At 72.6% G+C, this 54,137-nt stretch carries 60 protein-coding genes (1 of these 60 only partly in view); 32 read left to right on the top strand and 28 right to left on the bottom strand.

Annotated elements, in window-relative coordinates:
- On the top strand, positions 1–372 hold the 3' portion of the coding sequence (locus AB0B97_RS23610; RefSeq protein ID WP_357496458.1) for a redoxin domain-containing protein. The gene continues 126 nt to the left of window position 1, outside the view; only the last 372 of its 498 coding nucleotides appear in the window; its start codon lies beyond the left edge, outside the window; its stop codon occupies positions 370–372.
- A complete protein-coding gene (locus AB0B97_RS23605; protein WP_234589225.1) occupies positions 369–917 on the top strand; it encodes a thioredoxin domain-containing protein in 549 nt (182 codons plus the stop codon). The genes AB0B97_RS23610 and AB0B97_RS23605 overlap by 4 nt, the downstream gene beginning before the upstream one ends.
- A gap of 32 nt (positions 918–949) precedes the next feature.
- Here the strand turns inward: AB0B97_RS23605 and AB0B97_RS23600 are convergent, their stop codons facing one another.
- Positions 950–3,757 (bottom strand): LuxR C-terminal-related transcriptional regulator, encoded by a 2,808-nt coding sequence (locus tag AB0B97_RS23600; protein WP_357496797.1) that lies wholly within the window; start codon positions 3,755–3,757, stop codon positions 950–952.
- Between the two features lie 201 nt (positions 3,758–3,958).
- On the opposite strand from AB0B97_RS23600, the gene AB0B97_RS23595 reads away from it, so the two are divergent.
- The 5 genes from AB0B97_RS23595 to serS all read left to right on the top strand — a co-directional run bounded on the left by AB0B97_RS23595 (position 3,959) and on the right by serS (position 9,322).
- Positions 3,959–4,408, top strand: a complete 450-nt coding sequence (locus tag AB0B97_RS23595; protein WP_357496456.1) for a hypothetical protein — start codon at positions 3,959–3,961, stop codon at positions 4,406–4,408.
- A complete protein-coding gene (locus tag AB0B97_RS23590) occupies positions 4,405–5,553 on the top strand; it encodes an alcohol dehydrogenase catalytic domain-containing protein (RefSeq protein WP_357496454.1) in 1,149 nt (382 codons plus the stop codon). Before AB0B97_RS23595 ends, AB0B97_RS23590 begins: the two co-directional genes overlap by 4 nt.
- 49 nt (positions 5,554–5,602) lie before the next feature.
- Entirely contained in the window at positions 5,603–6,808 is a 1,206-nt protein-coding gene (locus tag AB0B97_RS23585) for a saccharopine dehydrogenase NADP-binding domain-containing protein (RefSeq protein ID WP_357496452.1), read from the top strand.
- A gap of 25 nt (positions 6,809–6,833) precedes the next feature.
- On the top strand, positions 6,834–7,943 hold the full coding sequence (locus AB0B97_RS23580; protein ID WP_357496450.1) for a MerR family transcriptional regulator: 1,110 nt from the start codon (positions 6,834–6,836) through the stop codon (positions 7,941–7,943).
- Between the two features lie 95 nt (positions 7,944–8,038).
- Positions 8,039–9,322 carry a serine--tRNA ligase gene (gene serS, locus AB0B97_RS23575; RefSeq protein WP_357496448.1) on the top strand — a complete coding sequence of 428 codons (1,284 nt, stop codon included), beginning with the start codon at positions 8,039–8,041 and terminating at the stop codon, positions 9,320–9,322.
- A 19-nt stretch (positions 9,323–9,341) separates the two neighbouring features.
- Here serS and AB0B97_RS23570 read toward each other — a convergent pair whose 3' ends face one another.
- From AB0B97_RS23570 to AB0B97_RS23555, 4 genes are read right to left on the bottom strand one after another with little or no spacing between them, the layout of a single operon-like run.
- Positions 9,342–10,214, bottom strand: coding sequence for a cytochrome c biogenesis CcdA family protein (locus tag AB0B97_RS23570; RefSeq protein WP_357496446.1), 873 nt, complete (start codon positions 10,212–10,214; stop codon positions 9,342–9,344).
- On the bottom strand, positions 10,211–10,828 hold the full coding sequence (locus AB0B97_RS23565; protein WP_357496444.1) for a thioredoxin-like domain-containing protein: 618 nt from the start codon (positions 10,826–10,828) through the stop codon (positions 10,211–10,213). Before AB0B97_RS23565 ends, AB0B97_RS23570 begins: the two co-directional genes overlap by 4 nt.
- Positions 10,829–10,869: 41 nt before the next feature.
- Positions 10,870–12,333, bottom strand: a complete 1,464-nt coding sequence (locus tag AB0B97_RS23560) for an NADH-quinone oxidoreductase subunit NuoF family protein (protein ID WP_234584438.1) — start codon at positions 12,331–12,333, stop codon at positions 10,870–10,872.
- A complete protein-coding gene (locus AB0B97_RS23555) occupies positions 12,333–13,988 on the bottom strand; it encodes a hypothetical protein (protein WP_357496442.1) in 1,656 nt (551 codons plus the stop codon). The genes AB0B97_RS23560 and AB0B97_RS23555 overlap by 1 nt, the downstream gene beginning before the upstream one ends.
- A 268-nt stretch (positions 13,989–14,256) precedes the next feature.
- Here AB0B97_RS23555 and AB0B97_RS23550 point away from each other — a divergent pair, with 268 nt between their 5' ends.
- Both AB0B97_RS23550 and AB0B97_RS23545 read left to right on the top strand, forming a co-directional pair.
- Positions 14,257–15,702: an alpha-amylase family protein gene (locus AB0B97_RS23550; RefSeq protein ID WP_234584436.1), complete on the top strand. Its 1,446-nt coding sequence runs from the start codon at positions 14,257–14,259 to the stop codon at positions 15,700–15,702.
- A gap of 76 nt (positions 15,703–15,778) precedes the next feature.
- Positions 15,779–16,690, top strand: a complete 912-nt coding sequence (locus AB0B97_RS23545) for a L,D-transpeptidase (RefSeq protein ID WP_357496439.1) — start codon at positions 15,779–15,781, stop codon at positions 16,688–16,690.
- Positions 16,691–16,700: 10 nt separating this feature from the next.
- Here the strand turns inward: AB0B97_RS23545 and AB0B97_RS23540 are convergent, their stop codons facing one another.
- The 4 genes from AB0B97_RS23540 to AB0B97_RS23525 are packed head-to-tail and all read right to left on the bottom strand — an operon-like array spanning position 16,701 to position 20,203.
- A complete protein-coding gene (locus AB0B97_RS23540) occupies positions 16,701–17,333 on the bottom strand; it encodes a response regulator transcription factor (RefSeq protein WP_357496437.1) in 633 nt (210 codons plus the stop codon).
- Positions 17,330–18,460: a histidine kinase gene (locus AB0B97_RS23535; RefSeq protein ID WP_357496435.1), complete on the bottom strand. Its 1,131-nt coding sequence runs from the start codon at positions 18,458–18,460 to the stop codon at positions 17,330–17,332. Before AB0B97_RS23535 ends, AB0B97_RS23540 begins: the two co-directional genes overlap by 4 nt.
- Before the next feature lie 26 nt (positions 18,461–18,486).
- Positions 18,487–19,302, bottom strand: coding sequence for an ABC transporter permease (locus AB0B97_RS23530; protein WP_357496433.1), 816 nt, complete (start codon positions 19,300–19,302; stop codon positions 18,487–18,489).
- Position 19,303: 1 nt separating this feature from the next.
- Complete coding sequence (locus tag AB0B97_RS23525) at positions 19,304–20,203, bottom strand: ABC transporter ATP-binding protein (protein ID WP_234584431.1); 900 nt, start codon at positions 20,201–20,203, stop codon at positions 19,304–19,306.
- A gap of 254 nt (positions 20,204–20,457) precedes the next feature.
- Between AB0B97_RS23525 and AB0B97_RS23520 the strand changes: the two genes are divergently transcribed.
- The 5 genes from AB0B97_RS23520 (at position 20,458) to AB0B97_RS23500 (ending at position 23,177) form a co-directional block, all read left to right on the top strand.
- The gene (locus AB0B97_RS23520; RefSeq protein ID WP_357496431.1) at positions 20,458–21,312 is read left to right on the top strand and encodes an alpha/beta fold hydrolase; all 855 of its coding nucleotides are present in this window, start codon (positions 20,458–20,460) and stop codon (positions 21,310–21,312) included.
- Between the two features lie 276 nt (positions 21,313–21,588).
- A complete protein-coding gene (locus tag AB0B97_RS23515; RefSeq protein ID WP_357496429.1) occupies positions 21,589–21,852 on the top strand; it encodes a hypothetical protein in 264 nt (87 codons plus the stop codon).
- Between the two features lie 2 nt (positions 21,853–21,854).
- Complete coding sequence (locus AB0B97_RS23510; RefSeq protein ID WP_234584428.1) at positions 21,855–22,115, top strand: hypothetical protein; 261 nt, start codon at positions 21,855–21,857, stop codon at positions 22,113–22,115.
- Complete coding sequence (locus AB0B97_RS23505) at positions 22,112–22,768, top strand: hypothetical protein (protein ID WP_357496427.1); 657 nt, start codon at positions 22,112–22,114, stop codon at positions 22,766–22,768. Before AB0B97_RS23510 ends, AB0B97_RS23505 begins: the two co-directional genes overlap by 4 nt.
- A gap of 1 nt (position 22,769) precedes the next feature.
- Positions 22,770–23,177, top strand: coding sequence for a hypothetical protein (locus AB0B97_RS23500; protein ID WP_357496795.1), 408 nt, complete (start codon positions 22,770–22,772; stop codon positions 23,175–23,177).
- A 29-nt stretch (positions 23,178–23,206) separates the two neighbouring features.
- Here AB0B97_RS23500 and AB0B97_RS23495 read toward each other — a convergent pair whose 3' ends face one another.
- Positions 23,207–23,617, bottom strand: coding sequence for a PIN domain-containing protein (locus tag AB0B97_RS23495; RefSeq protein ID WP_357496425.1), 411 nt, complete (start codon positions 23,615–23,617; stop codon positions 23,207–23,209).
- Complete coding sequence (locus tag AB0B97_RS23490; protein ID WP_234584424.1) at positions 23,614–23,895, bottom strand: hypothetical protein; 282 nt, start codon at positions 23,893–23,895, stop codon at positions 23,614–23,616. The genes AB0B97_RS23495 and AB0B97_RS23490 overlap by 4 nt, the downstream gene beginning before the upstream one ends.
- An 89-nt stretch (positions 23,896–23,984) precedes the next feature.
- Between AB0B97_RS23490 and AB0B97_RS23485 the strand changes: the two genes are divergently transcribed.
- Complete coding sequence (locus AB0B97_RS23485; RefSeq protein ID WP_357496423.1) at positions 23,985–25,124, top strand: site-2 protease family protein; 1,140 nt, start codon at positions 23,985–23,987, stop codon at positions 25,122–25,124.
- A gap of 79 nt (positions 25,125–25,203) precedes the next feature.
- On the opposite strand, the gene AB0B97_RS23480 is transcribed toward AB0B97_RS23485, so the two are convergent.
- Both AB0B97_RS23480 and AB0B97_RS23475 read right to left on the bottom strand, forming a co-directional pair.
- Positions 25,204–26,481, bottom strand: a complete 1,278-nt coding sequence (locus AB0B97_RS23480) for an FAD-binding protein (protein WP_357496421.1) — start codon at positions 26,479–26,481, stop codon at positions 25,204–25,206.
- On the bottom strand, positions 26,478–27,248 hold the full coding sequence (locus AB0B97_RS23475; RefSeq protein ID WP_357496419.1) for a hypothetical protein: 771 nt from the start codon (positions 27,246–27,248) through the stop codon (positions 26,478–26,480). The genes AB0B97_RS23480 and AB0B97_RS23475 overlap by 4 nt, the downstream gene beginning before the upstream one ends.
- Positions 27,249–27,349: 101 nt before the next feature.
- On the opposite strand from AB0B97_RS23475, the gene AB0B97_RS23470 reads away from it, so the two are divergent.
- Entirely contained in the window at positions 27,350–27,772 is a 423-nt protein-coding gene (locus AB0B97_RS23470; protein WP_357496417.1) for a hypothetical protein, read from the top strand.
- 33 nt (positions 27,773–27,805) lie between these two features.
- Here the strand turns inward: AB0B97_RS23470 and AB0B97_RS23465 are convergent, their stop codons facing one another.
- Positions 27,806–28,735, bottom strand: a complete 930-nt coding sequence (locus AB0B97_RS23465; protein ID WP_357496415.1) for an LLM class F420-dependent oxidoreductase — start codon at positions 28,733–28,735, stop codon at positions 27,806–27,808.
- A gap of 98 nt (positions 28,736–28,833) precedes the next feature.
- Here AB0B97_RS23465 and AB0B97_RS23460 point away from each other — a divergent pair, with 98 nt between their 5' ends.
- Positions 28,834–29,145, top strand: coding sequence for a metalloregulator ArsR/SmtB family transcription factor (locus AB0B97_RS23460; RefSeq protein WP_357496413.1), 312 nt, complete (start codon positions 28,834–28,836; stop codon positions 29,143–29,145).
- A complete protein-coding gene (locus AB0B97_RS23455) occupies positions 29,146–29,676 on the top strand; it encodes an SRPBCC family protein (protein WP_357496411.1) in 531 nt (176 codons plus the stop codon).
- 23 nt (positions 29,677–29,699) lie between these two features.
- Here AB0B97_RS23455 and AB0B97_RS23450 read toward each other — a convergent pair whose 3' ends face one another.
- Positions 29,700–30,485, bottom strand: a complete 786-nt coding sequence (locus AB0B97_RS23450) for a helix-turn-helix transcriptional regulator (RefSeq protein ID WP_357496409.1) — start codon at positions 30,483–30,485, stop codon at positions 29,700–29,702.
- A 63-nt stretch (positions 30,486–30,548) separates the two neighbouring features.
- On the opposite strand from AB0B97_RS23450, the gene AB0B97_RS23445 reads away from it, so the two are divergent.
- The gene (locus AB0B97_RS23445) at positions 30,549–31,373 is read left to right on the top strand and encodes an SDR family oxidoreductase (protein WP_357496407.1); all 825 of its coding nucleotides are present in this window, start codon (positions 30,549–30,551) and stop codon (positions 31,371–31,373) included.
- Positions 31,374–31,455: 82 nt separating this feature from the next.
- Here the strand turns inward: AB0B97_RS23445 and AB0B97_RS23440 are convergent, their stop codons facing one another.
- The 3 genes from AB0B97_RS23440 to AB0B97_RS23430 all read right to left on the bottom strand — a co-directional run bounded on the left by AB0B97_RS23440 (position 31,456) and on the right by AB0B97_RS23430 (position 34,057).
- The gene (locus tag AB0B97_RS23440) at positions 31,456–32,493 is read right to left on the bottom strand and encodes a hypothetical protein (protein WP_357496405.1); all 1,038 of its coding nucleotides are present in this window, start codon (positions 32,491–32,493) and stop codon (positions 31,456–31,458) included.
- On the bottom strand, positions 32,493–32,762 hold the full coding sequence (locus AB0B97_RS23435; RefSeq protein WP_234584413.1) for a hypothetical protein: 270 nt from the start codon (positions 32,760–32,762) through the stop codon (positions 32,493–32,495). Before AB0B97_RS23435 ends, AB0B97_RS23440 begins: the two co-directional genes overlap by 1 nt.
- A 503-nt stretch (positions 32,763–33,265) precedes the next feature.
- On the bottom strand, positions 33,266–34,057 hold the full coding sequence (locus AB0B97_RS23430; RefSeq protein WP_357496402.1) for a class I SAM-dependent methyltransferase: 792 nt from the start codon (positions 34,055–34,057) through the stop codon (positions 33,266–33,268).
- Positions 34,058–34,131: 74 nt separating this feature from the next.
- Between AB0B97_RS23430 and AB0B97_RS23425 the strand changes: the two genes are divergently transcribed.
- From AB0B97_RS23425 to AB0B97_RS23415, 3 genes are all read left to right on the top strand, one after another.
- Complete coding sequence (locus AB0B97_RS23425) at positions 34,132–34,800, top strand: hypothetical protein (protein ID WP_357496400.1); 669 nt, start codon at positions 34,132–34,134, stop codon at positions 34,798–34,800.
- A 77-nt stretch (positions 34,801–34,877) separates the two neighbouring features.
- Complete coding sequence (locus AB0B97_RS23420) at positions 34,878–35,822, top strand: RNA polymerase sigma-70 factor (RefSeq protein WP_234584410.1); 945 nt, start codon at positions 34,878–34,880, stop codon at positions 35,820–35,822.
- Positions 35,823–35,904: 82 nt separating this feature from the next.
- Complete coding sequence (locus AB0B97_RS23415; RefSeq protein WP_357496398.1) at positions 35,905–37,092, top strand: FAD-dependent oxidoreductase; 1,188 nt, start codon at positions 35,905–35,907, stop codon at positions 37,090–37,092.
- 113 nt (positions 37,093–37,205) lie between these two features.
- Here AB0B97_RS23415 and AB0B97_RS23410 read toward each other — a convergent pair whose 3' ends face one another.
- From AB0B97_RS23410 to AB0B97_RS23395, 4 genes are all read right to left on the bottom strand, one after another.
- On the bottom strand, positions 37,206–38,396 hold the full coding sequence (locus tag AB0B97_RS23410; protein WP_357496396.1) for a serine hydrolase domain-containing protein: 1,191 nt from the start codon (positions 38,394–38,396) through the stop codon (positions 37,206–37,208).
- A 127-nt stretch (positions 38,397–38,523) separates the two neighbouring features.
- On the bottom strand, positions 38,524–39,048 hold the full coding sequence (gene pyrE / locus AB0B97_RS23405; protein ID WP_357496394.1) for an orotate phosphoribosyltransferase: 525 nt from the start codon (positions 39,046–39,048) through the stop codon (positions 38,524–38,526).
- A gap of 51 nt (positions 39,049–39,099) precedes the next feature.
- Entirely contained in the window at positions 39,100–39,828 is a 729-nt protein-coding gene (locus AB0B97_RS23400) for a hypothetical protein (RefSeq protein WP_357496392.1), read from the bottom strand.
- 60 nt (positions 39,829–39,888) lie between these two features.
- Complete coding sequence (locus tag AB0B97_RS23395) at positions 39,889–40,965, bottom strand: aldo/keto reductase (RefSeq protein WP_357496390.1); 1,077 nt, start codon at positions 40,963–40,965, stop codon at positions 39,889–39,891.
- A gap of 90 nt (positions 40,966–41,055) precedes the next feature.
- On the opposite strand from AB0B97_RS23395, the gene AB0B97_RS23390 reads away from it, so the two are divergent.
- The 3 genes from AB0B97_RS23390 to AB0B97_RS23380 all read left to right on the top strand — a co-directional run bounded on the left by AB0B97_RS23390 (position 41,056) and on the right by AB0B97_RS23380 (position 42,840).
- Positions 41,056–41,937, top strand: a complete 882-nt coding sequence (locus AB0B97_RS23390) for an AraC family transcriptional regulator (RefSeq protein WP_357496388.1) — start codon at positions 41,056–41,058, stop codon at positions 41,935–41,937.
- 82 nt (positions 41,938–42,019) lie between these two features.
- Entirely contained in the window at positions 42,020–42,724 is a 705-nt protein-coding gene (locus tag AB0B97_RS23385; protein ID WP_357496386.1) for an NAD(P)H-binding protein, read from the top strand.
- On the top strand, positions 42,712–42,840 hold the full coding sequence (locus tag AB0B97_RS23380) for a hypothetical protein (protein WP_357496384.1): 129 nt from the start codon (positions 42,712–42,714) through the stop codon (positions 42,838–42,840). The genes AB0B97_RS23385 and AB0B97_RS23380 overlap by 13 nt, the downstream gene beginning before the upstream one ends.
- 82 nt (positions 42,841–42,922) lie before the next feature.
- On the opposite strand, the gene AB0B97_RS23375 is transcribed toward AB0B97_RS23380, so the two are convergent.
- The 4 genes from AB0B97_RS23375 to AB0B97_RS23360 all read right to left on the bottom strand — a co-directional run bounded on the left by AB0B97_RS23375 (position 42,923) and on the right by AB0B97_RS23360 (position 47,944).
- Positions 42,923–43,831 (bottom strand): hypothetical protein, encoded by a 909-nt coding sequence (locus AB0B97_RS23375; RefSeq protein ID WP_357496382.1) that lies wholly within the window; start codon positions 43,829–43,831, stop codon positions 42,923–42,925.
- Positions 43,819–44,541, bottom strand: coding sequence for a hypothetical protein (locus AB0B97_RS23370; RefSeq protein ID WP_357496380.1), 723 nt, complete (start codon positions 44,539–44,541; stop codon positions 43,819–43,821). Before AB0B97_RS23370 ends, AB0B97_RS23375 begins: the two co-directional genes overlap by 13 nt.
- A gap of 92 nt (positions 44,542–44,633) precedes the next feature.
- Positions 44,634–47,414: a BTAD domain-containing putative transcriptional regulator gene (locus tag AB0B97_RS23365; RefSeq protein ID WP_357496793.1), complete on the bottom strand. Its 2,781-nt coding sequence runs from the start codon at positions 47,412–47,414 to the stop codon at positions 44,634–44,636.
- A 155-nt stretch (positions 47,415–47,569) separates the two neighbouring features.
- On the bottom strand, positions 47,570–47,944 hold the full coding sequence (locus AB0B97_RS23360; protein WP_357496378.1) for a YciI family protein: 375 nt from the start codon (positions 47,942–47,944) through the stop codon (positions 47,570–47,572).
- A 247-nt stretch (positions 47,945–48,191) separates the two neighbouring features.
- Between AB0B97_RS23360 and AB0B97_RS23355 the strand changes: the two genes are divergently transcribed.
- From AB0B97_RS23355 to AB0B97_RS23330, 6 genes are all read left to right on the top strand, one after another.
- Positions 48,192–48,479 carry a helix-turn-helix domain-containing protein gene (locus tag AB0B97_RS23355; RefSeq protein ID WP_357496376.1) on the top strand — a complete coding sequence of 96 codons (288 nt, stop codon included), beginning with the start codon at positions 48,192–48,194 and terminating at the stop codon, positions 48,477–48,479.
- Positions 48,480–48,552: 73 nt separating this feature from the next.
- Positions 48,553–49,116: a carboxymuconolactone decarboxylase family protein gene (locus AB0B97_RS23350; RefSeq protein ID WP_357496374.1), complete on the top strand. Its 564-nt coding sequence runs from the start codon at positions 48,553–48,555 to the stop codon at positions 49,114–49,116.
- The gene (locus AB0B97_RS23345) at positions 49,116–49,982 is read left to right on the top strand and encodes a PhzF family phenazine biosynthesis isomerase (protein ID WP_357496372.1); all 867 of its coding nucleotides are present in this window, start codon (positions 49,116–49,118) and stop codon (positions 49,980–49,982) included. The genes AB0B97_RS23350 and AB0B97_RS23345 overlap by 1 nt, the downstream gene beginning before the upstream one ends.
- Positions 49,983–50,160: 178 nt before the next feature.
- Positions 50,161–50,403: a hypothetical protein gene (locus AB0B97_RS23340; protein ID WP_357496370.1), complete on the top strand. Its 243-nt coding sequence runs from the start codon at positions 50,161–50,163 to the stop codon at positions 50,401–50,403.
- Positions 50,403–50,855, top strand: a complete 453-nt coding sequence (locus tag AB0B97_RS23335) for an SUKH-3 domain-containing protein (RefSeq protein WP_357496368.1) — start codon at positions 50,403–50,405, stop codon at positions 50,853–50,855. Before AB0B97_RS23340 ends, AB0B97_RS23335 begins: the two co-directional genes overlap by 1 nt.
- A 154-nt stretch (positions 50,856–51,009) precedes the next feature.
- Positions 51,010–51,366, top strand: coding sequence for a hypothetical protein (locus AB0B97_RS23330; RefSeq protein ID WP_357496366.1), 357 nt, complete (start codon positions 51,010–51,012; stop codon positions 51,364–51,366).
- Positions 51,367–51,533: 167 nt separating this feature from the next.
- On the opposite strand, the gene AB0B97_RS23325 is transcribed toward AB0B97_RS23330, so the two are convergent.
- The gene (locus tag AB0B97_RS23325) at positions 51,534–52,088 is read right to left on the bottom strand and encodes a hypothetical protein (RefSeq protein WP_357496364.1); all 555 of its coding nucleotides are present in this window, start codon (positions 52,086–52,088) and stop codon (positions 51,534–51,536) included.
- A gap of 873 nt (positions 52,089–52,961) precedes the next feature.
- On the opposite strand from AB0B97_RS23325, the gene AB0B97_RS23320 reads away from it, so the two are divergent.
- Positions 52,962–53,621 carry a hypothetical protein gene (locus AB0B97_RS23320; RefSeq protein ID WP_357496362.1) on the top strand — a complete coding sequence of 220 codons (660 nt, stop codon included), beginning with the start codon at positions 52,962–52,964 and terminating at the stop codon, positions 53,619–53,621.
- On the opposite strand, the gene AB0B97_RS23315 is transcribed toward AB0B97_RS23320, so the two are convergent.
- A complete protein-coding gene (locus AB0B97_RS23315; RefSeq protein WP_357496360.1) occupies positions 53,587–54,066 on the bottom strand; it encodes a DUF488 domain-containing protein in 480 nt (159 codons plus the stop codon). The two genes, AB0B97_RS23320 and AB0B97_RS23315, sit on opposite strands and share 35 nt — an antisense overlap.
- Between the last annotated feature and the right edge of the window lie 71 nt (positions 54,067–54,137).

Genomic DNA, 54,137 nt, shown 5'->3' with positions numbered 1-54,137 from the left:
TACCCCGCCGACTGGAGCCCCGTCTGCGGGGACCAGATGTCGCTCTACCAGGCGGCGGCACCGGTGTTCGACCAGTACCAGGCGATGGTGCTCGGCATCTCGGTGGACAGCATCTGGTCGCACCGGGCGTTCGCCGAGAGCAGGGGCATCGCCTTCCCGCTGCTGTCCGACTTCGAGCCCAAGGGCGAGGTGGCCCGCCGGTACGGCGCGTACACCCCGCAGGGTGAGGCGGCCCGGGCGCTGGTGGTGCTCGACCAGGCCGGGACTGTGGCGTGGAGCTACCTGTCGGCACCCGACGTCAACCCGGGCGCGGACGGGATCTTCGACGCCCTGGACAACCTCGCCCGCGATCGGAAGGTGATGGCCGGATGACCACGCCACTTCAGGTCACCGCCCGGCTCCGGGAGCCGGTGACCATCGAGGACCACGTCCGCGGGCCGTCCAACGCCCCGGTGACGATCATCGAGTACGGCGACTTCCAGTGCCGGTTCTGCGGTGCCGCGTACCCGAACCTGCACGAGTTGCTGCGCCAGCGCGCCGACACGGTACGGCTGATCTACCGCTACTTCCCGATCGCCAACGTCCACCCGTACGCCGAACGGGCCGCTGAGACGGCGGAGGCCGCCGCGTCGCGGGGCAAGTTCTGGGAGATGCACGACTGGCTGTACGAACACCAGGACCAGTTGGACCCCGTGCACCTCTCGCTCGGCGTCGAGCAGCTCGGCCTGCCCACGGACGAGCTGAACGCCGAGGTGGAGCGCGGGGCGTACGCCGACCGGGTCCGTCGGGACTTCGTCGGCGGTATCCGCAGCGGTGTCAACGGCACGCCGACGCTCTTCGTCAACGACGTCCGGCACGACGGTGGGTACGACCTGCCCGACCTGCTGGCCGCCGTGGACGCGGCGGCGAACGCCTGACGTGACGCCGGTCCGGGCGGCTGCCCGGCCGCTCAGATCAGCCGCAGCTCGCGCGCCCGCCGGACCGCCTCGCGCCGGCGGGTCGCGCCGAGCTTGCGGTAGATGTTGCGCACGTGGGTCTTCACCGTGTTGATCGACAACGACAGCTCGGTGGCGATCTCCACGTTGGACAGGATGCTCTGCAGGTAGCGCAGGATGGTCAACTCCCGCTCGGTGAGCGGCTCGTCGAGCAGTCCACCCGGCTCGGCCGCCGGCCGGGGTGTGCTCTCCTCGACGCCCCGGACGAGATCGCTGACCAGCGAGAAGTGCGCGGTGCCGGCATCCAGGTGGGCGGCCAGCAGGTCCCGCACCGACGGTTGGGCCCGGGTGAACGCCCGGCGGCAGCCCTGCGGGCCGGCCAGGTCCAGCACCTGCTCCAGGACGCGTCCGGCCCGGCGTGCGTCCCCGGCCCGGTCGGCGAGCACCGCCTCCAGCAGGCCGGCGTCCAGGCGTACCGGAAGGGGCCAGTCGGCGGCCGGCGGCGCCTGCCAGCCCGGCAACGCCCGCCCGGCGGCGCCGAGGTCCCCGGCGCGCAGCTCCAGCCGGGCCAGCGCGACGTCGAGCGCCGGGGTGGCCGCCTCGCCGGTCACATCGGCCAGCAGGTCGCGGGCGCTGTCCAGGTCACCCCGCTCGGCCCGGGTCTCGACCTCGGCCGCCCGGAGCAGGCCGGACAGTTCGGCGGCGGCCGGCTCGTCGGGCAGCGCCTCCCGGGCGCGGGCGAGCAGCCGCTGGGCGGCCGCCGGGTCGCCGGCGTCCCGGTCGAGCGCCGCGCGACACCACGCGAAGACCGCCGCCGCCACCGGTTCCGCGCTCGACCCCGACCGGTCGGACGTACCGGCCTCGGCGAGGCCGACCCCACCGGCCGCTCCCGCCGGGCCCGCCGTGCCCGCCACGCCGGTGGCCGGGGCGGCGAGCGTGAGGTTCGCGACAGCTTCCTCGGGCTGGTCGCGGTGCAGGGCCACCACCGCCAGCGCCAGGTACGCGTAGCCGCAGTCGAGCCGGCAGGACCAGCCTCGACAGAGCGGCATGCCCAACGCGTCGCGGGCCGCCGCCTCGGCCGCGCCCAGGTCACCGCGCACGGCGAGCAGGAGCGCGGAGCGGCTGGCGGCGACCAGCTCGGTACGCGGCCGACCCGCCTCCCGGGCCGCCGCCCGGGCGCGGACGAACCGCCCGTCGGGCAGCGCGCCGGCCGACAGCTCGACGAGACCCAGCGCGGTGCCCGTGAAGGCCCGCAGGTCCGCGTCGTCGGCGTCCGACGGGCGGGTCGACAACGGCTCGGGCACCCGAGCCGCCCGGCCGTCCTGCCCGACCGCCTGGCGATCCGGCACCCCGACCGGTGGGCTGTCGGTCGGGCGGGTACGCAGCAGCCGGGCGGCGGCGGCACGCGCCTGCGGGAGGTCACCGGCGAGCCGGGCCAGGGTCAGCTCCAGCGCGGTGGCCAGCCGCAGGAACCGGTCCCGCCGCGGCACGGGTAGCGCGCCGGCCTGCCCGGCGGCCCTGCGCAGGTGGTCGGTCGCGGCGGGCAGGTCACCGGCGTACGCGCGCTCGGCGGCACAGGCCAGAGCCACCTCCGGATCGGCGTGCACCACCTCCGGCGGCGGGGACGGCGGGGACGACGACAGCGACCCGCCCACCGGGTCGCTGTCGTAGCGGGTCAGCTCCGGCCAGTGTGCGACGAACAGGTCGCCGGCCAGGTCCCACCGGCCACCGGCGAGGGCGTGCCGCAACCCGTCGGCCGGGCGGCCCGCGCCGGCGTACCAGTCGGCCGCTCGCGCGTGCAGCTTCCGCACCTCGTCAGCGGGCATCCGGGCCAGCTCGGCGCGGAGCAGGTCGGCGAGCAGCGGGTCACAGCGGTACCAGGGCGGGCGGGTGCCCTCGGGGTGCAGCAGGCCACCGGCCCCGGCCAGGTCGGCCAGCGCCTGCCCGGCGTCCGCGCGGCCGGTCAGCGCCTCGGCCAGATCGGCGCAGACGGTCTCGGCGAGGGCCGTACGGCGCAGCAGGTCCCGGTCGGCCGGGTCGACGGCGGCCAGCACCTCCTCGTGCAGATAGCCGGCGATCTCCGGTTGGTCGCCGCCGAACTGCCCCACCCAGCGCTCGGGGTCGGGTTGCCCGCGCAACGCCAGCGCGGCGATCCGCAGCGCCGCCGGCCAACCCCCGGTGCGTTCGCGTAGCCGGCGCACCGCCGCCGCCGGCAGTGGTGCGCCGTGCGCGGTCAGCAGGTCGGCCACCTCGTCGTCGGTGAAGGCCAGCTCCTGTGGGCCGATCTCGGTCAGCTCACCGGCGAGGCGCAGCCGGTGCAGGGCCAGCGGCAGCCCGGCCCGCGCACCGACCACCAGGTGCAGCCGCTGCTCGGAGTGCCGCAGCAGGAACTCCAGCCCGGTCAGCGCCGCCGGGTCGGTGATCCGGTGCAGATCGTCCAGGACCAGCAGGACGGGCTGCTCCGCCGCCGCGAGCCCGGCCGCCAGCAGCTCCAGCTGGTCCGGGCGCGGCGGGCCGGTGGGCAGCGGCGTCACCAGGTCGTCGTCCGCCGCCCCGGTGGCCGTGCGCAACGCCGCCGCCAGGTACGCCCAGAGCCGGTCGCCGTCGTCGCCGGTCTCCACCGACACCCATGCCGGCCCGGACGTCGACCCGGGGTCGGCCAACCGGACCCAGGAGGCGAGCAGTGTGGTCTTGCCCCAGCCGGCGGGCGCGGCGACCAGGGTGACCGGCCCGGCACCCCCCTCGTCGAGCCGGCGCAGCAGGCGGGGCCGGGCCACCACCGGCTCGGGCGGCACGGTCGGGGTCAGTCGCGACGCCAGCAGCGGCGGCTGCTCCCCCCGGCGTTGCGGCGCCGTGCCGACTCGCGCGTGATCCTGCTGCTCCGGCACCCGGCCCCACCCCCACGACGCGCTCCACCCCCGGTCGGCGAGCGGTTACCCGGCCCGAACCTGTTCACCCCTTCCGGGCGAGCCCGCTTCACCCGGCCGCGACCGATGATCACGGGACGTGGACCGGGAGGACGGATGGGACCGATCAGACGGCTGGCGCGGGCGAGATCCGCTCTCGGCGCCGGCGCGTGGGCCGGGGCGGCGCGGCTGGTGCGCGTACCGCTGCGGCGTGGCCGGCCCGGCGCGGACCGCTACCGGAGCGCGGCCACCGGGTGGGAGGTCGTGACGGTGGACCGACCCCCGGACCAGGTCCTTCCCGGCGGCCGGTGGCCGGAGCCGTTGCGCGACCTGGACGGCGCGGTCGAGGTGCGGGTACGGCCGGCGCCCGGTGACCGGGGCACCGAGTTGGCCGCTCGCCCGCTGGCCGGGGCCGTCGCGGCGACCGGTCTGGCCGCGCATCTGGTCGGCGACGACCCGCGACTGCTGGTCCGCCGGACCCTGCGGCAGGTCAAGCAGCGCGTGGAGGCCGGCGAGGTGCTGCGCGCGGACCGCTCGGCACTGGACCGCGGGGCGGCCCGCGGGTGAGGGCGCTGTGCTGGGTGGCCGCCGACGAGCTGGCGGTACGCGAGGTGCCCGACCCGGAGCTGCGCAACGAGCGGGACGTCATCGTCCGCGTCCGCCGCAGCGCCACCAGCGGCGTCGACCTGCCGCTCCTGGCCGGCCGGGACCCGCTGCTGCGCGCCGGTGACGTGCTGGGGACGGAGTTCCTGGGCGAGGTCGTCGAGACCGGTCCGGCGGTCCGGCGACACCGGATCGGCGACCGGGTGGTGGTCGGCGCGAGTGTCGCGTGCGGCGGTTGCTGGTACTGCCGGCGGGGACGGCACTCCTGCTGCGACAACGGGGGCGCCGACGTCGCGAGCGTCGATCCGGACCTGGTGCGTTCGGACGCCGGCTGTTTCGGCCGGCCCCGCGCGGCGGGTGGCTTCGCGGGCGGCCACGCCGAGTACGTCCGGGTGCCGTACGCCGACGTGGGCGCGTTCCGGGTGCCGGACGCGGTCGGCGACGACCGGGCGCTGTTCGCCGCCGACGCGGCGCCCACCGGCTGGCTGGCGGCCGAGCTGGGCGAGGTGCGATCCGGCGACGTGGTGGCGGTGTGGGGCGCCGGGGCGGTGGGTCAGTTGACCGCTCGCGCCGCGACCCTGCGCGGCGCTGCCCGGGTGCTCGTCGTCGACAGGCACGCCGACCGGCTGCGGATGGCCGAGCGGCACGCCGGGGCGGAGACGCTCGACTACCGCAGCACCGACGTTGCGGCGGAGCTGCGGGAGCGCAGCGGTGGACGCGGCCCGGACGTGTGCGTGGTCGCGGTGGGCGTACCGCCGACCAGGTCGGTCGCCGATCGGTTGACCGGCCGGGACGTCGACCGCCCGGACGCGGTGCGCGAGGCGGTGCACGCCTGCCGCAAGGACGGCGTGGTGGTGGTGCTCGGCGGGGCCCCGGGGCACGTGGACGCGTTCGCGCTGGGCGCGGTGACCGACAAGCGGCTCACCCTGCGGGGATCGCGCCGGCCGGACCTGCGCGACGTGCCGATGCTGCTGCACCGGATGGCCCGCGACGAGCTGCGCACCGAGCACCTGGCCACCCACCGGCTGCCGCTCGAGGACGGCCCCCGCGGGTACGCGCTGTTCGCCGACCGTGCCGACGGCTGCGTCCGGGCCGTGTTCACGCCGTGACCGCGCCTGCCGATCGGCGCTGGGCGATGGCGGGTGGCAGACTCGGGGGATGGCTGGGGAGCGGGCGTACGACGTGGTGCTGTTCGGGGCGACCGGCTTCACCGGAGGGCTGACGGCCGAGTACCTTGCCCGGCACGCGCCGCCCGGGTTGCGGTGGGCGCTGGCCGGGCGCAACGCCGATCGCCTCGCCGCCGTGCGCGAGCGGCTCGCCGCGATCGACCCCGCCCTGGCCGACCTGCCGCTGCTCACCGCCGACGTGACCGACGCCGGTTCGCTGCGGGCCGTTGCGGAGAGCGCCCGCGTGGTCGCCAGCACCGTCGGCCCGTACGTCCACCACGGGCAGCCACTTGTCGCGGCCTGCGCCCGGGCCGGCACCGACTACCTGGACATCACCGGCGAGTCGGAGTTCGTCGACCTGATGTACGTCCGCCACCATGCCGAGGCGACCGCCAGCGGCGCCCGGCTGGTGCACGCCTGCGGGTTCGACTCCATCCCGCACGACCTGGGCGTCTGGTTCACCGTCAAGCAGCTGCCCGCCGACGTCCCGATCACCGTGGACGGCTACGTCCGCGCCGGTGGCCGGTTCTCCGCCGGGACGTACCATTCCGCCCTCACCGCGTTCGCCCGGACCGGGGAGGCCAGCCGGGCCGCCCGGGCCCGCCGGGCGGTCGAGCCGCGCCCCACCGACCGTCGCGTGCGGGCGGTGCCCGGCCGGCTGGCCCGCTCGACGGAGCTGGGCATCTGGACCGTGCCGCTGCCCACCATCGACCCGCAGGTGATCCGCCGCTCGGCCGCGAGCCGCCCGGAGTACGGCCCGGACTTTCGCTACCGGCACTTCGCCGCCGTGAAGCGACTGCCGACCGTGCTGGTCAGCGCGGTGGGGCTCGGCGCGGTTGTCGGCCTGGTGAAGGTGCCGCCCACCCGGCGTTGGCTGCTCGGGCGGCTCGCCTCCGGGCAGGGCCCGACCCCGCAGCAGCGGGCGTCGTCCTGGTTCCGGGTCCGGTTCGTCGGCACCGGCGGCGGTCAGCGCGTGATCACCGAGGTCGCGGGCGGCGACCCGGGCTACGACGAGACGGCGAAGATGCTCGCCGAGTCGGCGCTGTGCCTGGCGTTCGACGACCTGCCGCCGACCGCCGGCCAGCTCACCCCGGTCGCGGCGATGGGTGACGCGCTGCTGGCCCGGCTGGTCCGGGCCGGGCTCACCTTCCGGGTGATCGAGCAGGACGAGACGACCCCGGCACGCCCGGCGGCTTGACCCTCGACCAGGTCGAGGGGGCAGGATGCCCGACGTGGTGAGCGACCTGCACAGCATCGGCGCGTTGGCCCGGGCCAGCGGCCTGACCGTCAGCGCGCTGCGCTTCTACGACTCGGCGGGTGTGCTGGCGCCGGCCCTGGTCGATCCGGTGACGGGTTACCGCTGGTACACCGACGAGCAGATCGGCCCGGCCCGGCTGGTCGCGGGGCTGCGCCGGGTCGGCATGCCGGTGCCCGAGATCGCCGCCGCCGTCCGCGCCGAGCCGGCCGAGGTGCACCGGCTGCTCGACGCGCACCTGCGCCGGCTTGCCGACGGGCTGGCCGACGCCCGCCGCGAGATCGTCCGGCTCCGGGCTCTGGTCGACCCGACGCCCACGACGCTGACCACGCTGCTGCTCTCCCCCGCCGAGCTGGCCGCCGCGCTCGACGCGGTGCGCTTCGCCGTCGGCGTGGACGCGGAGCTGCCGGCGCTGTCCGGCGTGCTGCTCGACGTCGAGCCGGACGGTGTGCGGCTGGTCGCCACCGATCGGCACCGGCTCGCGCTGGCCCGGGCCGGCGCGGCCGTCGACGGGCCGCCCGCGCGGGTGCTCGTGCCGGTGGACCTCGTCGACCGGCTACGCCGGCTGCTCGACCCCGCCGACGCCCGGCCGGTGCGGCTGACAGTGGCCGGCGTCGACCTGGCGGTGACGGTGGCCGGTCGGACGCTGACGGGCACCGCCCTGCCGTACGACTTCCCGGACTACCGTCGGCTGCTGCGCGAGGCGGTCGGCGCCCGGCCGGCCGCGTACCGCATCCCGGTGGACGTGGTGGCGCTGCGCGCGGCGCTGCGCGACCCGGCCGCCCCCACGCTGGCTCGCGAGTACGCCGGCACGCCGCTGGCGGTCTCCGTCCTCGGTCTCGACGACCACGGCGGCCTGCGCCTGCTGCACCCGGCCGAGCTGTCCACGGCCGACCCGACGCCCGATCCCATGCGCGGGCTGCGGTTCGGGGTCAACGGCGGGTATCTGCTCGACGCGCTGGACGCGGCCGGCGGCCCCCAGCTGGTGCTGGAGCTGGACGGGCCGATCGCCCCGCTGGCCCTGCGCCGGCCGAACGACGAGGACACCTTCTCCGTGCTGATGCCGATCCGGCTGTAAAACCCGTCGCGCTCCCCGTAGTCGGGTGGAAACGTGCGCGACGGTAGCATCTGATGGTTCACCAGTGAACCCCGGACGGAGGCGTACGGAGCAGCATGCTCGACATGGAGTTGATCCGGAAGGATCGCGAGGCGGTGGCGACCGCGCTGGCGAAGCGTCTGGATCCCGCCGAGGTCGATCGGGCCCTGGACGAGATTCAGCGGCTCGACCAGGAACGGCGTTCCCTGATCACGGAGATCGATGCCGACCGGCAGCGCCGCAAGGCGGAGGCCCGGGCGTACGCGCAGGCGAAGCGCGCCGGCACCGAGCCGCAGGTCACCGCGCCTGAGGCGGAGCGTAAGCAGCTCGCCGAGCTGGAGTCCCAGTTGGACGAGGTGCAGGCCCGGCTGCGCGACGCGATGAGCGAGCTGCCGAACCTGCCCAGCGACGACGTCCTGCCCGGCGGCAAGGAGGCGAACCGGGTCGTCAAGACCTTCGGCGAGCCACCGGCGATCGAAGAGGTCCGCGACCACGTGGAGCTGTCCCGCGCGCTGGGTCTGGTCGACTACGAGCGCGGCGTCAAGCTCGGCGGCTCCGGCTTCTGGATCTACACGGGGGTCGGCGCGCGGCTGGAGTGGGCGCTGCTCAACTACTTCGTCGACCAGCACATCAAGGCCGGGTACGAGTTCCTGCTCCCGCCGCACCTGCTGCTCGACTCGGCCGGTTTCGCCGCCGGCCAGTTCCCCAAGTTCTACGACGACGTCTACCACCTGGACTCCGACTCCGCGCCGCGCGGGCAGTTCCTGCTGCCCACGTCGGAGACGGCGATCCTGGGCGCGTACCAGGACGAGATCCTGGAGACCACGAAGCTGCCGTTGAAGGCGTTCGCGTACACGCCCTGCTACCGGCGCGAGTCGGCCGGGTCGCACTCGGACGAGCGCGGCACGGTGCGCGGGCACCAGTTCAACAAGGTGGAGATCTTCCAGTTCACCCTGCCCGAGCAGGCGGACGCGGCACTGGAGGAGATGCTCGCCCACGCCGAGAGCCTGGTCGAGGGGCTGGGTCTGCACTACCAGCGGACGCTGCTCTCGGCGGGCGACGCGAGCGCCTCGATGAAGAAGACCCTCGACATCGAGGTGTGGATGCCGAGCACGGGCAAGTACAAGGAGGTGTCGTCGGTCTCCTGGGCCGGCGACTACCAGGCCCGCCGGGCGGCCATCCGCTACCGCGAGCCGGGCGCCAAGCAGACCCGCTTCGTGCACACCCTCAACGGCTCCGCGCTGGCCACCAGCCGGCTCTTCCCGGCCATCCTGGAGCAGAACCAGCAGCCCGACGGCAGCGTCCTGATCCCCGAGGTCCTCCAGGACCGCCTGGGAACAGACCGCCTGACCCCCCGCTGAACCCTGCGTCGATCATGAGTTATTGCCCCTCACCTCGGCGTGTCGGGGCAATAACTTCATGATCAACAGGGCGGCGGCGGGTCAGGGCTGCCAGGGTCAGCAGCGCCGCCAGGGTCGTCAGGAGCACCGCCGGGCCTACCGTGTCGACGGTGTCGGCCAGGGCGTGCTGCACCTGCGAGGCCGCGCGGATGATCGGATCTTCGAGGGCTTCCCGGCGGCCGGCGGCCAGCCGTAGCTCGTACCAGCCGTACCAGGCGACGTACCCGCCCGCGAGCAGCAGCACCAGGCCGCTGAGCCGGGGCACCAGCGCGCCGGCGACCCGCAACCGGGCCACCAGCGAATCGCGCAGCAGCGCCACGCCGAGCGCGGCGACAGCGACCACCAGACCCATCCCGAGGGCGTACGCGCCGAACAGCGCCAGCCCGCGGCCGGTCGAGCCGGCCTGGAGGCTGGTCACCACGATGGCCAGGAACGGTGCGATGGCGCAGCCCAACGACGCCAGCGCGTACGCCGCGCCGAACAGCGCCATCGACGGCCAGGACCTCGTCAGCCGGGGCGCCCGCGCGGACCACCCGGGCGCGGGCAGCCGCCGACCGGCGAGCAGCCAACAGCCGGCCACCACCAGCAGCAGCCCGAGCGCCACGGTCAGCCACGGCAGCCGGGGACGCAGCCAGCCGGCCAGCGGCGCGAGCGCCAGGCCGAAGGCGCCGAAGACCACCACGTACCCCAGGGTGAGCCCGGCCGCCGCGGTGAGCGCGCGGCCGACCGCGCCGCGGGCGTCCGACGCTCCGGCGACCAACAGCGAGAGGTACGCGGGCAGCAGCGCGAAGCCGCACGGGTTGACCGCGCCGAGCATGCCGGCGGTCAGCGCGAGCAGCAGCGGGGCGGTCACGCCCCGGCCAGGGCGGCGACGCGGGCGCTGAGCGCCTCACCGTCCAGGAAGCCCTGATGGACGACAGTGCCGTCCCGGTCGATGATCACCAAGATGCTCTGCTCGGTCACCGCGAACCGCTTCCAGAGCACGCCCTTGCGGTCGTCGATCTGCGGCATGTCGCCGAGGTCGAACTCGCTGACGAAGTTCTTCATGTCCCGCTGCTCGCCGAGCCCGGCGACACCGACGATCGGCACGGTGTCGCGGTAGCGGGGCGCGATCTCGGCCACCGTCCACGCCTGGCTGGCGCAGGTGGCACACCACGGCGCCCAGAACCAGAGCACCACCGGCCGGCCGGCCAGTCGCGTCGCGTCGAACGCGCTGCCGGTGAGGGTGGTGCCGGTGAAGCGCAGGATGTCCGGGACCGGGGCCGACGCGGCCGACGGTGCGCCGGTCGCGGGGGCAGCCGGGGTGGCCGCGGAGCTGGCCGGGGTCGGCGGGGTCCCGGCGGCGGTGGCGTCGGGCGGCACCGTGCCGGTGCAGGACGCCGTGGCGAGCAGGGCGGCGACGAGCGCCCCCACGATGGCGGCGCGGGGCGGGTACGCCGCCGCTGTCCACCCGATCGGCTTGCGCATCCGCAGCTCCGTTCGACAGGTGTGGTGGTCAGTGCCCTTCCTTACTCGGCCTTCGCGAGACGCAGGGCGAGTTCCGGGCAGACCTTGACGGCCTTCAGGGCGCCCTCGCGGAGCCAGGTCGGCACGGGTGTGGTCGGGAACGCCGGATAGCCGTTGCCGTCCAGCCGGATGAAGTCCGGCACCACGTGCGCGCAGAGGCCGTGCCCGTCGCAGCGGGACCAGTCCAGGGTGAGCTTCTGCGGGTTGGGGTCGGGTGCGCCGGGCAGCCCCATGACGCCCTTGACCCGCCGGCCGCAGCCGTCGCCGGTGCTGTGCAGCCGCAGGTCCTCGGCGAAGACCTCGATCGCGGAGAGGGCGAACCGCGCCGTGCCGTCCGGGTGGCTGCACGCGCCGCGGCCCTTGACCTCGCCGGCGGCGGCCCGCACCACGTCGGCCGGTTGGCTGCCCGCCACGGCCAGGTCGACAGCGCGGGCCAGGTCCGGCAGGCCCATCTTGCACGGGCCGCACTGGCCGGCGGACTCCCCGGCCAGGTAGCGCACCACCTGGGCGGCCTCGCCGAGCGGACAGGTGTCCACACCGATCGGGACGATGATGCCGGCGCCGAGGGTGCCGCCCACCGCGGCCAGGCCCTTGCGGGAGACCTCGGCCTTCTCCGCGGCCTCCGGGGTGATCCACTTGCCGTGGTAGCCGCCCATCAGGATGCCCTGGACGTCCGGGACCTCGCACAGGTCGAGAACGTCGCGCAGCGGCATGCCCGCCGTGCACTCCACCACCGCCGGCCGGCCCGCCGCGCCGGTCACCGTGAGCAGCACGGTGCCCGGCTCGTCGTCGGTGCCGAGCGCCGCGTACTCGTACGGGCCGAGTCGCGCGCCGACGGCGAGCTGGGCGTACGTCTCGGCGTTGGACAGCAGAGTGGGCAGACCGCCGACGCCCGAGTCGCTGGAGCGCTTCTTGGTGCCCGGAGGGATGTGCGGCAGCCCGTTGATGCCGTTGACCAGAGCACCGCCCTCGCCGGAGATGAACCGGTGCGGCACGGTGACGATTGTTGTCGGCACCGGCATCCGGCGCTCCGCGAGAGCCTCCATCAGCGAGTCCCGGCCGACACCGTCGTCGGCGACGCCGATGACGATCTCCTCAGCGTCCAGCGCGTACGCGGCCAGCGCCGCGCCGTCGAGGATCAGGTGCGGAGCGCGGGTGAGCAGCACCTTGTCCTTCCAGCTGGCCGGCTCGCCCTCGGTGGCGTTGACGACCACCACCGCGGCGAGGTCCTGCCGCTCGCAGGACTCCAGCACGGCGCGCAGCTTGCGGGCGAACGGGAAACCCGCCCCGCCCTTGCCCTTGAGCTGCATGCCCTCGACGAGCCGGAGCAACTGCGCCGGCTCCATCGGACCGATCGGCCCGTGCACCTCCTCGTGCGCGGCCAGGTCGAGCCGGCCGAACTCGGCGAAGCCGGCGGTCAGCCGAGGCTCACCGACGCAGGCCACCGGCGGCACCGTCGTCCGCATCACTTCGCCTCACCCCGCAGCCCGGCCCAGTACGCCCCGTCCACGGCGTCCGCGCTGGCCTTGCGGCGCTTGGCGGACCGGCCCTCGCCGGAGGCCCGTCGGGCCCTCCGCGACGCCAGGTCGACGAGGGTGGGGGTGTCGTCGACGGGCGGCGGCACCTCCTCGGGCACGTACCGCGCCGGCGGGCGCCAGTAGTCCGGCTCCTCCGGCAGGTCGTCGTCGACGCTGTGCCGGCCGCTGCCGCTGCGCGGCGCCGCCGAGATCGGGCCGGCCGAGATCGGCTCGGCGGAGACCGGGCCGGCGGAGATCGGCTCGGCGGCCTGCCAGCGACGCGGGCTGTCCCACGGCTCCTCCGGCTCCTCGACCACCCGGCGGGGCGGCGCGGAGTACCGGGTGCCCTCGTCCTCGGAGCGGGACCGGCGGCTGCCGCGCTCGGCGGCCGGCTCCTCGGCGCGACGGCGTCGGGTCGGGGCGGCCTCCTCGTCCCGGTCCCGGCTGCGCGACGCGCGCCGCCGGGTCACCGGCTCCAACTCCTCCTCGTCGCGGAGACGGGTGCCGGTCTCCTCGACACTGCGCCGGCTCGACCGGCGGGTCGTGGTCTCCGCCTCGTCGCGCCGTCCACGCGTCGGTCGGTCGGCGTCCTGCCGAGCCGCCGGCGCCTCGTCCCGCCGTCGTCGACTGGGCCGGGTCGGCTCGACGAGCGAGCCGGGCTCGGGCACCACCGGAACGGTGAACCGCTCGGGTTCGCGCCGCCGGGGGCCGGCCGGGGCCGTCCAGGTGGCGGTGGTGGCCTCCGCCCAGGCCGGGCGCTTGTCCTCGCTCGTGTCCCGGCGGCGGCTCAGGCCGGCCAGCAGCGAGCGCCCGCGGCTCTCCTCGGTGCCCCGCCCGGCCAGCACCGCGTTGCGCACGGCGGCCTGGTGCTGCTCGCGGCTGCGCCGGCCGATGGTGACCGAGAGCCGGACCAGCAGCGCAAACACGACAAGCAGGACGCAGGCGAGGTAGCTGAGCACCACCCAGGACGCCGCGGCCCGACCGGCGTTGAGGCCGTGCAGGATCGCGAAGGGCCAGGCGAGGTACGCGGCGGAGTGCAGGGCCCGCCAGAGCCACTTCGGACCGACGCCGGCGAAGCGGGCCCGGATGATGCCGGTCCAGATCACGCTGACCATGAGCAGAGCGGCCACCGTGCCGAGGCCGACGTAGAGGCCGCGGCCACCGACGAACGGCACCAGCGAGTCGGTCGCCGCCGCGCGACCGGTAGCGATCTTGGTGAGGACGTGGAAGAACAGTCCGGCCACGCCCAGGACGCCTGTGGCGCGGTGCGCCGACTGCATCAGCACCCGGTGCGAGATGCCCAGCACCAGCCGGTCGGTGGCGAGCAGGCCCAGCATCACGGTGAGACTCAACGACACCAGGGAGATCACCCCGGCGAAGAACTCGGTGAAGAAGAAGCCGTACGCGTACGCCGTCTGACCGGCGCCGGTCAGCATTGTCGCCGCCCAGAGCGCGGCCAGCACGGACGCGATCAGCAACGTCGTCGCCGAGCGCGACCGGGTCCGCACCCCCCGACTGCTGGTGCTGGTCCGGACCTCGGTGGCCTTCTGGTTCTGCTTTGCCCGGGCCATCTGCTCCTCGATCGTCTCGCGGCGGCGTACCACCGGCCGACCCCTGCTCCCCCATCCAGTACGGACCGGCGGGGCGAGCGGATCACCCGAGGACGGAAATTTCTGGGCCGGATCGAACCGACCGACGCCGGGACGCGTGTAGCGGCCACCATGGACAGTGATCACCGTCCATGCATTGACAGTCGTTGCAACACGCTTGTAACCTTTCGGCAAATTTCAGCATGGGTTGCAAGATTCGAGCAACCGATGCGATTCCCCCGCCGCACCACCACCCCCACCCCCGCTCCCGTCAGGAGTCCCGATGCACCGACGTCGACGCGGCTCGGCGATCCTCGCCCTCGGCCTGGTCGCCAGCCTGCTCGTCCCCCTCACCGCGACGGCACCCCCGGCCGCCGCCAGCCCGTCCGGCGCCAAGAAGGTCATCGTCCAGCTCTTCGAGTGGAACTGGCCGTCGGTGGCCAGCGAGTGCCAGAGCACGCTCGGCCCGAAGGGCTACGGCTACGTCCAGGTCTCGCCCCCGCAGGAGCACGTGCGGGGCAACCAGTGGTGGCTGGCGTACCAGCCGGTCAGCTACCGGATCGAGTCCCGCAAGGGCACCCGGGCCCAGTTCCAGTCGATGGTCAACACCTGTCACGCGGCAGGCGTGAAGGTGCTCGTCGACGCCGTCATCAACCACATGTCCGGTCAGGACAACGGCGGCACCGGCTGGGCCGGCTCGTCGTACTCGCACTACGACTACCCGGGCATCTACCAGACCCAGGACTTCCACCACTGCGGGCGCAACGGCGGCGACGACATCGCCAACTACAACGACAGGTACGAGGTGCAGAACTGCGAGCTGGTCAACCTGTCGGACCTCAGGACCGAGTCGGACTACGTCCGGACGAAGATCGCGTCGTACCTCAACGACCTGCTCTCGCTCGGCGTCGACGGCTTCCGGCTGGACGCCAGCAAGCACATGCCGGCCGCCGACATCGCCGCGATCAAGGCCAAGCTGTCCCGCTCGGCGTACCTCGTGCAGGAGGTCATCTACGGCGCCGGCGAGCCGGTCCAGCCGACCGAGTACACCGGCAACGGTGACGTGCACGAGTTCCGCTACGGCAAGGACCTGGCCCGGGTCTTCCGCTCCGAGCGGCTCGCCTACCTGAAGAACTTCGGCGAGGGCTGGGGGCACCTGCCCACCGGGTCGGCCGCGGTGTTCGTGGACAACCACGACACCCAGCGCGACAGCAGCGGGGTGCTGACCTACCGCGACCGGGGGATCTACGCCCTCGCCAACGCCTTCATGCTGGCCTGGCCGTACGGCTCGCCGACCGTCATGTCCAGCTACACCTTCAGCAACCGCGACGCCGGCCCGCCCTCGGACGGCAACAACAAGACGCTCAACACCGCCTGCTACTCCGGCTGGGAGTGCGAGCACCGCTGGCCGGTGATCGCCAACATGGTCGGCTTCCGCAACGCCACCGAGGGCGCGGGCATGGCCAACTGGTACGACAACGGCAACAACCACATCGCGTTCAGCCGCAGCGGCAAGGGCTTCGTCACGCTCAACGACGAGGACTCCGCCGTGAACGGTCGCTCGTACTACACGGGGCTGCCCGCCGGCCGGTACTGCGACGTCATCCACGGCACGTACGCGGGCGGCACGTGCAGCGGACCGGTGATCACCGTGGACGGTAACGGCTGGTTCGCCGCGAACGTTCCGGCGCACGACGCGGTGGCCATCCACATCGGCGCGCGGGTCTGACCGACTCCGGGGCCTCCGGCCGGCGGGTATCGCCGAACCGGGGGCCCCGGACCGTCCACAGCCATAAAGTGGTTTGGTGCCGTTTGACCGAATGTCCCCGTACCGCCGCCGTGCCGGCTGGATCGCCGCCGGCATCGCCGTACCCGTGCTGCTGGCCGCCGCGCTGCTGGTCGGCCAGGCTCTCACCCCACGCTCGACGGCTCCCGAGAGTCGAAACGTGGTGGCAGCCGATCCGACGCCGAGCAGCGTCGAGCAGAGCCCGGAGGAGTCGGTCCCGCCGGCCGCGCCCGCCCCGGACGGCCTGCCGGTGCTCGACTACGACCCCGCACCCAGGGGTTTTCCCGCCGACCCGGCCACGATGGACGTCACGCCCCTGACCGAGGGCGTGCACCCGACCCGGCGGATCGCCGCGTACGACGCGCCCGGCGGACGGCCGCTGGCCTTCCTCGAACCGACGCTCGCCGGTGTCGAGCTGACCGTGCCGATCGCCCAGCGCCGGGTCGGCTGGACCGCCGTCCTGCTGCCCTCGGCCAACCGGCGCCTGGCCTGGCTGGCACCGGGCGGGTTCGACACCGTGGCGCTGCGCGACCAGATCGTGGTGGAGCGCAAGGTGCACCGCCTCACCTGGTACCGGGCCGGCAAGGCGGTGCGCTCCTGGGAGACGAGCCTCGGCCAGTCCGGGCAGGAGACGCCGCTCGGGCGGACCTTCGTCCTGGGCCGCACCCCGCCACCCGAGGAGGTCTACGGCGGGGTGGACATCTACGCCCTCGGGTCGGTGCCCGATGATCCGGAGGCGGTGCCGACCGGCCTCAAGGGCGCGCACATCGGCCTGCACACCTGGCACAACGACGACGACCTGGGCGAGAACACCACCAACGGCTGCATCCGGGTCACCCGCAGCGGCCAGCGGGAACTGCTCGCCGAGGTCCGACCCGGCAGCAGCCTGGTGGTCGTCGACCAGCTCCCCACCCCACCGCCGACCGCCTGAGCGAGGCCGCTCAGTCGCCGAGCAGCCAACCGTTCTGCTCGGCGATGCGCACCGCCGCCGCCCGGTTGCGGGCGCCGGTCTTGCCGATCGCCGCGGACAGGTGGTTGCGCACCGTCCCCTCGGACAGGTGCAGCGCCTTCGCCAGCTCGGCGACCGCGCCACCGGCGCGCGCCGCCCGCAGCACCTCGGTCTCCCGCTCGGTCAGCGGGCTCGCCCCGGTGGCCAGGGTCTCCGCGGCCAGCGTCGGGTCGACCACCCGCAGGCCCGCGTGCACCCGGCGGACCGCGTCGGCGAGCTGCCGGGCCGGGGTGTCCTTGACCACGAAGCCGTTCGCGCCGGCCTCCATGGCGCGACGCAGGTAGCCGGGCCGACCGAACGTGGTCACCACCAGCACCCGGCACGCCGGCAGCGCGGCCCGCAGCGCGGCGGTGGCGGCGATCCCGTCCAGGCCGGGCATCTCCACGTCCAGCAGGGCCACGTCGGGCGTGTGCTGGAGCGCTTCGGGCACCACCTCGTCGCCCCGGCCCACCTCGGCCACGACCGTCAGGTCCGGCTCCAGCGAGAGCAGGGCAGCCAGCGCGCCCCGCACCAGCGCCTGGTCGTCGGCGAGCAGCAGCCGGATCGGCGCCGGCGAGCCGCTCACCGGGCCTCCGCCGGGGCGTGCACCCGCAGCAGGAAACCGCTGCCGTCCCGCCGCCGACCCACTGTCACCACGGCATCCAACCGGCGGGCCCGCTCCCGCAGACCCACCAGCCCGTACCCGGCGGCGTCGGGAGTGGACGGCCCCCGACCGTCGTCGCCGACCTCGACCCCGTCCGGGCGCACCCGGATCGTGCAGCACCGCGCCCCGCTGTGCCGGACCACATTGGTCACCCCTTCGCGCACCGCCCAGCCGAACAACCGGTCCCACTCGGGCGGCAGCTCCGGCGTCTCGGCCGGCACCTGGGCCGCAATGCCCGCCGCGGCGAGGGCGGACCGCGCGCCGGCCAGCTCACCGGCGAGGGTGACCTCCCGGTACGCCCCGACGGTCTGCCGCACGTCCGCCAGCGCCGCCCGCGCCAGCTTCTCCACCTCGGCGATCTCGGCGGCCGCCCGGACGGTGTCGACCTCGATCAGCCGCCCGGCCAGCTCGGCCTTGATCGCCACCACGGTCAGCGAGTGCCCGAGGATGTCGTGCAGGTCGCGCGCGGCGCGGGCCCGTTCCTCGGCGACCGCGAGCCGGCCGATCTCCTGCTGCGCGGCCTGCAACTCGCTGTTGCGCTGGGCCAGTCGGGACACGCCGAACATGGCGAACGAGGCGAGCAGCACCGCGAAGACGATGCCGTTCTCCGCCTCCCAGCCCGGCACCAGCCAGGACGCCAGCGCGGGAGTCACGGCGCAGAGCGCCACGGTGACCGCCGCCTCCCACGGCGGCAGCAGGAACACCCCGGCCGCGGCCACGTAGACCAGGGTCGCCAGCCAGTCGCCGTCGGTGCCCGGGATGCTCGCCAGGCCCACCGCGAGCAGCACCAGCAGAGCCACCCGTGCCCGCCCCGCCGGGATCGGCAGCAGCAGCTGGCGCAGCCGGCGGGCCCACTGGAACAGCAGCACGTAGCCCAGACCGAAGACGACCAGGGCGGCCACCCCGACGACCCGCCGCCACGGCTCCGGCTGCTGCAGTGCCGTGGAGATCGGCACATTGAGGAAGAACAGCCACACGGCGGCCAGCAGCCAGCCGATGTACCGCCAGTGGCGGTTCATCGGCTGGGGCTGCCCCGTCGGGAGGTCCATCGGCTCCACGCTAGCGGTCGCGGCGGTCAGACCCGAGCGGTGTCCCGGCGGAACAGCCGGGCCGCGCCGACGCCGAAGGCCACGGTCCAGAAGACCATGTTGGCCACCCCGGCCATGCTCACCCCGTCGCCGGTCAGCGGGGCGCGGGCCAGCTCACCCATGCCGTACACCGGGGTGAACTTCGCGACCTGCTGAAGCACGTGCGGCAGCACCTCGACCGGCACGAACAGCCCGCCGAACATGGCCAGCACCGCCAGGATCGGCCCGATGAACTGCATGACGTTCTCGGCCGGCACCAGGTAGCCGATGAACAGACCGAACGCGGCGAAGACCAGCGAGCCGAGCCACGCGGCGAGCCCGGACAGCAGCCAGACGTCCAGCGGGAGGCGGACGCCGGCCGCGGCGCCGACCACGAACTCGATGACGACCGCGATCAGGCCGAGGGTCATCGCTGTGGCCACCTTCGTCGCCACGTAGGCGGTCGGGCGCAGCGGGGTGAGCCGCAGCTGCCGGCTCCAGCCCAACGCGCGCTCGGTGGCCACCGCGCCGCCCGCGCTGGTGGTCGCCACCATCGCCGCGTACACGGCGAGGCTGATCATGACGTACGCCGTCACGGGTCGGCCGTTGTCCAGCGTCTGCCCCCGCTGCGGCAGGCCGAAGATGAGGAAGAAGACCGCCGGCATGATCAGCGTGAAGGCGAGGGTGCGGCGGTTGCGCAGCACCCGGCGCAGTTCGATGCCGAGGACGGCCGGGGCGAAGCCGCCCATCGCGGGCAGCCGGCGGTCGGGCTGGGTTTGACTGTCGGTGCGGGTGGCGGCGGGGGTGGCCGGCAGGGTGGACATCTCAGGCTCCGATGCGCTCGGTGGTCAGGGCGAGGAAGGCGTCCTCGAGGTTGCGGGAGGTGATCTCCACGTCCCGGGCGGCGGTCCGGGTGAGCAGGTGACGGGCGATCGCGTCCGAGTCGCCGGTACGCACGAGGACGCTGTCGCCGCGTACCTCCACGGCGTCCACGCCGGGCAGCGCGGCGAGCGCGGCCTGGTCCGCGCCGGGCAGGGTGGCCCGCACCGTACGGCCGGCGGCCAGGTTCTTGATCTCCGCGGTGGTGCCGTCGGCGACGATCCGTCCCTGCCGGACCAGCACGATCCGGTCGGCGTACGCGTCCGCCTCGTCGAGGTAGTGGGTGGCGAAGATGACGGTCCTGCCGTCGCGGGCGTCGCGGCGCAGGGCCTGCCAGAAGTCCCGGCGGCCCTCGACGTCCATCCCCGTGGTCGGCTCGTCGAGCACCATCAGGTCCGGGTCCGGCAGCAGGGCCAGGGCGAAACGCAGCCGCTGCTGCTGACCGCCGGAGCACCGCCCCACGATCCGGTCGGCGATGTCGGCGATGCCGGCGCGCTCCAGCACCTCGGCGGCCGGGCGGGTGTGCCGGTAGAAGTGGGCGGTCATCCGCACGGTCTCGCCGACGGTGAGGTCCTTGAGCAGCCCGCCGGTCTGGAGTACGGCGGCGACCCGACCCCGGGCCACCGCGTCGTCGGCGGTACCGCCCAGGACACGGACCGTGCCCGCGTCCGGGCGGGCCAGGCCGAGCAGCATGTCGATGGTGGTGGTCTTGCCCGCGCCGTTGGGGCCGAGGAACGCCACCACCTCGCCGGGCTGCACCCGCAGGCTCAGCCCGTCGACCGCGGTGACCGTACCGAAGGTCTTGGTGAGGCCGTTCAGCTCGACGGCCGGATGCGTACTGGTCATGGCATAGATGCTCCGGCGTCGCGAAGGTCGGCTCCCGGAGCGGCCGTCACGTTCCGGCCGTGACATTTGTCAGGGCCCGGATCGCATCGGAGAGGAACGGGCCGGCGAGCGAGGACCGCGGCGAGCGTGATGCCTCCGTGTCATCAATATGCCCCTGAGTCATCACGCTCGCCGCCACATCCGCCCCCAACCGAGGCATCGCGGGCGCGGCAGCGGGTAAGCGCGCCCGGACGCCGCGACACCGGGAGGACGCGATGGGTGCCACGCCGCAGGGCCGGGTCGACACTGTCGTGCTGATCCACGGACTCTGGATGACCCCGCGCAGTTGGGAGGGGTGGGCCCAACGGTTCACCGAGCGCGGGATGCACGTCATCGCCCCCGCCTGGCCCGGCATGGACAGGTCGGTGGAGCAGTTGCGCGACGACCCCAGCCCGATCGCCGAGCAGAGCATGGCCACCATCGTCGCCCACTACGACCGGATCATCCGGGCGCTGCCTCGACCGCCGATCATCATGGGGCACTCGTTCGGTGGGCTGTTCGCCCAGGTCCTCGCCGACCGGGGCCTCGGCGCGGCGGTGGTGGGGGTGCACCCGGCGGCGATCAAGGGAGTGCTCAAGGTGCCGCTGAGTCAGCTGCGCTCCGGCTTCCCGATCCTGCGCAGTCCCGCCAACCGAAGCAGGGCTGTCCCCTTCACCCCGGACGACTTCGCCTACACGTTCGGCAACACCATGAGCCGGGAGGACTCCGACCGGGCCTGGCAGCGCTACGCCGTCCCCGGCGCCGGCCGGGTGTTCTTCGAGGGCGCCTTCGCCAACGTCGACCCGCGCTCACCCGCCCGCGTCGACGTCGGGCGCAACGACCGGGCGCCGCTGCTGCTGATGGCCGGCGGAGAGGACCACGTGGTGCCGGCGTCGGTGGTCCGCACGAACGCGGGGCTCTACCAGAAGTCCCGGGCGCTCACCGCGTACGAGGAGTTCCCCGGCCGGTCGCACTTCACGGTCGGGGCGCCCGGCTGGGAGGAGATCGCCGACTACGCGCTGGACTGGGCGCTGCGGGCGGCGGCGCTGCCCCGGGAGGCGACGATCGCCAGCGAGGCCCCCCGCCGCTGAAGCGCCGGTCCCAGCCATCGCATCGGTCATCGCCGTCTCGCCAACCGCCGCGAGCATGCACCGTCGTGGTCGGCCCGGCCACGTTCGCCAGCTCGGCCGGCAAGTAACTCGGCGTAGAGCGGCATGACACACAGGTATAAATATTCCCCTGTGTCATACCGCTCTCCGCACCAGCGCCTCGGGGCTGCGGACAGTACTTGGTGTCGGTTAGTGTTCGTCCCTCCACGGAACGTACGAACGTGATTCGCGTCGCGCGTAGTCGACCAGGAGGACAGCATGGCCAGCATCGAACAAGTGAAGGCCGCGCTCGCCCAAGCAGCCGACCAGAGCAACACCACGACAAACCAGATCCGCGCTGCCATCGAGAGCACCGAGCAGGTGCTGGCCCGCCTACGCGCGGTGGCCGCCGGCACCGGTCACCCGACGCTCGGCGAAGCCATCGCCCGCGCGGAACAGAGTAAGCAGCGGCTGGTTGAAGCGGCCACCATCATGCAGGGCAGCAGCCAAGCCGCCCGGCAGTACATGAGCGTGCTGGGCTGAACGTGAGCATCGGCGAGATCAAAGCCGCCCTCCGCGAAGTCGACGGCTTACTCGGCGAAGCCGCCGCTACGGTCGAGGAGATCGGTGCCCAACTCGCCGAGGCAACCAGCTTGACCCTCACCACCCTGCACGACAGCCAACATGACGAGGCGAACAAGGCCCGCACGGCGTTGACCTCGGCCAAACGCGAGGTGGAGCTGATCCTCCGCACGATCACCGTGATCAAGGACAACACGGGCAGCTATCGGGAGTCGCTCGGATGACTGGGCTTCTCACCCAGGTCGTGGCACAGCTCAACTCCGCCATTGAAAAGTTGGACGCCCTCGCCGTCAAAGCCGGCCGCGCCCAGCAGGACACGGCCGAAGCTCAGGGAAATCTTGGCCGGCTCGGTAGCGGAAGCGAGAACCCGAAACTCGGCCTGGCGATCAGCCAGAGCCGCACCGCTCTCGACAAAGCCGGCCGGCTCGGCCTGCTGACTAGCAACGCGGCGCACCATCTCGCCAACTACGTCAACGTGATCGCCCCGGGTTCCGTCCCCGCTCGTGTCGACGGGGACCACGGATCACCATCGGGCGAACGAGTGGTCGCAGAGGCAGAGAGCAGGGGCAGCCGAGCCGAAGCCTTCCTCCGGCGTCATGTCAAGAAGGCGGACGAGACCGAGGGCAACCTTCAGGACGCTGAGCAGGCCACGACGGCCGGGCTTCGTGAGTTGATGCATCAGATCAAGGGCGGCCCCGGCGGCACCGCGACCTCCACCGCCGCTCCCAAGCCCGCCCCGCCCGCAGATCGACCACAGTTGGAACACCCGGTCAGCTCCGTCATCATGGCGGCTGGAGCCGTGGCCGTCGGCCTGAAGGGCCTGTGGAACATGACCAAAAAGCATCGCGAGAGGAAGCATCGTGACGATCAGTCCTGACATGGTCGCCTACATCCGCACCATGGTGACGGGCGACCACGCCGAGAACGACCGCATCGAGGCTCGCCTCGACAGTCAGGGCTGGGAGGGTTTCGCCACGCTGCTCGGTGCGGTCTTCTACCTCGCGGTCGACCGCCACTTCCCCAACGGCGCCAGCCCGGAGGAGGTGATCCGGTTCGTCAGCCACATGCGGAGCACGACAACCGGTGGTGCCGAGACTGACGCGACCAGCGCAGAGAAGCTGATCAGCGCCGCTCTCGACCCGACCATCGAGATGGACGTCGACCCTAAGGTCGCGGGTCGTATCCAGGGCTTGGCCATTCTGCATACGCTCGGCGGTGGGAGGATCTCCGACGACGAACTCGATTCCCTCCTGAACGAAGCGGCTGTTTTGGCCAGCCGTATCTGACGTCAGGTGACGAGCCAGTCAGTGTGCCCTCAACTCCAGTCGAGTGAGATGTCGAGGATCTCCAGATCCGGCGGCACCGCCGGGGCGACCCGCTTGGGGTCACGGGTCACCAGGTAACAGCGGTACAGCACGGCGGTCGCAACGGCGTGCGCGACGTCCAGCGGCACGTCGAACCGCGCTGCGATCCGGGCCACCCGGCGACTGGTCGGTGCGTCGTACACCGCGACTTTGATCTCCCGTTCCTCGTTCAGGAGCAGGTCGAGGAGGTGGATGGCGGGTGTGCCAGCCACCTCCAGCTGCGCCTGCCCCAGGCAGAGTGCCGGGATCCACACCTCCTGCGCCGGGTCCTCCTCGGCGAGGGTCAGGATCGCCCCCGGTTCGACGCTGTCACCGGAGGCGTAGGCGAGCAGGGCGGACGTGTCCAGGACCAGACCGTTCACGCGGCGGCCGGCCCGTCCTGGTCGAACTGGCGGAGCCACTCGGCGTTGCGCGCGTGCTGCTCGTCGGTGATAGGTGCCAGGGCGGCAAGGTGGGACCGGGTCCGTTCGACGTCCTCGTCGGTAACCACGTACCCGAGCTGCTCCCACCGGGCCCGCAGGTTGTCGGCGCGCATTTTCCGGCGCAGGATGCCGGCGATGAAACCCGACGTGTTGCCCTGCGTGCGCTCCACGTACGCGGCCACGTCGTCGGGCAGGCTGATGGTGATCCGGCGAGTCATACTCTGACCCTACCCGCTGCATACCCCGAACCGACGCTCCTGGGCGCGGCATGTCGCATGGCTCGCCCAACCGGGGGTAACGGACAGGGATGAGGGCAAGTTTCCGGCTCGGACGGATCGCGGGGGTGCCGGTCGGGGTCAACTGGAGCGTTCTGGTCATCTTCGCGCTGATCGCGTGGGGGCTGGCCGCGAACCAGTTCCCCCGCTCGTACCCGGACCGCTCGCCGGTGGCGTACACCCTCGCCGGTCTGGCCGCGGCGGTTGTCTTCTTCGTCGGCCTGCTCGCCCACGAGGTCTCGCACGCCGTGGTCGCCAAGCGCAACGGGTTGACCGTCGACGGCATCACGCTCTGGCTGTTCGGCGGGGTGGCCGAGCTGAAGGGTGAGCCGCGCGACCCCGGCGCGGAGCTGCGGATCGCGGGCGTCGGCCCGCTGGTCAGCCTGCTGCTCGGGGCGTTCTTCGGTGTCATCGCTCTGCTGTTCGCGCTGGCCGGGCAGGGTGGACTGCTCTTCGGCGCGATCGCGTGGCTGGCCGGCATCAACGTGCTCCTGGCGATCTTCAACGTGCTGCCGGCCGCACCGCTGGACGGTGGCCGGCTGCTGCGCGCGGCGGTGTGGAAGGCCACCGGCGACCGGAGCCGAGCGTCCGTGGTGGCCGCCCGGGCCGGCTGGGTGCTGGGTGTGCTGCTGATCGGCCTCGGGCTGTGGCAGTTCCTGTCCGGTATCGGCTTCGGTGGGCTCTGGCTGGCGCTGATCGGCTGGTTCCTGATCGGCGCCGCCGGGGTCGAGGAGCGGCAGGCCCGCGCCGGAAGCGCGCTGCGCGGCATCCGGGTCGCCGACGTGATGACACCGCAGCCGCAGACCGCCTCGGCGGACATGACGGTCGCCGACTTCGTGGACCACTACCTTTTCGCGTACCGGCACTCGGCGCTGCCGTTGACCGAGGACGGCAGACCGACCGGCCTCGTCACCCTGGACCGGGTGCGGGGCGTACCCGCCGATGCGCGGACGTCGACCACGCTGGGCGAGGTGGCCTGCCGGGCCGACCAGCTGGTCCTCGCGCAGCCGGGGGAAGAGCTCAACGACCTGCTCCCCCGGCTCAGCGAGTGCGCCGACGGCCGCGCCCTGGTGGTGAGCGACGACGGCCTGCTCACCGGCATCGTCTCCCCCAGCGACATCAGCCGCGCCGTTCAGCGCGGCAGCCTGCGCACCCCGGCCGCGTCCCGCTGATCATGAAGTTATTGCGCCGACACGCCGCTGCGAGGGGCAATAACTTCATGATCGCCGCGGGCGACGAGGCCCGCACCGGTCAGCGGGGGAAGTAGCGGTCCAGCAGGTCGGTGCGGAACGTGCCGGTCGGGTCCAGGCGGGTCAGCAGGGCGGCGAAGTCGGCGTGGCGGGGGTAGCGGGCGGCCAGCTCGGTCGGGGCGGTGACGAAGACCTTGCCCCAGTGCGGGCGGGGTGCGAACGGCGCCAGGCGGTCCTCCACCTCGGCCAGCACCGGCAGCACCGCGTCGGCGTCGTCGACCCAGGTGAAGTGGACCACGAAGCTGTCCCGCTGGTGGTTCGGGCTGAGCCACAGCTCGTCGGCCGCCACCGTCCGCAGCTCGCACACCTGCAACACGGGGGCGATCAGGTGCGCCACCTCGGCCAGCGCGGCGAGCGCCCCGGCCGCCGCCGTACGCGGCAGGTGGTACTCGGACTGGAGTTCGTCACCGCTGCTCGGGGTGAAGCCGAGCTTGAAGTGCGGCAACCGCTCGTGCCACGGGCCCGGCACGCCGAGCTGTGGGGTGCAGTTCTCGGCCGGCATGCCGAGCACCGGGTGTCGCGGCTGGTCGGCGGCCGTGGTGCCGAGCCAGTCCATCTCCGGCGGCGGCTGGTCCGCGAGCTGCTTGCGCCACACCTCCCGCAGACGCGGGGTACGCCAGTCGGTGAACACGCTCACGCTGTACGCCGAGTCGAACGCCTCGTCCAGCGCCTCGACGGGTAGGTCGAGGCGCACGTACTGGCGCAGCTCGAACGTCGGCACCAGATCCAGGGTTACCCGGGTGACCAAGCCGAACGCGCCGAGCCCGACCACCATGCCGGCGAACGTGTCGCCGTCGGTGTCGCGGTCCACGTGCGTCAGGTCCCCGTCGGCGTTGACCAGCTCCAGGGCGGCTACCGAGGTGGCCAGGTTGCCGTGGGTGGGGCCGGAGCCGTGGGTGGCGGTGGCCACCGCGCCGGCGACCGAGATGTGCGGCAGTGAGGCGAGGTTGGCCAGCGCGTACCCCTGGCCGTGCAGGTGCCGGGCGACGTCGCCGTAGCGCAGCGCGCCGGCGACGGTGACCTGCCCGCGCTCGCGGTCGATCTCGATCGTCGGGGGCAGGCCGGCGAGCGAGACCAGGTCCCCGGTGGTGTCGCCGAGGCGGTTGAAGGAGTGCCCGGTGCCCACCGCGCGGATCCGGGAGCTGCCGGCGACCAGCCGGCGTACCTCGTCGACGGTGGTGGGGCGGTGGAACTCCCGCGCGGCGTAGCGCACGTTGCCGGCCCAGTTGCGGCGTGGCACGTCGGTGCTCGACGTCAGGTGCTGTCCCTGCGCGGTCATGGGGCGGTCTCCCGATCGGTGGACTGGTGGTCGGCCAATGCGGCGACGAGGGCTTCCAGAACGGCATCCGCCTGGTACGTGGGGTAGCCGCGTTGAGCGATCGGCAGACCGGCGGCGGTGGCGCGTTCGATCTCGCCCCGGGCCGCCTGCCGGGTCGCCGCATCCCCGGATATCAGGGCGTCCTGGCCGCGTCGGATCAACCTGTCGACCCGATCCATCTGGTAGCCACGCAGGCCGACCGGGAGGTCCGGGGCGGCGAAGGCGGCGCGGCGCTGAGCGAGCAGGTCGACGAACCGGTCCCCGGCGCAGCGCGCGAGCGCCTCGGCCACCTGCTCGGGTTGCTCCCGGACCTGGTCGAAGACCAGCAGCTCGACGGCTGGCCGGCCGTCGATCGGGTGGCGGGCGGTGACCGGTTCGAATGCCGCACCCGGGGCGGGCACCAGCAGCAGGCGCGGCGGCGTGGAGTAGCCGTCGCGGCGGGGCGGCTCGTCGAGGACCAGCGCGTCGACCTCGGCCCACCGGATCTCCCGGCGCAGGCCGGGCCGCCGGATGCTGAGCCCTTCCGGGGTGATCCCGAAGCGGAACGGCCGCAGCGCGCTGACCAGCACCACCGCGCCGAGCGCGATCGCGCCCCCGGCGACGATCGTCCGTAGCAGGGCGCCGTCGCTGGGGTAGACCAACAAGAGCACCCCACCGAGTACGCACACCAGGGCGAGCACCCGGGCCCCCCGGCTCCGGCGCAGCTCCACGCTCGGACCCCCGTTCATGACCGTGGCGTCGGTCCTCGCATCCTCCGACAGACCGGGCGCCACGGACACCGGACGATCGGGCACGGTTGTTCTCGCCATCGTCGGGGAACCCTACGCCCATGAGCAGCTACCGTGATCCGGCCCCGCGGGGCGATGTCTTCCCCTCGGAGGAGGAGCTGGACCCGACCGGCAGCGCGGTCGAGCCGGCCAGCGCCCCGCCGGGCGCCCGGTTGTCGAGCCACCCGGCGCCCACGCCCGGCCCCCGTCCGACACCCGCCCCCGCGCCCGCGCCGACGCCCGTACCGTCGCCCGGTCCGCCGCCGCGCGAGCCTGGCGGCCGGTCGCGGTCGATCGTGACGCGCCACCTGGACGGGTCGGTCGAGGTGGTCACCGACCTCGACGGCGACGGCCTCGCCGACGTCGTCCAGATCGACGTGGACGGTGACGGCGTACCGGACATCACCTATGTGGACAGCGACCGCGACGGCCGGCTGGACACCGTGCTGCGCGACCCGGGCCGCCCGGCCCACCACCGCGCCTGACGCGACGGCCGGCCGACGGTCGGGTTGCCGGGCTCAGAGGTTCGCCATCACCTCGGTGGCGACCAGGTCGAGGTGGTCCAGGTCGGTCAGGTCGAGCACCTGGAGATAGAGCCGCTGGCTGCCGATCTTCGCGTACCGGCCGATGGTGTCCAGGACCTCGTCGGGCGTGCCGGCGAGACCGTTGGCCCGCAGCTCGTCCGGCTCGCGGCCGATGGCGGCGGCCCGGCGGGCCACCTCGGCGTCGTCGCGCCCACAGCACAGCACCAGGGCGTTGGACCAGACCAGGTCGCCCGGGTCCCGACCGATCTCGGCGCACGCCGCGCGCACCCGCTCGAACTGCGCCGCCGAGTCCGCCGTCGAGGCGAACGGCAGGTTGAACTCGTCGGCGTAGCGGGCGGCCAGCCGGGGCGTGCGCTTCGGACCCATCCCGCCGAGCAGGATCGGCGGGCGGGGCTGCTGCACCGGCTTGGGCAGGGCCGGGGAGTCGCTGACCGGGTAGTACCGGCCGTCGTGGCTGAACCGCTGCCCGTCCGGGGTGGACCACAAACCGGTGATGACCGCGAGCTGCTCCTCGAGCCGGTCGAACCGCTCGCCCAGGGCTGGGAACGGAATGCCGTACGCGGTGTGTTCGTCGGCGTACCAGCCGGTGCCGATGCCCAGCTCCACCCGGCCGCCGCTCATCTGGTCCACCTGAGCCACGGTGATCGCCAGCGGGCCCGGGAGCCGGAAGGTCGCTGCGGTCATCAGCGTGCCGAGCCGGATGCGGCTGGTGTCCCGGGCCAGGCCGGCCAGGGTGGTCCACGCGTCGGTGGGGCCGGGATCGCCGCTCACCCCGCCCATCTTGAGGTAGTGGTCGGACCGGAAGAACGCGCCGAAACCGGCGTCCTCGGCGCGGCGGGCCACCGCGAGCAACTGGTCGTAGGTGGCACCCTGCTGGGGCTCGGTGAAGATCCGCAGTTCCATGCGTCCGAGCATAGGGAGCCGATCGGCGGACCGCGTCCGGACGGGCGGCCCGGTCATATTCCTTGACGGTCATATAACGCTTGAGGCATATTGGCCTGGTGTCCACCGACGCCTTCACCGTCCTCGCCGAGCCCACCCGGCGACGGATCCTCGATGCGCTCCGCGACACCGACCGCAGTGTGGGCGAGCTGGTCGACGGGCTCGGGGTCAGCCAGCCGGCCGTGTCCAAGCACCTGCGGGTGCTGCGCGAGGCCGGCTTCGTCACCTGCCGGACCGCGGCCCGGCAACGGATCTACCGCCTCGAGCCGGGCCCGCTGCGGGCGGTGGACGGCTGGCTCGACCCGTACCGCCGGCTCTGGACGCGGCACCTGGACGCCCTCGAACGACACCTCGACAGTCAGGAGCAGTGAATGAACCGCGACGCGTTCCGCCCGAGCCCACCCGCCGAGGTGCGCGCCGAGCCCACCGACGGCGGCGCCGTCCTGGTCTTCGTCCGTGACCTGCGGCACCCGCCGGCCACCGTGTGGGCGGCGCTGACCGAGCCGGCACAGCTCGCCCAGTGGGCCCCGTTCCTCGCCGACCGGAACCTCGGCGACCCCGGCGCCGCCGTGCTCACCCTCATCGACGGCGAGACCACCGCGGAGCAACCGGCGACGGTACGCCGGGCCGAGCCGCCCCACCTGCTCGAATACACCTGGGGTGACGACCTGCTGCGCTGGGAGCTGACTCCCGTGGGCGCCGGCACCCGGCTCACCCTGCGGCACACCGTCGCCGACCGGGGCATGCTGCCGATGGTCGCGGCCGGCTGGCACCTCTGCCTCGACGTGGCCGAGAAGCTGCTCGACGGCGACCCGGTAGGCCCGATCCGGGGCGCCGAGGCCAAGGACTTCGGCTGGGCCGAGCTGCGCGACACGTACGCCCAGCGGTTCGGCCAGGGCTGAGGCGCGGCCCGACGCCCCGGACCTCAGAGCAGCCTGGCCAGGGCGTACGCCGAGGGTGTCTCCGGCGCCGCCTGGTAGGCGATGATCACCTGACCGTCGGCGCCGGCGACGGCAAGCGTCTCCCGCCGGAGGGTGAGCGGCCCGACGACGGGGTGGTGGAATCGCTTGACCTCGTCGCGTGTCGGCCGGACGTCGTGCGCGGTCCAGACGTCGCGGAAACGGCCGTCGGCCAGCAGCTCGGCGATGAGGTCGGTCGTCGCGGGGTCGCGCGGGTCGGCTTCGGCCCGGAGCGCGGCGACGCTCTGCGCGGCGATCTGGGCCCAGTCGGGGAACAGCGTGCGCACCGTGGGGTCGCGGAACATGCCGCGGACCAGGTTCTGACCGGGTGTGTAGAGCGGGGACAGCGCCATGGCGAGCTTGTTCGCCGCCAGCACGTCGAAGCGGCGGTCGCGGACGTACGCGGGCGTCTGGCCGAACGAGTCGATGAGCTGCTGCACGGCGTCGGAGGCCGCGGCGTGCTCGCGCGCTGGCGGCGCGGGGGTGGCCAGCGCGGTGAGATGTGCCCGCTCGTCCTCGTTCAACTGCAACGCGCTCGCCAGGGCGTTCAGCACCTGCGGCGACGGGTTGCGGTCCGTGCCCTGTTCCAGGCGGGTCAGATAATGCTGGCTGACGCCCGCGAGACGAGCCAGTTCGTCACGGCGTAGTCCTGGTACGCGTCGGCGCCCGAACGAGGTCACCCCCGCCTCGCCCGGCCGGACCCGCCCGCGACGCGCCTTCAGGAAGTCGCCCAGCGCGTTCTCGCCGTTCATTCCCGCCAGCCTAGCCCCGTCAGGGTGCTGGCAGGCCGGCGTCCGCTGGCGCAGGGTCGAGTCATGAAGACATGGTTCATCACCGGCGCGTCCCGCGGTTTCGGCCGCATCTGGGCCGAGGCCGCACTCGAACGCGGCGATCAGGTCGCCGCCACGGCACGGGACCTCCGGACGCTTGAGAATCTGACCGGGGCGTACGGGGACCGGGTCCTGCCGCTGACCCTGGACGTGACCGACCGCCCGGCCGTGTTCGACGCGGTGTCCCGGGCCGCGGCGGCGTTCGGCCGGCTCGACGTCGTCGTCAACAACGCGGGTTACGGGCTGTTCGGCATGGTCGAGGAGACGACCGAGCAGCAGGCCCGCGCGCAACTGGAGACGAACTTCTTCGGCGCGCTCTGGGTGACCCAGGCCGCCCTGCCGGTGCTGCGGGCGCAGGGCACCGGCCACCTCCTCCAGGTTTCCAGCATCGGGGGCATCGGCGCCTTCCCCACCCTGGGGCTCTACAACGCGTCGAAGTGGGCATTGGAAGGGCTCAGCGAGGCCCTGTCGGCCGAACTCGCCCCGCTCGGGGTGACGGTGACGATCGTGGAGCCGGGCCCGTACGGCACCGACTGGTCCGGGGACTCGGCCGCGCACACCGAGCCGATCGAGGCGTACGAGCCGGTACGGCAGGCACGCCGCGCCGGCGCGTCCACGCGTACGCCCGACGATCCGGCGCTGACCGCCGGCGTCATCCTGCAACTCGTCGACTCCGCCGAGCCGCCGTTGCGCCTGTTCCTCGGGCCGTACCCGTACCGTCTCGCCGAGACGTTGTACGCGAACCGGCTCGCCACCTGGCACGACTGGCGCTGGCTGGCGGAGCAGGCCGGCCCGCCGCATGGGGCGTGAGCACTGGCCGGCGGACGGCGTGCCGGGCCCACTGCGAACGGTGGACGGCCGGGTCGACAGTACCGCCGGCTCCGGGCCCGCGTCAGACGTACGGCCGGGTGGCGTACGCGGTGCGCAGCGCGGCCAACCCGGCCGACTTCGGCGACAGCGTGCCCCACCCGGAGTTGAAGTAGTTGGTCCGCGCGATACGGGGTCCACGCTCGGCGTTGAGCTGGGCGATCGCCGCGGGAACTGTAGCGATCCAGGCCGCCTGGTCCGGGATTTCGGCCGACCGCACCCCGTACTCCGCGATGATCACCGGTCGGGACAGCGCCACCGGGCCGAGATCCGCGACCGCCCAGTCCTTCGTCCGGCGGAAGCGGGCCAGCGCGGTCTGGCCGACCGCTGTCGCGTAGGCGTTCCACTGCAGGTAGTCCAGCCGCGACATCAGCGACTCCGGGTGGGTGCGCTGGAAACACGCCCGGTCGAAGCCGCCCAACCCGACCGAGAAGGTCGTCCCGGCCGGCAACGTGCGGGCCTTGAACCAGGTGACGATGTAGGTCATGGCCTGCACCGCCCGCGCGTCGGACTCGGCCCAGGTGTACGCCTTGCCCGCCTCGGTCGTGCCGAACTCGTGGTCCGTGTCCAACTCGGACGCGAGCTGGATGTTCACCCCGAAGCCGAGCGTCCGGTACTGGGACAGGGCGCGGGCGAACAGACCGTCGCACTGGCCGTTGAGCACCTGGGTGTACCCGTACGCCTTCGGCCAGGTGGTGCCGGGTCGCTGCTGGATGGTCATCGACGGCGCCGGCACGGTGTAGCTGACGCCGTCCACCGTGAAGGTCTGCGGCCCGGCGTCGCCAGCGCCGTAGTGCTTCAGCTCCAGGACCATGTTGATCTGCACCCCGGCCTTGCCCAGGTTGATGAGCCACGGCCGGTTGTAGCCGGGAAAGACGTACCCGTCGGCGAAGCTGCGGTACTGGGTCAGCGAGCGGAAGTTGCCGCCGGCCATGTCGGCCGTCGGGTCGGCGCCGCCGGACAGGTAGTAGCCCCCGAGGACCGGTTGGCGCAGGCTGTAGTCGACCCCGGCCGTCGCGGTGTTGCCGGCCGCGTCGCGGACCTGGACGGTGACCCGGGGCATCACGCCACCGCCCGGTACACGGCGACCGAGCCGTTGTCGGAGACCCGGGACCAGGTACGCCCGGAGTTGTCGCTGACGGTCACGGTCAGCGGGTCGATGACCGCGGTGACCTTGACCGGCGCGCTGCTGTTGCCCTGCGCGTCGGTGACCACGATGGTGACGGTCAGCGGTTTGGTGTCGGCGTCGGAGTACGTGACGGTCAGCAGCATCTGGTCGCCCGGCGCGAAGACGGACGCGTTCAGGGCTGCGGTCGCGGTAGGAGCCGCCATGTCAGGGCCTCTCTGATGAGGTCGCCGGGCGGACGCGCGGGTGAGCGACGCCGGGCCAGGCGAGATCCACGATGCGGGAAGGCTGGTGGAGCACGGGAGCGGCGGCGCGGCCGGTGGACGGCGGCGCCGGCGGTGGGCGATGGCCACCGCCGCGGGCACCCGCGGCGGTGTGGGCGACCGCGCCGTACGTGTGGTCGGGCCGGCGGCTGTGCCGTGCCCGCCGTGGCGGGGTCGGGCTGGGCGAGGGCGGCACCGACGTGGACGATGCTGTCCGCGATGGGCCGGAGGACTGGGATGTGGCCCGACATCCGTCCGCCTCCTCGCCTGCCCTAAGCGTGCTCTACCAGGGGCTTTACCGTCTTGTCCGGTTAGCGACAATCGCCCTGGTGTCGGGTCATGCGTCCGGCGGGTGGTGCTGGGCTACCGGCGTGCCGCGAGCGGACGACAGGTGGTGTCCTTCGCCTGTCGCGCCGGCCTCCGGCAACCGGCCCGAGCCGTCCCTGCTACGGCGCCGTGCCCGCCACGGCCCAGGCCCGCGCGGTGAGCCGGATCGAGCCGTCCGGCTCGATCGGCAGCCGGGCGGCCAACAGGTCCCGCAACGCCGCCCGTTGCGGCTCACCCAGCGAGGTGACGTACGACGGGGCGCTGCCCTGCCCGCCGAGGAACGGCCGCCAGTAGTCGTCGAAGTCGGCGAACACCGTCGGCACGTCCACCGGCCGGACCGACACGTCCCGCAGGCCGGCGTCCACCCACAGGTCCCGCAACGGTTCAGGCCGGCACATGCTGAACCGGCTCGCCTCGTCCCGCCCCGCCGCACCCGGGTCGAGGTGGGCGACGGCGGCCCAGAAGTGCCGCATCATCGCCATGCCCTCCGTGTAGTCCCACACGTACGCGGACACCGCCCCCGCCGGCCGGACGACCCGGGCGAACTCGGCGACCGCCCGCGCCGGCTCGGGCACGAAGTTGAGCGTCAGCCCGCTGACCACCACGTCGACGGCGTCATCGGGCACCGGCAGCGCGCGGGCGTCACCGACGTGGAAGCTCGCCCGCGCGTCCTGGACGCGGGCACGCGCCTGGGCGACGAAGCCCGCCGAGGGGTCGATGCCGGCGATCCGGGCGGGATCGGCCTCGGCGAGGACCGTCGCGGTCAACGCGCCGGTGCCGCAGCCCACGTCCAGCCAGTGCCGCCCGGGTGCCACGGCCAGTCCGCGTACGAAGTCGGCCGCGACCAGGCGGCTCCACCGACCCACGTACGCCTCGTACGCGTCGGCGTCCGCCCACACCGGGTGTGTCATGTCCGCACGATACGACAGCGTCCGTGGGCGCAAGGGCGAAGCGCCTCGTTGCCCCGGGCTGGCACACTGCCGCCGTGACGATGACCCAGACGTCGGCGGTGCACCGGGTGCACGCGTGGCAGCGCCTCCTGGTGGTGGCCGCGCTGGTGGCTTCCGTGGTCCTGCTCGGCTGGGCGTACCAGACCGGGGGCGACACCCTGCGTTTCCGGTTCGGGTGGGTCACGGTCGCGCTGACGGCGGTCCCGTTGTTCGTCGCGCGGGGGCGGCAGTTCACGTACGCCTGCCTGGCTGTGGGTGTCTCGTTGCTCGTCCTGGCCTGCGGGCCGGTGCCGGCCGGGCTCCTGCCGGCGATGCTGGTCCTGCTGGCCACCACCGCGGACCCGCGGCGGTCGCCGTGGCGGGCCCGGCTGTCGGTGCTCGTCGGCGCGGCGCTGGTGGTCGTCCCGGTCGTGGCGTCAGCGGGAGCGGTGCACGACTCGCTGACGTCCCCGCCGGTCGGCTTCGTCGTCCACACCGACGCGGATACCGAGGTGACCGACCTCGTCGGGCCGGGAGACGTGAGCGTGGTCGGCGTGCACACCCGGTACGACGACGGCGACGGGGGGCAGATCAGCTTCGTCGAGTTCACCCCCGGTCTGTCGGCCGACGGGCAGGATCAACTGCGCCGCCAGCTGGCGCTGAAGCCAGGCGTGTCGAAGATCTGCTCGTGGTACCGGAACAATCACCTGCGGTCCGCCTGCTGAACCGCCGGTTCCGACCGTCCGCCGCGCCTCGCCCACTGCTCGGCGGGCCGCGCGACGGACGCGGCTACTGTCGAGCCATGCCGCTGCGTCCGGATGAGGTCGAGGTGTTCGAGCGCTCCAGGGGCCGCCTGGAGGCGATCGCCTACCGGCTGCTGGGCTCGGCCAGCGACGCCGAGGACGCGGTCCAGGACACGTTCCTGCGCTGGCAGTCCGCCGACCGGGAGCACGTCGAGACGCCCGAGGCGTGGCTGACGAGGGTGCTCACCAACCTGTGCCTCAACCAGCTCACCTCGGCGCGCGCCCGGCGGGAGACGTACGTGGGGACGTGGCTTCCCGAGCCGGTGCTCGCCGGGGACCGGATGCTCGGCCCGGTCGACACCGTCGAGCAGCGCGAATCGGTCTCCATGGCGGTGCTCACCCTGCTGGAGCGGCTGTCGCCCAACGAGCGCGCGGTGTACGTGCTGCGCGAGGCGTTCGGCTACCCGCACGGTGAGATCGCCGAGATCCTCGGCGTCAGCGAGTCGAACTGCCAGCAGATCTACCGGCGTGCCCGGCAGCACGTCACCGCCGACCGGGCCCGCGCGGAGGTCGACAGCGCCGCCGCGCGCAAGATCGTCACCGAGTTCCTCATGGCGGCCAACAACGGCGAGGTCCAGCGGCTGGTGGCGCTGCTCACCGACGACGCGACAAGCGTCGGCGACGGTGGCGGCAAGATCCCGGCCCGGACCACGCCGATCAGCGGCGCGCTGGCGGTGGCGAAATTCCTGCGGGGCCTGTTCCGGCCCAGCGACGCCAAGCGGAACCTGGTCAGCGGCAGCCCGGCCCTCTACGCCGAGGTCGTCAACGGCGGCCCGGCGGTGGTCGTGGTGACCGGCGACCAGGTCGTCGGCGTCATGTCCCTGGAGGTGACACCCGACGGTGTCGCGGCCATCCGCATCCAGGTGAACCCCGACAAGCTCGAACGCGTCACGCGCCAGTGGTCCACCACCGAGCACTCGGAACCGCTCCTGCACGTCTGGTGACCCAGGTCATAGCCACCTCCTGTCAGCAATCGCGTCGCCGTCCGGTTCAGGAAGCGACCATCACCGAGACAGGAGTGCCGCCATGAAGCACCGCATCGTCGTCCTCGGAGCCGGATACGCCGGAGCGATCGCCGCCGGGCGTCTCGCCCGGCGACTGCACCCCGACGACATCGAGATCACCGTCGTCAACGCCGAGGCCGACTTCGTCGAGCGGGTCCGCATGCACCAGCTCGCCACCGGCCAGGACCTCAAGCGCCGCGAGCTGAGCCAGGTGTACGCGGGCACCGGCGTGCGGGTGCGACGGGCCCGGGTCACCGCCGTCGACGTCGACCGCAGGACTGTCGCGCTGACCGACGAGAGCGGCGCCGACGAGATCGCCTACGACACCCTCGTGTACGCCCTCGGCAGCGCCGCCGCCGACCACGGCGTGCCCGGTGTCGCCGAGCACGCGTACGACGTCGCCGGCCGGCCGTCGGCGCTGCGGTTGCGTGACCGCCTCGGCCAGCTCGCGGCCGGCGCGACGGTGCTCGTCGTCGGCGGGGGCCTCACCGGCCTCGAAGCGGCCACCGAGATCGCCGAGGCCCGGCCCGACCTCGACGTCGCGCTCGCCACCCGCGGCAGCCTCGGTGACTGGCTCACCGGAAAGGCACGACAGCACCTGCGGGGCGTCACGGCCCGGCTCGGCATCACCGTCCACGAGCACACCGACATCGCCCGGGTGGAGGCGACCGGCGTCGTCACCGTCGACGGTCGGACGATCCCAGCCCAGGTGACCGTGTGGACGGCCGGCTTCGCCGTCCACCCCCTCGCCGCCGCCACGACCCTGACGGTCGCGGCCAGCGGGCAGATCGTCGTCGACGACACCATGCGCTCCGTCTCGCACCCCGACGTGTACGCCGTCGGCGACGCCGCACTCGCCGCCGGGCCGGGCGGCAAGCCCCTGCGGATGTCCTGCGCCTCGGGAGGCCCGATGGCCTGGCAGGCCGCCGACGCCATCGCCGCGCGCCTGACCGGTCAGGTGAAGATCCCGAAGGCCCCGCTGGGCTACTTCAACCAGTGCATCAGCCTCGGCCGCCGCGACGGCATCATCCAGTACGTGACCGCCGACGACCGGGCCAAGCCGTCCCTGCTCACCGGACGGCTGGCGGCCCGCTACAAGGAGGTCGTGTGCCGGGGCGCCGCATGGAGCATCACCCACCCCATCCCGTACCCGGTGCGCCGCCGCCGCGTCACCGCCAGCCGGACGGAGACCGCCGCGACCCTGTCGTGACCTCGCTGTCAGGAGAACGGGTCGGTCCCCGAACCCACGCGTCACACGGGCAGCGCCCCGCAGACCGGTGATCCGGTCCGCGGGGCGCGGTTGGAGCAACAGGTGCCGCCACCTCAGTGGACGGTGCACAGCGCCGCGTCGACGCTGCCGTTCACGTCGGCGAGCATCTGCTCACCGGTCGGCAGACCGGTCACGGCGACGACGGCGCCGCGGCCGTCCTCGGTGACGAGGTTGCGGGTCTCGAAGCCCTGGATGTCGCCGCCGTGGCCCCAGGCGTCGCCGCCGCAGGGCAGCTCGTGCCGGGCGATGCCCAGCCCGTACTCGTACTCGCCGGACGGTTCGAAGCCGGGCGCGGGCACTGTCGTCATCATGGCCGCCTGCTGCGCGGGCTTGAGCAGCCGGCCACCGACGAGCGCCTCGAAGAAGGTCCGCAGCTCGTCCGGGGTCGAGACCAGTTGGCCGGCGGCCCAGCCCAGGGACGGGTCCATGGCGGTGACGTCCACCCACGCAGCGCCCGGGGCCACCGCGACGTAGCCGTGGGGGTGCGTGCCCCGAAGGCGCTGCTCCCCCACGCCCGGCCAGTACGTGTCGCGCAGTCCGAGCGGCCCGATGACACGGTCGGTGATCTCCTCGCCGATGGGACGTTCGGTGACCTGCTCGACGATGAGCCCCGCGAGGACGTAGTTGGTGTTGCTGTACTCCCACTTCACCCCGGGCGCGAAGCGCGGGGCGTTCGTGAGCGCGGCGTCCACCAGCCGGCGCGGCTGGTAGTACGAGTGACTCTTGTCGATCAGGTCCTGCGGCTGCGTGAACAGCACGTCGTCGTAGTCGGGCAGGCCGCTCGTCTGCTGCAGCAGCTGACGTACGGTGATCGCTCCGCCGTCGTTGCCGTTGCCCCGTACGACGCCGGGCAGGTAGTGCTCGACAGTGGCGTCGAGGTCGATGCGGCCCTCCCCCACCAGTTGCAGGACGACCACGGCGGTGAAGGTCTTGGTGTTGCTGCCGATGCGGACCTGGCCGTCGCGGGGAACCGGAGCGTGCGAGCGGAGGTCGCGCACGCCGGCGGTGTAGTCGTGGACGCGTCCGTCGGCTCCCCGCACCGAGGCGAGCACGCCGGGAAAGCCGTCCTCGCTGACCAGCTGGTCCAGGTGCCGCTGCACGGCGTCGCGTGGGCCGGCGGGCCGACCGGATTCGGCCGCGGCGAACGCCGGAGGGCCGGTCAGGACGGCGACGGCGGCCAGCGTCCCGGCGGCCGCCCGCAGGGTCCGGCGGCGGCGGGCGGACGTGCGCTCTTGCAGGGGCATGACGGGCTCCTCGGTATCGGACTCGCTTGACCCCATCAATGGTTCAAGGATTCCGATTCCGGGACGATCCCTCCTGCTGCCCTCCTGCGGTACAGCCCGCGCTACCCCGTAGCGGAGCGGGAGGCGGTCAGGCCGACGCGGAACGTTCCAGATCGTGTCGACTGAGGGCGGCGCGCAACCCCAGCCCGTCGGCGGCGAGGTTCTGCCGTCCGCCCTGCTCACGGTCGATCGCGCACACCACGGTGTCGATCACCGCGCCGCCCGCGCGCAGTTGCCGGCACGACGCCAGTAGCGCCCCGCCCGTCGTGACGACGTCCTCGATCACCACGACGCGCCTGCCGTCCACGGGGCCACCCTCGGCCGCCTTGCGGGTGCCGTACTCCTTGGCCTGCTTGCGAACGAAGACAGTCGGCAGCCCGGTCATCTGTGACATGACCGTGGCGATCGGTATGCCGCCCATCTCCATCCCGGCCAGCACGTCGCACCCGGGCAGCAGGGCGACCATCGCCTCGGCCACGTCGCGCAACAGATCGGGCTGCCCCTCGAACAGATACTTGTCGAAGTACTCGGGGCTCACCTGACCGGATCGCAGCCGGAACGATCCGGTCAGGTGACAGGCTTCGTACACGCGACGCGCGAGTAGGGACGGCACACCCGTCAGCCTCGCATCCCGGCTGGCGCGGTCATTGGCCAGGCTCACCCGCTAGCCGGCGTCGGGGCCCTGAATCCTGGCCAGCGCGGCGGCGAACTCGGCGTCGGTGAGCGCGCCCCGCTGGTGCTGCCGGGTCAGCGCGTGGACGTCCCGTCGCTGCTCAGCCGTCGGGCCGCCATGGTTGGTCACGGACCGGCCAACTCCCGCGGACCGGCGTCCCGTGGCGGCACCGGCGGTGGACTGCCGCGCCGGCCCATCGGCCTGCGCGGCGTCTCGGGGCTGCGCGTCGCGCTGGTGTGCCCGCAGTGTCGTCAGGATCTCGTCGTAGTGCTCCGGCCAGGTGGCCAGCCGTCCCAGTTCGGGCCGGAACGTGAACGGCCGCAGCAGGTCACCGCGCTGGAGCGCGGTCTGGACCGCGACCCCGTCGGTTCGCTCGATGATGATCGCGGAGCGACCCATGTCCAGTCCCGCGATGGTGGCGATGCCGCTGTGGATGGACGCCACCGATGCCCACGGAACCGTTGTCGTGCGCAGTAGCGTCCGGGACCGGACGCCGGCCGCGCTGACGTAGACCCCGAGCATCGCCTGCCGTACGGCGACGGCGAGGCAGATGGCCATCCACGCCCCGAAAAGGATCGCGACCGGGGTCGGCACCGGCATCGGCCACCCGCGCACGTACGCGATCACGAGTAACGAGACGGCGGCGGCCACCCCCACCAGCCCCAGCATCGCGAAGCCGGTCGTGGCGTCGAGAGAGTACGGGCGTTGCCACTTACCCATGCCGTCATGGTGACCGGTGGCGTCCACCCGCCGGATGTCCTGGACCGCGCGTGCGGGTGTTCAGTACCGGACGCCGTTGCCGAGGAAGGGCGACGGCGGGCTGGGCTGGCCGTCCACAGTCGCGCCGGCGAAGGCGAGCCTCGGCGCGAGGTACCGGTTGTTGTCGGCCGGGAAGTTGAGAGCCGGTGCCGACACCTCGTCGAGCCGTGCGGTCTGCTCCGGCGACAACCGCACGTCCACCGCGGCCAGGTTCGCCTTCAGTTGGTCGAGACGCCGCGCCCCGATCAGCACCGACGACACACCCGGTCGGGCGCCGATCCAGGCCAGCGCCACCGCCGCCGGTGTCACGCCGGCGTCGGCCGCGACCTCGTGCAACACGTCGATCACCTGCCAGTCGCGCTCGCTCGGGCCGCCCACCAGTGCGGCGCGGGTCGTGTCGATGTCGCTGGCGCCGCGCACGTACTTGCCGGAGAGCCAACCGCTCTTGAGCGGACTCCACGGCAGGACGCCGAGACCGTGCTCGCCCGCCATCGGGATGAGCTCCCCCTCGACAGTCCGTTCGAGCAGCGAGTACTCCAACTGCATCCCGATCGCCGGCGTCCAGCCCCGGAAGTGCGCGACGACCTGCGCCTCGGCGGCCTTCCACGCGGGCAGGTCGGACAGGCCCACGTAGCGGATCTTGCCGGCCGTGACGAGGTCGTCCAGGGCGCGCAGCGTCTCCTCGACCGGTACGCCACGGTCCCAGTTGTGCAGCCAGTAGATGTCCAGGTGGTCGGTGCGCAGCCGGCGCAGCGACTCCTCGGCCTGGGCGACCACCGCCTTGCGCCCGGCGCCGCCGCCGTTGGGGTCGCCCGGGAAGAGGTTGCCGAAGAACTTCGAGCCGAGAATGATCCGGTCGCGCAGGCCGGGCCGGGCGGCCAGGTAGTCACCGATGATCTTCTCGGAGTGACCGTTGGTGTAGATGTTTGCGGTGTCGATGGAGTTGCCGCCACGTTCCAGGTACTCGCTGATCATCGCCTCCGACTCGTCGACCGGGGCGCCCCAGCCGTGGTCCTCGCCGAAGGTCATGGCACCCAGGGTGTACGGACTGATGCGCAGGCCGGAGCGGCCCAGCGTGACAAAGTGATCGAGTGGCATGCACCCAGTACACACCCGGAAACCGCCGACCCCGTAGGTCGATACTGCCAGCGCATTGCCTGATCCTGCCATTCTCGGCAGGATGGGCGCATGACCGCTCTGCCGGAGATCCGCGACCTGGTGCTGCGCCACGCCGGCCGGCCCACGCCCGGCGGTCTCGTCCTGCACCGCACCGACACGCCCACCGAGCCGATGCCGGCCCAGACCGCGCCACTCTTCGCGCTCGTCGCGCAGGGCGCGAAGTACGCGGTGCTGGGCGACGGTGTCTTCTCGTACGGCGTCGGGCAGTTCATCGTCGCCTCCATGGAGCTGCCGGTGATCAGCCACGTCAGCCAGGCCAGCCGCGCCGAGCCGTACCTGGTGCTGGGCCTCGCGCTGCGGCCGTCGCTGATCGCGGACCTGCTGTTGGACGCGCCCCCGGCCACCGGCGAGCCGGCGGCGGGCATCGCGGTCAGCACCGCCGACGACGACCTGCTCGACGCGGTGGTGCGGCTGCTGCGGCTGCTCGACCGCCCCGACGACCAGCGCGTGCTCTGGGCGGGTGTGGAGCGCGAACTCGTCTGGCGGTTGCTGACCAGCGAACAGGGCGGGACGGTCCGCCAGATCGGGGTGGGCGACGGCAACGTCGTCCAGATCGAGCGGGCGATCCGGTGGATCCGCGAGCACCACGCCGACCTGTTCCGCGTCGAGGACGTGGCGCGCGTGGCCGGAATGAGCGTGACGTCGCTGCACCGCCACTTCCGGGCGATCACGACGATGACGCCGATCCAGTTCCAGAAGATGGTGCGCCTGCAGGAGGCGCGGGCCCGGCTGCTGGCCGATCCCGGTGACGTGGCGGCCGTCGGGTTCGCGGTCGGCTATGAGAGCGCGTCGCAGTTCAGCCGCGAGTACCGACGACTGTTCGGGCTGCCGCCGGGCCGGGACGCGGCCCGCCTCGCCCGGCTCGACCCGGCGCGGCTGGCAACTGTGTGAGGCCCCGAAATCGGTGGCACGATCCGGCAGCGGGGTGTTTCCTGACACCGGCCTGATCAACACCAGGGTGGGAAGGAACCACGTGATCGTCGTCTCCGCTGCCTCCGGAGCACTCGGCCGGCTCGTCGTCCGGCAACTCCTGACGCGGGTCCCCGCCGATCGGGTCGTCGCGGTGGTACGCCAACCCGCGCGCGCCGCCGAACTGGCCGCGCTCGGCGTTGCCGTGCGGCACGGCGACTACGACGATCCCGCGAGCCTCCGCTCGGCGTTTCGCCACGCGGAGCGGCTGCTGCTGATCTCCTCGCCCGAGCTGGCTCCGGACCGCCGGGTCGGGCACCATCTGGCCGCGCTGGAGGCAGCCACCGCCAACGGCGTACGCGCGATCGCCTACACCAGTTTCCTGGGCGCCGACCGCGACGGCTCGGGAATGAACGCCGCCCACCACGCCACCGAACGGGCGATCATCGAGAGCGGGATCGCGTACGCGATGCTGCGGAACCCGTTCTACAGCGAGGCGTTCCTCAACGCGGGCCTGCGTGCCGCCGCCGCGTCCGGGACGCTCACCAGTGGCACCGGCGGGCGTGGGCTCAACACCGCACTCCGCGCGGACCTCGCCGCGGCGGCGGTGCGCGTGCTGACCGACGACGCGTACCTGGGTCGTGGCTACGACCTGACCGGCCCCTTGTGGACGTACCCACAGCTCGCCGAGGTCCTGAGGACGCCACCGGGAAGACCGTCGACTATCACGAGGCCGCCGACGAGACGCCGGGGCCGATGGGCTTCCTGATGGGCCTGGCCCGGTCCGGGGCGCTGGAACGGCAGACCGAGGACCTGGCCCGGCTGCTCGGCCGCCCACCGGCGACCCTCCGGCAGGCCGTGGCCGGCGCGTTGAGCGAGACCTGAGCCGCAACCCCTACCGCGCCGTGACGCGCCGATCCCGCTCCGCCTCGACCGACCGGTCGACGCGGAGCGGACTCGTCGACCGCTAGAACCCACCCCACGGGCGGGCCGAGCACTTCCAGGTCTTCCCGTCGTTGTGCGAGACGCAGACCACGAGGACCTTCCCGACGAGTGGCAGCCCGAAAGTGAAGATGTGGATCCTCGTCTTCACATAGGGGACGCCCGACTTCTCGGCGACGTCGCCGAGCGCCCACCCGGCGTCCGGCCCCGGCACGCTCGCCACCCGGCGCAGCGAGTCGACGTCCCTCCCGGCGAGCAGCGTCTCGATCTCCTGCGCCGACGGTTCGCCGTCGCCGGTCAACGTGTCGACGGCGTACGGGCCCTCGGCGGCGACGCCGTTGGCCTTCTCGAAGGCGGCCTTCATCCCGCCCACAGTGGTGTCGCCGCCGAGGTCGAGGGTGAGCGTCTGGTCGCCGCGACGCGACAGGACGCACTCCCAGAAGGACTTGCCCGAGGCCATGCACATGGTCAGGCACCACTCCCGGCCCTCCGGCGTGGACGAGGCGAAGAGCAGGGAGGACGTCGCGGTCCCACTGTCACCCCTGCCGTCGTACACGCCGTCCGCAAGGTCGGCCATGGTCGTGTCGAGGACGTCCCGGCCGCCGGACATCGCCCCCAGGACCGTGACGCCGTCGACCTCTCTGCCGGCGACGAGCGCTTCGAGTTGGTCGGCGGTGAGGGTCCGGCCTCCGGTGTCGACGGCCAGCACCGTGTCCAGGTCGCCGACGGGTTGGCCGGTCATCTCCTCGAACCGTTGAAACATGATTCCCGGAGCGCCGGGCTGGTCGGTGACCGTCTGCCGGGCAGCGTCGTCGGCGGCGTGCGAGGGAGCGTACGAGGCCACCAGCGCGACGACCAGTGCCGCGGTGACGACGGTGACGCGCCTGATGACGTCCCGCAGAGCTGTCGGGGTCGTACGGGCTACCAGCGACATGTGACCACCACGCCCAGGCCGCTGGGAGAGGGCCCCCAGTCACAGTGCTCGCCGATCCACTCACCGATGTCGCTGATCGTGTCCGCGACCCACGCGAGCGCCGACCTGATCGCGCCCAGGATGCTGAAGTAGACGACTGTGGACTCGGGGGTGCCGCCGGCCTCGTCGATGATGTCCTTCGTCGACGCGGCGGGATCCGGCTTGTCGATGGTCTTCAGCACGCGTACGCCTGTGGTGTCCTTGCCGGCCAGCAGCGCCTCGACCTGCTCCGGGGTGCGTTCCTTTCCGTCGTCGACCGCCACGATCGCGCGGTCGATCAGCACCTCGCCGCTGCCGGTGACGGCCTGGGCGATGGCGGTGATCTCGCGCAGTGTGAGGTCGTTGCCGAGCGCGGGACCGGTGAACCGTCGGACCGAGACGGTGCCGGACGGGTCGAGCCAGAGCTCGTCGGCCACGATCATGTCGTCCACCTCGTACGGGGCCCAGGCGAACGTCCACTGCCCGGCGACGCAGCGGAACTGACCGTGCTCCCGACCCTCGGGTTCGGTCTCGGTGCGGACGATCCCGCCGCGGTCGTCGAGGTACTGGACCAGACAGTTGCCCCCTCTGGTCGGCGGCTTGTCGGTCCGGGCCACGGCTGGGGAGGATGTGGCCAGCGCCATCGCGCCGACCACCCCCACCACCGCGAGGTTACGTGCCGAACGACTCATCGGATGCTCCATTCCTGGCGAGGGAAACTGGTGCCCGAAGAGTGCCGGGCCGGGCTGAAACGGCCCGGAAACGGCGCTGAAAGCGCGGGGCGTCAGGACAGCCGGGTGCCGTCGAGCTGTTCGAGGTCGGCACGCAGCGAGTCGGCGTCGGCGTCGCCGAGGTCGTCGAGGATGCTCAGGGCGCGGCGCCACGCGGCACGGGCGGCGCCCAGGTCGGCGAGCGCCCGGTGGCTGCCGCCCAGATTGACGTACGTGCTCGCTACCGCGTACCGGTCGTGGACCTGCGCGAAGAGTTCGAGTGCGTGCTCGTAGCAGGCGACCGCCCGCCGGTCGTCGCCGAGCTGGTGATGGGCGTGGCCGAGGCTGTCCCACGTGTCGGCCTGTCCCTGCACGTCGTCCACCTCCTGCAACACCCGCAGCGCCTCGCCGCACGACGTGAGGGCCCGGTGGTGGTTGCCGAGCAGCCCTTCCTGCCAACCCACCGCGTTGAGGGTGTACCCCTGCCCGGCACGGTTCCCGGCCCGCCGGAACAGCGTCAGCGCCCGCCGGGAGTGGCTGAGCGCCTGCTGGTGCCGCCCCTGCCGCTCGGCCAGCTGACCGAGGTTGAGGCAGGTGTGTGCCCGCCCGGCGTCGTCACCGACAGCGGTGAACAGGTCGAGCGCGCGCCGCAGGTGGTCGTCGGCCTCGTCGTACCGCCGGAGCCGGGAGCAGGCGAGGCCGAGGCTGCGGTGGGCGTGGCCCTGCCCGGCCCGGTCGCCGATGCGGGACGCGGCGGCGAGGGCGATCCGCTGCGTACCGAGCCAGTCCTGCCAGTGCCCCTGCCGGTGCAGGAAGCCGGCCATGGCCCAGGCGAGCCGCCAGGCGTGCCCCTCGAACCCGGACCGCGCCGCGAGCGGGACGGCGGCGAGCAGGACGGGGACCTCGGCGGTGAACCACGCCGTGGCCGCCGACCTGCTCCTGGGGTTCTCCGGCGTCACGTCGGGCCGGGGCGGCGGGAGACTGATCTCGCTGAAGTGCGGGTGCAGTGCGAGGTCCGCGGCGTGTGCCGCGCGCAGGCAGTGGTCCAGCAACCGGTGCACGGCGTCGCGCCGGTCGGCCGGTGAGTCCGCGTCGTCGGCGAGGCTGGCCGCGTACGCGCGCAGCAGGTCGTGGAACGCGTACCGCCCGTAGGTGTGCTCGGTGAGGAGGTTCGCCCTGGTCAGCTCGGTGAGCAGCGGACCGGTCGCCGCCGGGGCGACGCCGGCGAGGCTGGCCACGGCCGGGGCGCAGATGTCCGGGCCGGGATGCAGGCTCAGCAGCCGGAACAGCCGGACCGCTTGCGGGCTGAGCGTTCGGCACGACCAGGAGAACACCGCCCGGACGTCGGTGGCCTCGTCGCCGCCGTGGAAAGCGTTCAGGTCGCCCAGCTCACCGGCCACGGCGGCCAGGGAGAGACGCCTGTTGGTGGCGGCTCGGGCCGCGACGATGGCCAGCGCGAGGGGCAGCCCCGCGCAACGGTGGGCGATGTCGTCGGCAGCGGCGGGTTCGGCGGCGACCTGGTGCGCCCCGAGCCGGCGGACCAGCAGGTGGCGGGCTTCGTCGGGGCTCAGCAGGTCCAGGATCACCGGCTGGGCGCTCTCGGTGACGACCAGCGGGGTGAGCTGGTCCCGGCTGGTGATGACCGCCAGGCAGTCGGGTGAGCCGGGCAGCAGCGGTCGGACCTGTTCCGCGTCGCGCGCGTTGTCCAACACCACCAGCAGGCGCTTGCCAGCCACCGCCGTGCGGTACGCGCTCACCATCAGATCCTCGTCGCTGGGCATCCGCGCCGCCGGAACGCCGAGCGCCTCCAGGAATCCGTGCAGCGCTCGCGCCGGTTCGGTGGGGGTGGCCGCCGGGTCGAAGCCGCGCAGGTTGACGTAGAGCTGGCCGTCGGGGAAGCGCGCGGCCGCGCGGTGCGCCCAGTGCACGGCGAGCGCGGTCTTGCCGACGCCCGCGGTGCCGGACACCACCACGGCGCCACCGGAGTCGACGAGCGCGTCCAGGGTGGCGAGTTCCGCGTCGCGTCCGGTGAACGTCGGTACTCCGGGAGGCAACTGCGCCGCCACCGGCCGAGCCGTCGCCGCTGGCGCGGGCGCGGGCGCGGCGATCGCGGTGTCCTGGCGCAGGATGGCGCGCTCCAGATCCCGTAGCCGCGGACTGGGGTCGATGCCGAGGTTGTCCCGCAGGGCGGCGCGCAACCGCCGGTACGTGGTGACCGCCTCGCCCTGCCGGCCGTCCCGGTACAGGGCGAGCATCAGCTGCGCGTGCAGGTGCTCGTCGAAGGGATGCTGCCGGACGAGGCGTTCCAACCCGGGGACGAGCCGGGCGTGTTCACCGACCGACAGCCGGGCCTCGGCGAGCGCGCGTTCGGCCTCCAACCGCAGGCGTGCCAGGTGCTCGGCCTGCTCCTCGAGCCAGGCGGACCCGGCCACGTCGGCCAGCGGCGGGCCGCGCCACAGTGCCACCGCCTCCGTCAAGTGGGTCACCTGCTCGGCCCGGTCCGTCGCGCGGCGGGCCAGTTCCAGGAGGTGCTCGGCGACCTGGACGTCCGTGGACTCCGGCCCGGTGTTGAGCACGTAACCGGGCCGACGCGCCACTATCGATCCGGGCTCGCCGAGCACCCCACGCAGGTAGGAGACGTGGCGCTGGAGCGTGTTCTCCGCGGTGGCCGGCATCCGCTCGCCCCAGACCACGTCGATGAGCCGGTCGACGCTCACGACCCGGCCCGCGTGCAGCGCCAACGTCGCCAGTACCGCCTTGCGGCGCAACCCGTTCACCGCCTGCGGGCCGTCGGCGGCAACCACCTCCACCGGGCCGAGCAGCCGGACGCGTACGCCCGCGCCAGCCATCGACATCACCGAATCAGGCTAAATCCGCAGGCCGCAGGCTCGATCCGTTCGTCGCGCAATGGACACGACGCCTGACCGCCCGGTGTACGGGCCGACGCGGGTGTCGCCCGGCGTGCCGTCCTAGCTGGTCGCGCGGGTCCTCGATCAGCCTCGTCGGGACGTCAGCCGCGACGGGCGGCCTCGCGGATCATCGCGTCCGTCTCGGGATCGGGCATGAGCTCCCGGACGTCCTGCGCACACCGGCACGAGGCGGCGATCCTGGCAGCCCACGCCAGCGCGTCCTCGCGGGTGGGCACGTCGACGACCGAGAACCCGCCGACGACCTCCCTGGTCTCCGGGTAGGGACCGTCGGTGACCGTTCCGTCAGTGGCCACGATGCTGGCCTGCTGCCTCTCCAGTCCGCCGCCGAACACCCAGACGCCCGCGTTCACTGCCTCCTCGACCACCGCGTGCGAGGCCTTGCCGACGTCGGGCCAGTCCTCGGCGGGGATGTGGTCCATCGCGCCCTCGTTGAACGAAATCAGGTACCGCGGCATGACACGACTCCCTCGTCCCGGCGGTCTCCTCCGACCGCCTCCTGTCTGTACTACGAACGGCTCGGCACGGATTCGACGCTACGCCGGGCCGCCGGATCGAACGGCCCCACCGGGATGCTCGCGGCCGGCACTGTCCCGACGCGTGGTTACTGTGTCGGAGATCGAAGCATCGAGAGGGGCGGCACAGGCGATGACGACGCCCAGGCCGGGACGACGGGTACGAGGATCGAGCACCGGGCGCCCACTGATGGCAGCCCTCGACCTGTTCGGGCGGCGCTGGAACCTGCGGATCGTCTGGGAGTTGCGCCATGGGCCGGTCGGGTTCCGTGCGCTGCGGGAGCGCTGCGACGACATGTCCTCCAGCGTTCTGCGGCAACGGCTCACCGAACTGCTCGACGCCCGTCTCGTCGCGCAGCAACCGGACACGACCTACGCCCTCACCGAGCTCGGCCACGACGCCTGTCAGGCCCTGCGCCCACTCGTCCGCTGGTCCGACCAGTGGGCCTCCGCCATGACCGAGGACGGCGCGCTCTAGCACAGCGCAACCCTGGCGCTTCTAAAATCGAATCGCTATGGTGCGGTGGCACCCGTAGTCGCGGGAGGTGACCATGGCTCGCATAGCTCCGCTCGACGCGCCGTTCACGGCCGACGTGGCAGCACAGCTCGCCACCATGATGCCGACCGGCGTGCCACCGATCGCTCTGTTCCGCACGTACGCCAAGAACCTGCCGATGACAGTCGCGATGAGTCAGTGGGGCCGATACGAACTCGGTCGGCACCTGTCCCTGACGCTTCGCGAACGGGAGATCGTCATCCTTCGCACCTGCGCGCGCTGCCGCTGCGAGTACGAGTGGGGCGTCCACCTGATGGTCTTCGCCCACCGCGCCGGGCTCACCCGCCCCGAGATCGCCTCGCTCACCGACGGCGTGCCGGACGACGCGTGCTGGACCACCGGTCGCGAACGGGCGCTCATCCAGGTGGTGGACGCCCTGCACGACTCGTCGGACATCGACGACAGCCTGTGGCAGTCCGCCCGCGAGGTGCTGGACGAGCCGCAGGTGCTCGACCTGCTGCTGCTCTGCGGCTGGTACCACGCGATCTGCTTCGCCGCCCGCGCCGCCCGGGTCGACCTCGAGCCGGGTGCCCCTCGCTTCGCCGACGTCATGGCCTGATGCGCGGCCCACGGGTGATCGTGGTGGACGCCTGCACCCGCGACGGGCGCGGCGGCAGCCCCACCGCGGTCGTGCTCGACGATGCCAGCCGCACCGACGAGGAACGGCGCGCTGTGGCATCGACGGTCGGCGCGTCCCACACCGCGTTCGTCGACAGCAGCGGCGTGGGCCCGCCCCGCGTACGGTTCTTCACGGGCGAGGGAGAACTCCGCAACTGCGGCCACGGCACCATCGCCGCGCAGGCCGTCCTGCTGCACCGCGCCGGCGCCACCGAGCACCGCGGCCACCAGAGCACCGGCGGCCGCACCGTCGCCGTGACCGCCACCCGCCGCCGCGACGGCATCGAAGTCTGGTTCGAGCAGGGCGTCATCGCGCTGTCGGACCGCGCCGATCCGACCGACAGCGCCGACAGCGCCGTCATCGCAGCCCTCGGTCTGACGCCTGGCGACATCGTCGCCGACGACCTGCGGGTCGCCTCGCCGGGCACGCCCCGGCTCCTCGTCCGGGTCCGGGAACGCCGGACGCTGTCAGCGATGCGGCCCGACGTCGCCCGGCTGGCAGCCGAGTGTCGCCGGCTCGGCTATCTCGGCTGCTTCGCCTACGTGCTCGCGCCGACCGCGGAACCAGCCACCGCCCGCATGTTCGCCCCCGCGATAGGCGTGGACGAGGACATCGTCAACGCCAACAGCGTCGGCTGCCTCGCCGCCCACCTGCTCGACACGTCCCGCGACAGCGACATCGCCGTTCACCAGGGTGACACGCTCGATCGTCCGTCAGCCGTCCTCGCCACGGCGACACGGACCCCGGACGGCATCGTCGCCAGAATCGGCGGCCTGGTTCACCACCCGAGGGCCCAGCCGGCCTAGCGGGCGTTGTCCGTCGTGGACGGCCGCCGGTGACGCTGTCACCGCTCCCATTCACGGACGGCAGGAAGTGACTCCGTCTCCTAAATCTGCGTGAGGCACGGCAGAGCGCGGATCCGGGGGTTGAGGTGGCGTCGACGGACCCGTACAGGATCGACAAGGGTGCTCGCCGACACGATGCGTGCGCGAGGTGGCCGGCGCGCTCGACCGCGTACCGCAGAACCTTCGCGCGCCGTGGCACGGAAACTGTGCGCTACCGCAGTCGTTGTCGAAGCTGCTGGACCGTGGCGTCGACCCGCGCGGTGGTGCGATCGGCGCCGCGCGGATTCGCGCTCCGGGCAACCCCGGCCATGGCGCGCACAACCCGTGCTGCAACAGTTGTAAGGCGTTGCGCAACGAGTTCGACCTGAGGGAGCTGCTGTGATGCGGGGAGACGACCGCGCACTGCCGGACCGTGCGGCCCAGACACTCAGGATGGCAGGTTGGACGCCACGCCGCCGGGTCGATGTCGGCGAATGGGAGTCGGGGCTCGCCCCGGAGGGCTTCGCCATGCACGCTCCCGCTCGTGCCTTCCTGACCGAGTTCGGTGGTCTGGTCGTGCCGGCGAGCGGTCCCGGTCGGGACTCCGCCCGCATCGGCGTACGCCTCGACCCACTGCTGTGCCTCGGTCAGAAGGGATGGTTCGACAGCCTCGCCGGACCCACGGCCGGTCAGCTCTACCCGATCGGCGAGGAGCACGACGGGCACGCCAGCATGGCCATGGACGCCGAGGGCACGATCCATCTGCTCTTCAACGGCCAGATCAAGAGGATCGGCCCCGGCCTGACCGGCCTGGCCCGACTGCTCGAGGGCGAAGAGGCCCCGGCCGGGCAGTGACGGTCCAGTCCCGTCCCCAGCCAGGGCCTCCATTGGTGGCGACTGAAGCGTGCCGTCCCCCAGTCACGGCACACCTCCCCCGAGGCGGTCGGCGTACCGCCCAGCTGATCTCACGGGCTGCGCCACCCGCCTGTCCGGCTGTACCGTTCCGCGAGTGGGACGGCTAGCGGACCGGCGCCGTGACCTCGCTGGATGGTTGGTGACGCCGCTGTTCACCCTCGTGGCGGCTCCAGTGTTGGCCTGCATCGTCGGCCTGGTGGGAAACCTCGGGGACCACAACGGCCCACCGGCGCTGTGCGAGAAGGCCATCGCTGACAACATGTGCGAGGAGACCAGCCTCGGGGTGATCGGCGTGCATGTGGCGATCTCGGGCGCCATGTGGCTGCTGCTCTGGATCATCCCGTGGTGGCGAGGTCTTCGCACCGTACGCGTTCTGCTCGCCGTCTCCGCGACCGTCGTTCTGGTACTCCTGCCGGTGCGGATGTTCGACTGGTCCATCGCGTACTTCTGACAATCGCGCGTCGCGTTCCGGAGAAACTGCCGGCACCTCTCGTGCCACTCGGAACGCCGACCTGTTCGACGACGACGTGGGCCGGGTGGCGGACCGCCTGGATCGGGCGGCCGCCGCCCACGAACACTACCGGGCCACCCGACCCATCGTCGGCACGATGCGCCGACTCAACCGTCCATCTTGACGATGTAGCCCTCGTCCGCGCACGCCGTCTGCAACCCCGACACGTGAGTGCCCATCGGCCCCACGAACGCCAACGCCCCACCGTTGTCGTCGGGCATCTGCTGCACCTGCCACAGCAGGTCCATCAACGCCGTCCCGTGCTCGCGGATCTTGTCGTAACGGGAGTCCTCGAAGACCTTCCGCGCCTCCCGATACTCAGCCTCCGTCAGCTTGTCGTCACCAGCGTCGGAATCCTTCGGGCTGCCGTCGATCTGCTTGTTCTCCGCCATCGCCTTGCAGGCGGCGATCCCCGAGTCTTCGCGGATGAACCGGTCGTAGACGGCGTACCCGCCGAGGGACAGCACGAGCACGACGAGCAACGCGGCGGCGGCAACGATCAGCGGCGTCCGCGACGACTTCACCGGAGGTGGCGGCGGTGCATCAGGTCCGGGGCCGGCGAAAGGCTGACCGGGCCACTGCTGCGATGCCGGGTAGACAGGGCCGCCCTGAGCGTACGGCTGGGCGGGCTGCTGCGGGTACGGCTGCTGCTGGTCGGTCACGGTGTGCTCCCCACGTTTCGGACGACGACCGTTCATGCTGGCGGCAACCGGTTCAACGGCACGATGGTCTGTCGGGTTGGCGACTGCCGGTGTGACTGTTCAGCGGCAGCGGAGGCCCATGCGGCGACGCCACGCCCGACACACAGAGCAGCACGCCTACTTGTTCGGACTGTCCCTGCTACATCGACGGGACGGGGGCTCCGGTGGGCAGCCTGCGCGACGTCATGCGTCGGCGAGGGCGACCCCGAGCAGGACGACGGCAGCGGCGATGGCGGCGAACAGTGACGGCGCGAAGGACAATGGCGGGCCCAGCAGGACCAGGGCGGCGATGCCGACGAGCCGGCGGGTGGCGATCCGGTTGAAGACGACCTGCTCCAGCCGGATGCGGCCGATCAGGAAGAGCGCCGGCTGCCGAGGATGGCCGCGAGCCAGGCCGGGTGGGATCGCCCGTCGGGATCCGCCAGCACGACTTCCGAGCCGGCTGCGGCGGCGATGATGCCGAGCGGCGATCGCAACAGACTGCGGCCACTAGCCAAAGTCGAGGCGACCTCATAGCACTACAACCACTTGAACCGCTCTCGCTTGGCACCACAAGCGGCACCGTGCGCTCTATGTCGATCAGTCGATCCCGTGAGAACCTGAATACCTCACGTTATCGTCCGACTACCGACGGCCACCCTCGCTGGAGGCGCACATGGCGCAGATGTCGCTCTTCGGTTCAAGCGAAGCCGGGCCTGACCCGAAGCCGGCTGACGATCGCACCGTTCGGCTGCAGCTCCTGATCACTGTGAAAGCCGCACCGAACCCCTCGGAGAAGTACGGCGAGACCGTATGCGTAGCGGCCTACGGACGGACATTCTGAGACCAACGTGGGTGCGCCTCTACCCGATCAACTTCCGGCATCTCGATAGCGACGAGGCGTTCAAAAAGTACGACATCATCTCCGTCGATGCCAGACCGGCGCGGCAGGATCAGCGGCGCGAGAGCTGGAAGCCGATCATGGACAGGATCCAGAAGGAGCGCCATCTCGACGGTTGGAGGTCGCGACAGCCATTGCTTGACCCGGCTGTCGAGGATTCGATGTGTCGCCTCAACCGCGATGCTCAGGAGCGTGCTGACGGGCAGTCGCTGGCACTCGTGCGCCCCAAGGAGGTTCGCGGTCTCAAGGTCACACCGCACCCTGGCTGGACGGCTGACGAGCAGCGCAAGATCGAAGCTTACGCGAGTCAGCCGGACCTCTTCAGCGGACGTAGCAGGTCCCCGCTTCAGGCGCCCCGCTTCAAGGCGGCGTACCACTACCGTTGCCACGACCGCGGTTGCAACGGACACAAGCAGCACGTCATCGACTGGGAGCTGGTAGCGCTGCAACGCCGCCTCGTCGGCTATTCGGATGCTGCGCCACAGGACGCGCTTGAGGCTAAGTTCCTTGGGGAGATGTGCGCGGCAGACCGTGATGTCGCGTTCTACGTTGGCAACCAGGCCAAGCGCGTTCATGTCTTCAGCGTGCTGGGCGTGTACTGGCCGAAACGATAGGCATTCGGGCTTCGAGTGCGCGCATCACGACTTGACGGTGGCACCGGCTCTCATCCGCCTCGAAACATAGCAGCGCCACCAGCTCGCGTTGCGCCGTCTCGGCGAGCGCGTCGAGCGCCGCCAGGGACTCAGCGTGGCACAGCCGAGAGGCATACACCGCCTGCGCAGATCGCAACTCCTCGGAGTTGCCGCCGAAGCCAGGGCGGTTCTCCTTCGGATTACCAAGCTCCCGGCGGTGCTCGTACCTGATGCCCTGCGCGGCGAGCGCCTCACTGAGGGCTGACTTGCTGAAGCCACGCTTGCGAGAGATCGGCGTCATCCGGACATCGACTAGACGCGTCACACCCATGCCCGCGAGGCCGGTCACGAACTCATCGATGCAGCGGCCCTCGTAGCCGACACCCAGGATACCGGCCCGGTGACTCACAGCTAAGGTGACGCTCATCGGGTCACCCTTTCATGACTCGCTTGCCATGACCATCGGGACGGCCAAGAAATGTGCCGCCCTGCACAGCC

This window comes from Micromonospora sp. NPDC049004, assembly GCF_040649315.1.
In the GTDB taxonomy this organism is placed as follows: Bacteria; Actinomycetota; Actinomycetes; order Mycobacteriales; family Micromonosporaceae; genus Micromonospora.
The sequence above is the reverse complement of the archived record's forward strand: the minus strand, read 5'-3'. Positions and strand labels throughout refer to the sequence as shown.

Excerpts from the sequence above, each read along its gene's own strand:
- AB0B97_RS23605 (WP_234589225.1), top strand. The coding sequence starts at position 369 with ATGACCACGCCACTTCAGGTCACCGCCCGGCTCCGGGAGCCGGTGACC.
- AB0B97_RS23595 (WP_357496456.1), top strand. The coding sequence starts at position 3,959 with ATGGGACCGATCAGACGGCTGGCGCGGGCGAGATCCGCTCTCGGCGCC.
- AB0B97_RS23585 (WP_357496452.1), top strand. The coding sequence starts at position 5,603 with ATGGCTGGGGAGCGGGCGTACGACGTGGTGCTGTTCGGGGCGACCGGC.
- AB0B97_RS23580 (WP_357496450.1), top strand. The coding sequence starts at position 6,834 with ATGCCCGACGTGGTGAGCGACCTGCACAGCATCGGCGCGTTGGCCCGG.
- serS (WP_357496448.1), top strand. The coding sequence starts at position 8,039 with ATGCTCGACATGGAGTTGATCCGGAAGGATCGCGAGGCGGTGGCGACC.
- AB0B97_RS23565 (WP_357496444.1), bottom strand. The coding sequence starts at position 10,828 with ATGCGCAAGCCGATCGGGTGGACAGCGGCGGCGTACCCGCCCCGCGCC.
- AB0B97_RS23560 (WP_234584438.1), bottom strand. The coding sequence starts at position 12,333 with ATGCGGACGACGGTGCCGCCGGTGGCCTGCGTCGGTGAGCCTCGGCTG.
- AB0B97_RS23550 (WP_234584436.1), top strand. The coding sequence starts at position 14,257 with ATGCACCGACGTCGACGCGGCTCGGCGATCCTCGCCCTCGGCCTGGTC.
- AB0B97_RS23535 (WP_357496435.1), bottom strand. The coding sequence starts at position 18,460 with ATGGACCTCCCGACGGGGCAGCCCCAGCCGATGAACCGCCACTGGCGG.
- AB0B97_RS23530 (WP_357496433.1), bottom strand. The coding sequence starts at position 19,302 with ATGTCCACCCTGCCGGCCACCCCCGCCGCCACCCGCACCGACAGTCAA.
- AB0B97_RS23525 (WP_234584431.1), bottom strand. The coding sequence starts at position 20,203 with ATGACCAGTACGCATCCGGCCGTCGAGCTGAACGGCCTCACCAAGACC.
- AB0B97_RS23520 (WP_357496431.1), top strand. The coding sequence starts at position 20,458 with ATGGGTGCCACGCCGCAGGGCCGGGTCGACACTGTCGTGCTGATCCAC.
- AB0B97_RS23515 (WP_357496429.1), top strand. The coding sequence starts at position 21,589 with ATGGCCAGCATCGAACAAGTGAAGGCCGCGCTCGCCCAAGCAGCCGAC.
- AB0B97_RS23505 (WP_357496427.1), top strand. The coding sequence starts at position 22,112 with ATGACTGGGCTTCTCACCCAGGTCGTGGCACAGCTCAACTCCGCCATT.
- AB0B97_RS23500 (WP_357496795.1), top strand. The coding sequence starts at position 22,770 with ATGGTCGCCTACATCCGCACCATGGTGACGGGCGACCACGCCGAGAAC.
- AB0B97_RS23490 (WP_234584424.1), bottom strand. The coding sequence starts at position 23,895 with ATGACTCGCCGGATCACCATCAGCCTGCCCGACGACGTGGCCGCGTAC.
- AB0B97_RS23485 (WP_357496423.1), top strand. The coding sequence starts at position 23,985 with ATGAGGGCAAGTTTCCGGCTCGGACGGATCGCGGGGGTGCCGGTCGGG.
- AB0B97_RS23480 (WP_357496421.1), bottom strand. The coding sequence starts at position 26,481 with ATGACCGCGCAGGGACAGCACCTGACGTCGAGCACCGACGTGCCACGC.
- AB0B97_RS23475 (WP_357496419.1), bottom strand. The coding sequence starts at position 27,248 with ATGAACGGGGGTCCGAGCGTGGAGCTGCGCCGGAGCCGGGGGGCCCGG.
- AB0B97_RS23470 (WP_357496417.1), top strand. The coding sequence starts at position 27,350 with ATGAGCAGCTACCGTGATCCGGCCCCGCGGGGCGATGTCTTCCCCTCG.
- AB0B97_RS23465 (WP_357496415.1), bottom strand. The coding sequence starts at position 28,735 with ATGGAACTGCGGATCTTCACCGAGCCCCAGCAGGGTGCCACCTACGAC.
- AB0B97_RS23455 (WP_357496411.1), top strand. The coding sequence starts at position 29,146 with ATGAACCGCGACGCGTTCCGCCCGAGCCCACCCGCCGAGGTGCGCGCC.
- AB0B97_RS23450 (WP_357496409.1), bottom strand. The coding sequence starts at position 30,485 with ATGAACGGCGAGAACGCGCTGGGCGACTTCCTGAAGGCGCGTCGCGGG.
- AB0B97_RS23445 (WP_357496407.1), top strand. The coding sequence starts at position 30,549 with ATGAAGACATGGTTCATCACCGGCGCGTCCCGCGGTTTCGGCCGCATC.
- AB0B97_RS23440 (WP_357496405.1), bottom strand. The coding sequence starts at position 32,493 with ATGCCCCGGGTCACCGTCCAGGTCCGCGACGCGGCCGGCAACACCGCG.
- AB0B97_RS23435 (WP_234584413.1), bottom strand. The coding sequence starts at position 32,762 with ATGGCGGCTCCTACCGCGACCGCAGCCCTGAACGCGTCCGTCTTCGCG.
- AB0B97_RS23430 (WP_357496402.1), bottom strand. The coding sequence starts at position 34,057 with ATGACACACCCGGTGTGGGCGGACGCCGACGCGTACGAGGCGTACGTG.
- AB0B97_RS23420 (WP_234584410.1), top strand. The coding sequence starts at position 34,878 with ATGCCGCTGCGTCCGGATGAGGTCGAGGTGTTCGAGCGCTCCAGGGGC.
- AB0B97_RS23415 (WP_357496398.1), top strand. The coding sequence starts at position 35,905 with ATGAAGCACCGCATCGTCGTCCTCGGAGCCGGATACGCCGGAGCGATC.
- AB0B97_RS23410 (WP_357496396.1), bottom strand. The coding sequence starts at position 38,396 with ATGCCCCTGCAAGAGCGCACGTCCGCCCGCCGCCGCCGGACCCTGCGG.
- AB0B97_RS23400 (WP_357496392.1), bottom strand. The coding sequence starts at position 39,828 with ATGGGTAAGTGGCAACGCCCGTACTCTCTCGACGCCACGACCGGCTTC.
- AB0B97_RS23395 (WP_357496390.1), bottom strand. The coding sequence starts at position 40,965 with ATGCCACTCGATCACTTTGTCACGCTGGGCCGCTCCGGCCTGCGCATC.
- AB0B97_RS23390 (WP_357496388.1), top strand. The coding sequence starts at position 41,056 with ATGACCGCTCTGCCGGAGATCCGCGACCTGGTGCTGCGCCACGCCGGC.
- AB0B97_RS23380 (WP_357496384.1), top strand. The coding sequence starts at position 42,712 with ATGGGCTTCCTGATGGGCCTGGCCCGGTCCGGGGCGCTGGAACGGCAG.
- AB0B97_RS23375 (WP_357496382.1), bottom strand. The coding sequence starts at position 43,831 with ATGTCGCTGGTAGCCCGTACGACCCCGACAGCTCTGCGGGACGTCATC.
- AB0B97_RS23370 (WP_357496380.1), bottom strand. The coding sequence starts at position 44,541 with ATGAGTCGTTCGGCACGTAACCTCGCGGTGGTGGGGGTGGTCGGCGCG.
- AB0B97_RS23365 (WP_357496793.1), bottom strand. The coding sequence starts at position 47,414 with ATGTCGATGGCTGGCGCGGGCGTACGCGTCCGGCTGCTCGGCCCGGTG.
- AB0B97_RS23360 (WP_357496378.1), bottom strand. The coding sequence starts at position 47,944 with ATGCCGCGGTACCTGATTTCGTTCAACGAGGGCGCGATGGACCACATC.
- AB0B97_RS23355 (WP_357496376.1), top strand. The coding sequence starts at position 48,192 with ATGGCAGCCCTCGACCTGTTCGGGCGGCGCTGGAACCTGCGGATCGTC.
- AB0B97_RS23350 (WP_357496374.1), top strand. The coding sequence starts at position 48,553 with ATGGCTCGCATAGCTCCGCTCGACGCGCCGTTCACGGCCGACGTGGCA.
- AB0B97_RS23345 (WP_357496372.1), top strand. The coding sequence starts at position 49,116 with ATGCGCGGCCCACGGGTGATCGTGGTGGACGCCTGCACCCGCGACGGG.
- AB0B97_RS23335 (WP_357496368.1), top strand. The coding sequence starts at position 50,403 with ATGCGGGGAGACGACCGCGCACTGCCGGACCGTGCGGCCCAGACACTC.
- AB0B97_RS23315 (WP_357496360.1), bottom strand. The coding sequence starts at position 54,066 with ATGAGCGTCACCTTAGCTGTGAGTCACCGGGCCGGTATCCTGGGTGTC.